Here is a 51,605-nt window from a genome sequence, read left to right as displayed (position 1 = left end):
ACCCCATCAGGCCTTGGCAGGACAAACTCCCAAGGCCTTCGCCGCTACCAAGACCACCGCGATCCAATCAGCGAATTATTGAACATCGACAGCAATGACGCGCGTTGAGACCGATCGGCGAAACTACGCCGACCGTCGCACCGCGTTGTCGACCAAGGTCTTGCCGAGCGACCAGATCGCGCCGGGGACCTTGTGGCTGCCGGCGATGACGTCGTCGAAGGCGCGCTCGATCCAGGTGCAGTCTTCCTCGGTGATGGTGAGCGGCGGCAGCAGCTTGATGGTGTGGCTGCCGTGGCCGGCGACCTGGGTCAGAATCTTGTGATCCTTGAACAGCGGCACCGTGATGAGCTGGCAGAACAGGCCCTTGTTGGCGGTCTCCAGTACGTTCCAGGAAGCGCGAAGGCGCAGCGACTTCGGCGGGCCGAACTCGACGCCGATGATCAGCCCCTTGCCGCGGACTTCTTTCATCAGCTCGTAGCCGGGCACCATGCGCGTCAGCGCGAGGCGCAGTTCGGCGCCGCGCTTGGCGGCGGACTCGATCAGCTTGTCGGACTCCATGACGTCGAGCGTGGCGATGCCCGCAGCCATGGCGAGGTCGTTCTTGGAGAAGGTGGAGCCGTGCACCACCGCACGATCCATCTGGTTGAAGATCTTGTCGAAGATGCTCTTGCGCGTCAGCACCGCGCCGACCGGCACGTGGCCGCCCGACAGCGACTTCGACAGCAGCACCATGTCGGGCTCGACGTTCCAGTGCTCGACCGCAAGGAAGCGGCCGGTGCGGCCCATGCCGGTCTGGATCTCGTCGGCGACGAACAACGTGCCGTATTTCTTGCAGAGCGCGGCCGCGCCGGGCAGGAACTCGTCGGTGGGCATGTTGACGCCCTTGCCCTGGATCGGCTCGACGACGAAGGCTGCGACCTCGCGCGAGGCCAGGGCCTTTTCGAGCGCGGCCAGATCGTTGAACGGGATCGGGGTGCAGCCCGGCAGCAGCGGCTCGAATCCGGTGCGGAAGTTCGAATCACCCGTGAGCGACAGCGCGCCATAGGTCAGGCCGTGATAGCCGTGGGCGCAATAGACGATGCCGGGCCGGCCGGTCGCGCCGCGCGCGAACTTGATCGCTGCTTCGACGCATTCTGCGCCGGAATTGGCGAAGAACGCCTTGTCGAGATAAGGGACGTACTTCAAAAGCCGCTCGGCAAGCACGCCGGCGAGCACCGAGACATCGAACTGGACGAGATTGGGCAGGTCCGCGTCGAGCACGCTCTTGAGCGCCTCACGCATGACGGGATGATTGCGCCCGATCGCAAACACGCCGAACCCTGACAAGAGGTCAAGATAGCGCGCGCCATCGCGATCATAGAGGTACTGCCCCTGCCCTTTCTGGAACCCGACATCGTATCCGATGGTCTTCAGAACCCGAACGAACTGCTCGTTCAGATACCGATTATGCAGGGCGCTACGCTGGGCCTGACGGTCCGCGAAGAGCTCAGACATGTCTGGATTTGGACTGTGCATCCGCTACATACTTCGGTTGAGGGCCGTCTCGTCAACTGAAAACGGACCGCTGTCGAAAACGCTCTGTGCGGCCTTTTGCCCTTTTTCGGACCATCTTCGCAAGCACAGCTTTAAGCGATGTTGCACTGCCAAGGAACTATCATGCGTTTAGCCCTTTACACCGGAATAATACTGGCTGCCGGTTACACCTGTCCGACCCCCGCGCTCGCCGCAGACCCGACCGGCGACTGGCGGGTCGCCGACGGCGTCGCCAACATCCGTGTCGCCCAATGCAACGGCAGCATGTGGGGTGCCGTGTCCTGGGAAAAGCAGCCTGGCGGCCGCGACGAGAACAACCCGGATGTGTCGAAAAAGAACAGGCCGACGCTGGGCATGGCGACCCTGATCGACATGAAGAAGAAGCCCGGCGTCGATCAGTGGGAGGGACAGGTCTACAACGCGAAGGACGGCCAGCTCTACAGTGCAACCATCACGCCGGCCGGTACCGACCAGCTCGAAATCAAGGGCTGCGTGATGGGCTTCCTCTGCGGGGGCGAGACCTGGACCCGGGTTGGTCCGCCGATCCCCTTGAGCCCCGCCAACGCCATGGCCAGGGGCGCGCCGAAGTCCAGCGGCGCGGCACCGAAGGCCCAGGGAACGACGGGCGCCACAGCACCTGCCCCCGCTGCCCCGAAGGCCGTCGGCGCAGCCAAGGCCGGTCAGAAGGGCGCCGCCGACCCGATCGGCGACATCTGCCTACTCCCTGAGATTGCGGGGTTTGCCCATTAGGGCCGGCTGGAACAGCAGCACGGCGGCAAGCGTCGTCACCAGGGAGAGTGCGAGCAGCTTGCCCATGCTGGACGTGCCGGGATGGCTGGACAGCCACAGGCTGCCGAACGCGGTCGCCGTTGTCAGCGCGCTGAAGAAGATCGCGCGTGTCAGGCTGGTCTGGAGCAGGTTCGTCCTGCCCGAGCGCCACGCCACGACGTAATAGATCTTGAAGGCGACGCCGACGCCGAGCAGCAGCGGGAATGCGACGATGTTGGCGAAGTTGAGCGGCAGGCCGATCAACACGCAGATCTCGAGTGTCACCGCGCCGGCAACCAGGAGCGGCACCAGCGTCATCAGCACGTCGACGAACCGGCGTAACGTGACCCACAAGAGCAAGCCGATCACCAGCAGCGCATAGATGCCGGCATGGATGAACGCCTTCACCACGGTGTCGCCGGATTTCAGGATCGAGACCGGCCCGCCGATCGCGGTCGGCTCGGCCGCGAGCACTGCGGCGGCAAATTTGCGCAGGGTGTCGTTGTCATTGGGGTCGCCCTTGGGCAATGCCTCGACGCGGATGATGCCGTCCTTGCTCTTCCAGGCGCTGACGAGATCCGGCGGCAGTGATTTCAGGGTGACCGGCTCGGCCTGCATCGCGTTCCTGAGCTGGTCGAACACGATCTTCATCGGCGTGACGAACACGTCCTGCGCCTTGTTGCGCGTGGCCTCATCGGAATTGGCGAGCTTCTCGAGCGCGTCCGCCAGCCGGCGCGAGGCGGCCGCACCCGGGCCCTTCGCATCCCCCGCGGTCCGGCGCAGATTGTCAGCCGAGGATTTCAGCGATTCGACGTTCTCCTGATCGGAGGGAGCCGCATCGATCTGGTCGGGATTGAGCGCGGGATTCAGCACCTTGGCGCCCTGCGCGAGCAGCTTCAGCTTCGGCGGCTGATCCTGCGGCACGAAGCTGTCGAGTGACATCACCCGCAGCACCTCAGGCACCTTCTCCAGCTTGGCTTCGACCTGCCTTGCCTGCTCCTCCGACGTCGCCATCACGTTGATGGCATTGGCGCCGGTGTTGGGATCCTTGCGCAAGTCGAGGAAGGTCGCGATGGATTCGGCGTGCGGGTTGCGCAGATTCATCGGATTGAAGTCGAATTTCATGAAGTAGAGCAGCGGCAGGCCGCCGAGCGCCAGCAGCAGCGTGCCGCCGACGATCAGGACGCGGTGCTTTTCGAGGAAGTGATCGAGCGGCGCCAGGAAGGCGTAACCGACCGGCTCCGGTTCGCCGGGCGGGTTCAACAGCTTCAACAGCGCCGGCAGCACGGTGATCGAAGAGATGAACGCCACCAGCATACCGACGCCGGCGATCTGGCCGAGCTCGGAGATGCCCTTGTAGTCGGTCGGCATGAAGCAGAGGAAGCCCGCGGCCGTTGCCATCGCCGCGAGCGACAGCGGCACCGCCGAGCGCTTGGCGGCCAGCACCAGCGCGCCCGAGAGATTGTCGTGCTTGTAGCGCTCGGATCGGTAACGGACGCTGTACTGGATGCCGAAATCGACGCCGAGACCGACGAACAGCACCGCAAACGCGATCGATAGCAGATTGAGAGAGCCGACCATCATCAGGCCGGCCGCGGTCGTGATCGCGAGGCCCACGAAGAGGTTGACGAACACCGCGAAGATGATCTTCGCCGAATGCAGCGCCAGCCACAGGATGAGCAGCACGACGAGGACCGTGCCGATGCCGTTGACGACGGCGCCTTCCTGGACGGTCGCGTATTCCTCGTTGGCGATCGGGACCGGGCCGGTCAGCCGCACCCGCGCCTGGTATTTGGTGGGGAAATCCAGATCCGCTGCGGCCTTGCGGATTGCATCGGTGGCGCCCTTGCCCGGCTCCAGCGCGTTGTAGTCGAGGATCGGCTTGAACTCGATGAAGGCGCGCTTGTCCGAATCCTTCAGCGGCTCGTCGCTGACGAGCTCGCGCCAGGAGAAGCTGGCATTGCCCTTGTTGAGCACGGTCTCGACCGTCTGCGCGATCAGGTTGAAGGGCCGTTCCGTGCTGTCGAGCTTGACCTGGCCGCGCTTGACGCCGGCAAGTCCGGTCTCGAGCGCGCCGGTCAGGCCGCGGATCGAGGGGTCGCCCGCCATGATCTCGATCAGGGGCGCTGCGGATTCGAACTGACCGGTAATCTTGCCGACCTCCTCGGTCGGCAGGAACAACAGGCCGTTCTTCTCGAAGAACTCGCCGCTGCCGAGCTGCTGCATCGACTGGAAGTTGGTCTTGTCGTCTTTCAGCTTGGCAAAGAGCGCGTCCGCCGCGGCGCTCGCCATTTCGGGCGTCTTGGCCTCGACGACCGCCGTGATAGTCGCGTCGCGGTCGAAGGCGCGGTCGAACTGCTGGTCGCGCTGGCGCCAGTCGAGATTCTGGGCAATCAGCGAATTGATGTCGGTGTTGATGGCGAAGTGGCGCGCAGCGTAATAGCCCGCTCCCACCGACAGCAGGAGCCCGAGAACGACGACGAGGGAGGCAAACCGGGTGCAGGCCCTGACAATGGCAACGACTACGCTTTGCAGCACTTCTTTTCTTTCTGCGGTTAACAGCTTGCCGGAAACGCCCGCTGTTTATCGGAGTTCCCGGGCGAAACCTATTGCTGTTTTGAGTGGCTCTCGCCGGGCGAAGGTTCGAGGTAAACGGCGGAGGAGCGTGGCAAAAATGATGCGGGGCGGTCGGTATAACCGGGGAGTTGAGGCGGGAAAGTGACGAAAGAGTGAGCACCGTGCCGCATCTCGCTCACCGTGAATCACTCTACTATAATACCATAGAATGGGATTTTGTCGGGAACCCTAGGTTCATTCAGCCTTCCCTTGCTGCCGATTTTTTGACAGAAAGTATTGCGCCTCCATGCGCCGGAGCCCAAACGGGGAGTGGCGGCTACCGCGTGCGCAAGACCGATGGTGCGGTTATTGCAGCTCGTTGGTCACTATCGGGTGCTGTCGGGAACTTTGAAGTGGATTGGTGCAACTTGCGTGATGGACGTCCAATGGAAGTTTATCTGGCGCAGCCGCGCGGCTTCTGCGCGGGCGTGGTGCGTGCGATCGAGATCGTGGAGCGGGCCTTGGAAAAGTACGGCCCGCCCGTCTACGTGCGCCATGAGATCGTGCACAACAAATACGTGGTCGAGAGCCTGAAGAACAAGGGGGCGATCTTCGTCGAGGAATTGTCCGAGGTGCCGCCGAAAGCGGTGACCGTCTTCAGCGCCCATGGCGTCGCCCGCAGCGTCGAGGAAGAGGCCGCCGCGCGGGACCTTCCGGTGCTGAACGCCACCTGCCCCCTGGTCACGAAAGTTCACAATCAGGGGAAGCGCTACATCACCAAGGGACGCACGCTGATCCTGATCGGCCATGCCGGCCACCCCGAGGTCGAGGGCACGATGGGCCAGGTTCCCGCTCCCGTGCTGCTGGTTCAAAGCGTTGAAGAGGTTAAGGCGCTGACGCTGCCGGCGGATACGCCAGTGGCCTACATCACCCAGACCACCCTGTCGGTCGACGACACCAAGGACATCATCGCGGCCCTTCAGGCCCGCTTTACAGATATTCAAGGTCCGGATATCCGGGATATCTGCTATGCGACACAGAACCGCCAAACTGCGGTAAGGGATTTGAGCAAGCTGGTCGACGTGATCTTGGTGGTTGGCGCTGCCAACAGTTCGAACTCGAACCGGCTCCGCGAAATCGGCACTGAAGCCGGCGTCGCGAGTTATTTGATTTCCGACGGCAGCGAGCTCAATCCGGAGTGGTTGAAGGATGCCAGGACTGTTGGCGTCACGGCCGGCGCATCGGCGCCCGAGGTACTCGTGGATGACGTGATCGAAGCGATGCGGCGGATCGGACCCGTGAAGGTCTCGGTGTTGCCGGGTCGCGAGGAAAACATCGAATTCAGGCTTCCGGCCCAACTGGCTGCGAGCTGACCCACCCGAATTCAAAGCCCAGAAAGAAACTTGTAATGGCCATCCCGTTCTTCAAGGAAATGCGTATCGGCGGCTATTTGCTCAAGCAGAAACTGCTTGGCCGCAAACGCTATCCGCTTGTGCTCATGCTGGAGCCGCTATTTCGCTGCAACCTCGCCTGCGTCGGCTGCGGCAAGATCGATTATCCCGACGCGATCCTCAACCGCCGCATGACGGCCCAGGAGTGCTGGGACGCCGCCGACGAATGCGGCGCGCCAATGGTCGCGATTCCCGGCGGCGAGCCGCTGATCCACAAGGAGATCGGCGAGATCGTGCGCGGCCTCGTCGCGCGCAAGAAGTTCGTCTCGCTCTGCACCAACGCGCTGCTGCTTGAGAAGAAGCTGGATCTGTTCGAGCCCTCCCCGTATTTGTTCTTCTCCGTGCATCTCGACGGCCTGCGCGATCACCACGACAAGGCGGTGTCGCAGAAGGGCGTGTTCGACCGCGCCGTCTCCGCAATCAAGGCGGCCAAGGCGCGCGGCTTCACCGTCAACGTCAACGCCACCATCTTCGACGGCCATCCGGCCGAGGAGATCGCGAAATTCCTCGACTTCACCGTCGAGCTCGGCGTCGGCGTCTCGATGTCCCCGGGCTACGCCTATGAGCGCGCGCCGGACCAGGAGCACTTCCTCAACCGCACCAAGACCAAGAAGCTGTTCCGCGACGTCTTCGCCATGGGCAAGGGCAAGAAGTGGAATTTCATGCATTCCGGCCTGTTCCTGGACTTCCTCGCCGGCAACCAGGAATACGAGTGCACGCCGTGGGGCATGCCCGCGCGCAACATCTTCGGCTGGCAGAAGCCCTGCTACCTGCTCGGCGAAGGCTATGCGAAGACCTTCAAGGAGCTGATGGAGACCACCGATTGGGACAGCTACGGCACCGGCAAATACGAGAAGTGCGCCGACTGTATGGCCCATTGCGGCTACGAGCCGACCGCGGCGACCGCAGCCCTCAACAATCCGCTGAAGGCGATGTGGGTGTCGCTGCGCGGCATCAGGACCACTGGCCCGATGGCGCCGGAGATCGACATGTCCAAGCAGCGCCCGGCTCAGTACATCTTCTCCGAGCAGGTCCAGAAGAAGCTCTCGGAGATTCGCCGCGACGAAGCTCTCGCAGCGCAGGAGAAGGCGACGAAGGCTTCGACGGCGGCTTGAGGCAGGCCAAGCAGTTAAGAGAAGGGCCCGGTCGCCAATGCGACCGGGCCTTTCTTTTCGTCAGCTCGAAGAAGCCGCTCAGGCCGCCTCTGAGACCAGGGTCTCGCTGCCGGCGACCTCGGTGCCGATCAGAAAGTCGCGGCAGCCGCGCAAGGATCGCAGCGCGCGGTTGAAGTCGAGGCCGGTCGAGACCAGCGCATGCAGCGTCGCCGGATTGCGCACGATGCCGCGCAGCACGGCCGGAAGGTCGATCTGGCCGTTCGGCTTAATGGCGGCGCGGGCGAGCGCCGGCAGCGCGCGATGGGCGGGGTCGCTGATGACGCGGACCGCGGCAAAGGGCAGCCCGGCCTCGGCGGCGTAGGCAGCCGCGATGTGGCTCTCCATGTCGACGGCCGCTGCTCCCGTCTCGGAATGCAGCGCCGCCTTGCAGGACCGCCCGGTGACCACTTCCTCGGCACCGGCGAGGCTACCGCGCACGACACGGCGGCGTCCCGAGGTCAGGCGATCGATGAGGTCGTCGCCGAGCGACAGGCCGGCGGCCCAGCGGGTGTCGCCGGACAGCACTTCGGTCGCCAGCACGACGTCACCGGAGCGCAAGGTCGGGTCGAGCCCGCCAGCCACACCAAACGAGATCACACCGCGAATCGTTTCGGGATCCACCACCGTCAGCAGGGCCCGCAACTGGGTCGGGCTGCTGGATGAACAGATGACCGCCATTCCGGGCCCGGCTGCAATGCGGGCCTCCTGAACCAAACCGGTCACGATCAGTATCGGCCGCGGGTCGATCGTATTACCCGCGGTAAGATAGTCCCCCGTCCCCAAAGTCACATTCCGACCCCTACCACCCTGCTGTTGGTGTTCCGCAAGTTCCGGTACCGCGCCAGTGCCCACAGCGGGAAGAACTTTGGGTAACCATGATATCGTAGATAGAACACGCGGGGGAAGCCTGTGGCGGTGTACCGCTGCTCGTCCCACAGTCCTTTTTTGTTTTGTGTTGCAATCAGGTACTCCACCCCGCGGGCGACGGCTGGGTGATCAACCTCGCCTGCCGCCATGAGGGCAAGCAAGGCCCATGCCGTTTGCGAGGCGGTCGAGGGCGCAGCCTCCCAGCCCTTGTAGTCCAGGCGATAGCTGACGGCATCCTCGCCCCAGCCGCCGTCCTCGTTCTGGATCGAGGCCAGCCAGGCCACGGCTTTGCGAATCGTGGGGTCCTTGTGGTCGACGCCGGCCATGTTGAGGGCACAGAGCACGGACCAGGTTCCGTAGATGAAGTTCATGCCCCAGCGGCCGTACCAGGACCCTTCCGGATGCTGGGTTTTCCGCAAGTAAGCGACCCCGTCGGCCACCTGCTTGCTGGTCTTCGCGGTCTCGCCGAGCTGGGCCAGCATCGAGATGCAGCGCGCGGTGACGTCCTCGGTTGGCGGGTCGAGCAGCGCGCCGTGGTCGGAGAACGGGATATTGTTCAGGTAATATTCGAGATTGTTGACGTCGAAGGCAGCCCAGCCGCCGTCGTCGCTTTGCATGCCCTCGATCCACTCCCGGCCGCGGGCGATCGCGGCGTCATAGCCGGTCGCGCCGTGCTCCCGGCGCATCCGGTCCATCGACATCACCACGACGGCGGTGTCGTCGAGATCGGGATAATGGGCATTGTTGTACTGGAAGGCCCAGCCGCCCGGACGCACGTTGGGCCGCTTCACCGCCCAATCGCCCTTCACTTCGAGCTCCTGCTTCGGGATCAACCAATCGAGGCCACGCTTGGCGGCCGGCACGGCTGGCGCGTTGCCAGCTTCCAGCAGCGCATGGGCCGTCAACGTCGTGTCCCACACCGGCGAGACGCAGGGCTGGCAATAGGCTTCGTCGTCTTTGATAACGAGCAGCTTGTCGATGCCCCGCCGCGTCGTCGCGCGTGGCGGATAATTCTCGTCCTTTCCGAGCGCGTCATACATCATGACGATATTAGCCATGGGCGGATAGATCGCGCCCATGCCATCCTCGCCGTTGAGCCGCTCCTCTGTGAAGGCGAGCGCCGCATCAATCGCGCGCTTGCGCAGGCTCTTGGGAAACATCGGCTCGATCACGCGCAGGATCGCATCGAGCGAGCGGAAGAGCAGGAACCAGGCCATGCTCTGGTGCGGCGCCTTCGCGGTCATGCCGATCGAACGCGGATCCTGCAGGAACAGCTCGTCGATGCCGACGCCCTTCGGATTCTTCGCACGCGGCTTCAGCGCGGCGATCACCATCAGCGGCACCATCGTTGTGCGCGCCCAATAGGAGATCTTGTTGAGGTGGAACGGCGACCAGAACGGCAGCAGCACGATCTCGATCGGCAGCACCGGCACCGCGCGCCAGGTCACGACGCCGAATGTCGCGAGCAGGAAGCGCGTGAAGACGTTGCTGTGAATCGCTCCGCCGCGGGCATGAATGGCCTCGCGCGCACGCACCATGTGCGGGGCATCGATGGAATCGCCGATCATCTTCAGCGCGAAATAGGCTTTCACGCTGGCGCTCATGTCGAACTCACCGTCATGCACCAGCGGCCAGCCGCCATGGGCACCCTGGACGCGACGCAGATAGTTGCCGATCTTGGCTTCGAGCAAAGTGTCGACGGGCTCGGCGAGATAATGGCGCAGCAGGATATACTCGGCCGGAATCGTGCAGTCGGCCTCGAGCTCGAACACCCAATGGCCGTCCGCTTGCTGGAAGCCGAGGACGCCTTGCGTCGCCGATGCAATGCTCGATTCCAAGATGCTTGGATCCAAGGCTTCGCGGCTGGTCGCGTTCACGGAATCCATGTCGCTCGATTGCTCCGATTGTCGATTGAAATTGACCGGGACATTTGCCCGTCAGGGCCGCTGTGCGGCGAGAATCAGATCGGCGGCGCGATCGCCCGACCGGACCGATCCCTCGATGGTTGCCGGCAATCCCGTAGCAGTCCAATCCCCAGCAAGGAACAGGTTTTTCAGCGCAGTGACCGGCGCCGGACGCAGGGCATTCTGCGCTGGCGTCGCGGCAAACGTGGCGCGGCGCTCACGCACGATCTGCCACGGAGGCAACTCACCGGACACGCCGCCGGCCTTGCAGACGTCGTTCCAGATCGCCTGCGCGAGTTCCTCGCGCGGCATGTCGACCAGGCGGTCGCCATTGCTGATGGTGACGGAAAGTCGGTTCGGGAACGCGAACAGCCACTCCACAACGCCGCCGATCACGCCGAGGATCGGCGCAGAGCCCGGCGGCGGTTCGAAGCGGAAATGCGCGTTCACGATGGCGCGGAATTCGGTGGGCGTCTTCAGGCCGGGCAGCAGGCTGGCGGCGGCGCGGGGTGGCACCGCCATTACGATGACGTCCCCCTCACTGAGCTCGATCACGTCCTCGCCGCCGAAATTCAGCGCGGCGACCTTGCCGTCATTGGTGTAAAACGAACGCAGCTCATGGCCGAGCTGAACCGTGTGGCCGCGCTCAGCCAAGAATTTCACAGCAGGCTCGATCAGGACGGCGCTGAGGCCGTCGCGCGCGATCAGGGGACGGCAGGCCTGCCCCCCCGCGAGCAGCGTCTCGCGCACGATCGCGCCGGCGAGCCCGGCCGAGCCCTCGGGCGGATCGACATTGAGCGCCGCCAGCAGCAACGGCTGCACCAGACGCTGATAGAGGATGCCCTCGCAAGGAATGGACTTGCCGACCAGTGTCTCCTCCGACGCCCAGATCAGCGGCGCCAGCTTGAGATAATCGCTCAGCCCGGTATCGGGCACCCGGCGGCTCTCGTCGAGGACCCAGGTCGGCAGCCGGCCATCGCCGAGATCGATCTGCCAGCGTTGCCCGGTCTTGATGTCGACGAAGGGAAACTGCGCGCGCTCGGGGCCGACAAGGCCGGCCTCGGTGCCGATCGCGCGCGCATAGGCACGCGCATGGCTGTTGCCCGACAGCAGCAGATGATTGCCATTATCGATGGTGAGATTGGTGGCGCCGTCGAAATAGGACCGGCAGCGGCCGCCGGCCTGGTGCGTTGCCTCGTGCACGGCGACCTTGAAGCCGGCATTGGCGAGCCGCACGGCGGCGGAGAGGCCGGAAATCCCGGCGCCGATGATATGAACTGTCTTTTGCATCAGATGAAAGCGTAACGGAGCAGGATCAGGATGCGTGTGATCTTCGACACACGCACCGGCGCGCGCGGCGCGTCGAAGCCGCGCGCCATCAGGAGGTCCAGAATGGAATGATAGTATTTCGACATGATCCGCGGCGCGCGCACCGCGCGGCGCTTGTTGCGGTTCATGATCTCGTCCGACTTCTCGAAATGCGATTTCGCGCGCTGCGCCAGCGGCAGACAGACTTTCGGCAGCGCGCGCTCGGCGATGACGCGGTTGGGATCGGTGGCGGTGATGCCGGCATGCAGCAGCGCCTCGCGCGGCAGATAGAGCCGGCCGAGGCCAGCGTCCTCATCGATGTCGCGCAGGATGTTGGTGAGCTGAAGCGCGCGGCCGAGATGATGGGCAAGCAGGATACCGTCTTCTTCAGGCAGGCCGAACACCCGCACCGACAGGCGCCCCACGGCGCTGGCGACACGATCGCAGTAGAGATCGAGGGTCGCCATATCGGGCGCGCGGATGTCCTGCGGCACGTCCATCTCCATGCCGTCGACGATGGCAAGGAAGTCCTCGCGCTTCAGCCCGAAGGTCTTCACCGAGGCGACGTAGTCCTTCAGGCGCGGCGGCGGATTGCCCTGATAGAGCGCATCGATGTCGTTGCGCCACTGCTGAAGCGCGGCAAGCCGCTCCGCGCGCGGGCCGTCAGAATCGGCGATGTCGTCGACCTGGCGGCAGAAGCTGTAGATCTGGAACATCGCTTCGCGCTGATCATGCGGCAGGATGCGCATCGCGGCGTAGAAAGAGCTGCCGGATGCGGTCGAACCATAATTGGCGCCGGGCGAGGTCGCCTCAAGCGTCATGTGCAGTCCCCGGTCTGGAAATGGCCCTGCGTCCGATCGCGCGACGGCCGACTTCGCCAATCATCCCGGCGAGACTGAAGGCGAGCAGCTCGAGCTTGTTCAGATGCACGCGCTGGCGCAGGGGATCGCGCACCTTGAGCAGGCGCACGATGCGGTCGGCATAGGCCTGGATCACCGAAATGTCGACGCCCAGGCGGAAGTCCCTCACCTGCGCGCTGAGCGACTTGCTCTCGTTCAGCAGCGCTTCGTTACGCACGGCGAGCGCCTGAAGGCAGGCCAGCATCGCCGGCGGCGACTGCGTCAGCCCGAGCTGCTCGACGGAGGCGCCGCTCGCGGCCAGCGCATCGCGCGGCAGATAGACGCGGTTGAGTTCGCGAAAATCCTTGCCGCAATCCTGGAGGTGGTTGTTGATCTGGAGCGCCGCGCAGAGCGCATCCGAGGCAGCCCAGGTCGAGGTGCTCTCACCATGAACGTCGAGCATGAAGCGGCCGACCGGCATCGCCGAATAGCGGCAATAGTGGATGACCTCGTCCCAATTCTCGTAGCGCAGCTTGGTGACGTCCATGCGGAAGGCGATGAGCACGTCGAGCGCATGGCGCGGCGCCATGCCGCGCTCGGCCAGTGCACGGCGCAGGGTGACCGATTCGGCCTGGGTGTCGCCCCTGCCGAGCAGTTCCGCCTCGAGCAGGTCGAGATAAGCGAGCTTTTCGTCGGGCGGCAGCGTCGAATGGTCGGCGATGTCGTCGGCGGTGCGGACGAAATTGTAATACGCCAGAATCAGCGCGCGATGACGCGGATGAATGATCCAGGACGCGACGGGAAAATTCTCGTCGCGGTCACTCTTGCCGGATCGCAATTCGCTCGCAGAGGTCATCGAGGGCTGGTTTACAATCGGTTGGACAGGAAGGGCTTTTTCGCTCGCGCGGGCTCATGCCGGCGGCCCCCATATAGGGGAATACGGGCGCAAAACCAATCCTGTCTCTCGATGGCTGCCCCTTGCGGATCGCGCCGACAAAGGCGGCCCAGGCCGCCCTTGTCGGCCAGCGGCCGAGCTTACTGGTTGTGGTTCTTCAGGACCTGGTCGCAGGCCTGCGAGATCTTGGCCCGGTTCTCCTTGAGGCAGGCCAGGACGGTGAAATCGCCCTGGTCGATGACCGGACGGCAGAACTTCTGCACGTCGCGTGTGCAGGCCTTCTGCTCAGCGTCCGTGCCACGCCCTTGCTGGGCGAACGCCGCCGTCGAAAGAGAGGCCGACAGCAGGGTGAGAGCGACGAGAAGCTTACGCATTGTATTCCTTCATTCTGACGGCAGAATCGCACCGATCACGGGCTGCACAGGGCGGATGTCCGGCGCGGATTCTTCTGATGGCAAGTTGCCGCGGGAGTAGCGGGCTCAGAGAAGGCACAAGCACTGGCAAATGCGGCCAAATTGGCGCCACTTCCACCAAATCAGGTCTTCCCTGCGCCTTCATTGGCAGATGTAAGAGGCTGATACTACGAGATAATTCTGGAACATCGCGTTTTGGCTGGGATCTGTTGCAGAGCTGCATCTCTCCGCCTCGCTGTTTCGGTCAGAAACACACCGAAACACGGGGAATCGCGTTATTGCGCGTGGCACGAAGCACCATCTTCGGTGGTCACGCGTTGAACCTAGCACAGGCTCGGAACACTAAACTTTCGATGTGGCGAGACGTCCTTGTCTTGAATGGACGTCGTTCCAAAACGGGATATTTGAGATGACATTCTTTGGGCGATCTGGACAGGCAATCAAGGCGGTCGGCATCGGGGCTGCGCTGCTCTTCTCAGTGTCGGCAAGCCATGCTCAATCGTCCGGCCCATTTGCCGGTTTTGACGGCGCGTGGACCGGCACCGGCACGGTGTCGCTGTCCGACGGCTCCACCGAACGCATCCGCTGCAAGGCCGATTACAAGGTCGCCGGCAGCGGCCTCAACCTCAAGCAGGCGCTGCACTGCGCGTCCGACAGCTACAAGTTCGACCTCACGAGCGACGTGACGAGCCAGGGCGACCGCATCTCCGGCAATTGGAGCGAAGCCAGCCGCAACATCTTCGGCAACCTCCAGGGCACCGCCGGCGGCGGCCAGATCGACGTGTTCGTCGAGGCCAACGGTTTTGCCGCCAATCTGTCACTGCGCACCAACGGCACCAAGCAGACGGTGCAGATCTCTTCCAAGGGCGAAATCCGCGGCGTCAACATCACGATGACGAAGGGCTGACGTCCTTTCCGCTCACGAGCAACAAAGCCCCCGGCTCTCGCGAGCCGGGGGCTTTTTGTTGACATGGACATGCGTATGGCTGCTTGACGTCGAATACGAGACGGCCCGGGCCCTCCCGCTCAAATCGCCGGCTTGTCGCCCTGCAGCTTCGCGTGCAGATTGATCAGCCACATCGCCGTCGGCCGCAGGATGAAGAGGTCGGCGACGAGCGCCATCACCATCGAGAAGGCGCTGAGCCAGCCGAACAGCCGCAGCGACGGCAGGTCGGAGAACACGGTCACGACGAGGCCGCAGGCCAGCACCACCGTGGTCAGGATCAGCGCCGGGCCGACCAAGACGGTGGCGCGCTCCACCGCGAGCGCCGAGCCGACGCCCGGCTTGCTCTCGAGCCTCAGGCGGTTGAGGAAGTGGATGGTGGCGCTGAGGCCGAGGCCGAACGAGACGGTGAGCGCGACGACGCTGGCGAATTGCAGGCCCTCGCCCATCGCCCACAGCACCGTACCCGACATCACCACCGGGAAGATGCCAGGCAGGATGCAGGCCAACATCACGACCCAGGAGCGGAAGGCGAGGCCGATGAAGATCGCGACCAGCGCGAATTCGACGGTGAGGCCGCGGTTCAGCTTCTCGATCATGCTGGCCGAGTTGCGCGCCGCAATCGCAGCGAGGCCCGTCACCGCAATCTCGTAGCCGGGATGCTTCTTGCGGACGGCGTCGAGTTCGGAATCGAGCTTGTCGACGATCGGCAGCAGCTGGCTGGAATCCTTGTCCGGCACACGGCCGGCGACCACGACCGCGTCCTGCTCGGCGTCGATGAAGCGCCGCACCAGGTGCTCGGGGATGACGTTGACATATTCCTGCAGCGTCGCGACGTCGGCGCTGCCGGCCTTTTCCGCCAGCCAGCGGCGCAGGGTCTCGAGCGACCAGACGTTGCCGACACCGGCCGCCTTCTCCACGATCGCATGCACGTCGCCGATGGTCTGGAGCGTCTCCGGCGAATAGAGCGATTCGCCCTTGGGGAACGCGATCAGAACGTTGACCGGATTGGCACCGGTCAGCTTGGCGTCGAGCCGGTCGCTGGCGGCGACCGCCTGGCGCTTGTCCGGCACCTGATCGGCGAGCCGGTAGCGCGGCTCCAGATTGGCATAGATGACGCCGAGGCCGCCGACGAACAGCACCGCGATCAGGCTGAACAGGCCGGGACGGCCGACCATGCGCACCGCGATCCAATAGCAGAAATTGCGCAGCGCCTGGACGCCGGCATCGGCACCCTGGAACTTGACCGCAAAAACCTTCTCGTTGCGCACGAACAGCACGCCGAACACCGGCACCAGCGACAGCACCGCGACCAGCGCGATGATGGTGGCAGCAAGGCCCGCTTCGCCAAACTTGCGGATCAGGTCGGAGTCGGAGAATTGGAGCGCGATGAAGGAAATGCCGGCGGTGCCGTGCGTCAGCACGCAGGCCGGTCCCACCACCAGCACGGCGTTCTTGAACGCGGTGAACTTGTCCTGGCCTGCGATCAGCCGGTCGCGCGCGGCGAAGGTGAGCTGCATCGAGTCCGAGAAGCTGATGACCATGATGAGCGGCGTCATCACGTTCAGGAACATGTTAAGGTTGAAATTAGCCCAGCCGAGCGCACCGAGCGCCAGCAGGATCGCGATCATCGGCGGGAATGCCGCCGCGACCATAAACGAGATCTTGCGGAAGAAGATGATGGCGATGATACAGCCGGCGAGGATGCCGAGGATGTTGTAGGTGAGCCCGTCGCGTTCGACCGCGTTGCGGATCTCGAGCTGCATCACCGGCACGCCGGAGAGCTGCACGTTGAGCCCGGTGTCGCTAAGGTCCTCCTTCATCAGCGCGCGGATGTCGCCGACGGTCTTGGTCAGCTTATTGGAGCCGACCACCTCCGGATCGAGCGACAACACGATCAGGGCCAGCGTGCCGTCCTCCGACAACAGCTTGCCGCGGATGATCTCGTTGTTCTTGACGGTCTCGATGAACTTGTCATAGGCCGCGCCCTCGGGCAGCTCGGGCGGGAACAGCGCCGCCGGCAGCTTGCCCGGCGCCGGCGCCTGGCGCGCAGAGAACAGCGAGACCAGCCCGCGCGTGCCTTCGACCAATTGCAGGTCCGTGATGAAGTCCCGCAGCTTCTCCAGGTTGTTCCTCGCCAGCAGATCCTTGCCCTCAACCACGACGAGAACGTCGAACTCCTCGGCCGGGAACTTCTTGGTCACCTCTTCGTATTGGTGGAATTCGCGGGTGTCGGAGCGGAAGAGCTGCGACAGCGAATCGTCGATCTTGATCCGGTGAATGCCGAACACGGCGCCGACGATCAGCGCGAGCAGGACGATACAGGAAACGATCGGGGTCCGGACGGCGATCAGCCCGAGCCGTTCCAGCCCGAAGGCGATCGAGGACGTAGGTCCCTGCTCGACCTTGTCGACATGAACCTCATTCTCGCTGTGCTTTTCGAGCATGCCTTATCCAGTTCCTAAATCGGTTCGGTCTTGAGAGCTTATTACGCCCCGCGAACGGCTTGAAAACGCCATACCAATGGGAGGCTTGCCCTTTGAAAATGCGCGGAAAATCGCCGCGAGGGGTTTAGCAGGTCAATCACCCTTCTCGCAAGCCGGCGAAATGTGGCCGAATCGATCAAGATGCGGCGATTTTGCCGGAATGCTAGTCATTCCAGCAAAGCCGTGCCAATTCGACGCGGCGCGCGGTCCGCGCTCTCGTCCTTCAGCGCCACGCCGGTGGTCTTCCGGGCGAGCCCCTCACGGACCAGCCAGGCGACCTTGAAAGCAGCGTCGTCATAGCTCAACCCAGCGCGGTGGATGTTCGACACGCAATTGCGCTCAGCGTCGGTGCGGCCGGGTTTGGGCGCGAAGGTCAGATAGGCGCCGAGGCTGTCGGGCGCCGACAGGCCCGGCCGCTCTCCGATCAGCATCGCGACCATGTGCGCGCCGAGAATCGCGCCGATCTCGTCGCCGAGCGCGACGCGCGCGCCCGAGGCGACAATGACATGGCCGATCGCGACACCATCGCCGGCCGCGAGCAGCGGCAGCAGGCGCCTCAGCAGCGCCACCGCATGGCCGTGGACCGCTGCCGCCGACAGGCCCTCGCCGATCACGACCGCGAGCTGGCACGGCGCCGAGGCCCTTTGCGCCAGAAGCTCGGCTGAGCCGGCATCAAGCTGCCGTCCAAGGTCCGGCCGCCGCAGATAGTCCCTGCGGTCGACCGCCCGGCTCCTCACCTCGGTCACGACCAGGCCTAGCGCGCGGAGATCGGTGACCAGACGCGGCACCTCGAAGACGGCATGCACAGCATCGCGGGCGCGGGCATGGTCGAGCGTGAAATCGAGCAGCGCGCGCGTCGGCACGCTCGCGCCGCTGCGGCCCAGCGCAACGCGTGCGGGCGTGAACGTCCGCAGATCGAGCGTGGGACGGCGCGGCGGAGGCGGATCAGACATGTCGCATCATTCGGCGGGAATGGCGGCCTCGCGCAGGCGAATGGAATAGTTCGAGGCGTTCTGCTTGCCGCTGGAGGCCGCGCGCGCAAAGGTGATGAGGTGGTGCGCGGTCAGGGTGCAGCCGATCAGGCCTTCGATGTCGCCGCGCTTGATGCGTCCGAGCGCGAATTTCCAGAACACGCGCCTGTAGTCGCCGAGCACGCCGACCTTCCAGAAGATGTTGCGCAGCATGACGAGGGCGCGTCTGATATTGGGCCAGGTCTTCATCTCGTCCGGCACCGGCATCTTGAGGCGGTGCACGTAGACGTGGTCGCATTGATACTGGTAACGGGCGTAGACCTTCTCGGGCGCGTAAGCGACCGCCATGGTGTGTTTCCAGGATGCGACGACCTCGTCATAGGGCAACAGGAAATCGACATTGGAATCGCGACGGTCGTCGTCGACCAGGCGTCCCTCACGCTCCAGCCGGTCCCACAGCGGTGTCTTCGGCAGCGCCTGGAGCAGGTTGATGGTGAGCAGCGGAATCCGGGACTCCTCGACGAAAGCGAGCAGCGCCTCCGACGTGTTCGGCTTGTCGGTGTCGAGTCCCATGATGATGCCGGACACGACCTCCATGCCGTAGGAATTGATGGTGCGCACGCCCTCCAGGATCGGGACCATCATGTTGTGATCCTTGTGCATCGCCTTCAGTGCATCGGGGTCGGGCGTCTCGATGCCGCAGAAGATGGTGATGAAATAGGCCTCGCGCATCTTCTCGAGGATCTCGGGTCGCTTGGCGATGTTGAGCGTCGCCTCGCAGGCGAGCCGCACCACGTAGCCGGTCCGCTTCTGCCATTGGATCAGATGCGGCAGCAGGTCCATCGCCGCCTTGCGATTGCCGATGAAATTGTCGTCGACGAAATAGACGGTGTCGGTCATGCCGCATTCGCGCAGACGGTCGAGCTCGGCGATGATCTGCTCCGGCGTCTTGATCCGGGGATTGCGCCCGTAGAGGCCGGGGATATCGCAGAACTCGCACTGATAGGGACAGCCGCTGGAATACTGAATGCTGCCGAGGAAGTATTTCTTGACGTCGGCCAGTTCGTAGGCCGGGATCGGAAACTCCGTCATCGGCACGCGGTCCTTGGTCGTGAGCACGACCTGCTGCGCGGGCCGCGAGGTGTCGCGCGACAGGATGTCGATCAGCCGGTTGGTCGCGTCGCCGAGTTCGCCCACATGCAGATAGTCGAACGACGGATAGTAATCCGGGCAGGCGCTGACCGAGGGACCGCCGAGCGCGACCGGCAGATCGAATTCATGGGCGCGGCGGCAGATGTCGTTCATCTGCTGGCGCTGGATGTGCATGCCGCTGACGAAGACCGCCTCGGCCCATTCGAACTCCTCCTTCGACGTGCGGCGAAGGTTCTCGTCGACGAATTTGACCTGCCACTCTTTCGGAAGATAGGCGGAAATCAGCAGCAGCCCCTGCGGCGGCATGAAGGCGCGGACGCCGTCGGTCAGAGGATAGGAATGCTCGAACGTGCCGAACGACGAGGTGTAGCGCGGAAACACACAGAGAATCCGCCGGGACGTTCCGTTACTTTCAGCTCGCATCAAAGCTCCCCCGCCACGCTCGACCGAATGGTGCGGAAATTGCCAGCCAGTCACCTAGCGTAATGCTGTCGCCGGAATTTCTCAATATTGTGGCCGGCATTCAATTCGCGAGGGGCACCAATAGTTTCCCGGGCGTTTTCCGTGATCTTACGCGATCAGCCGCGAGGCAAAATCGGGCAGCAGGCCTGCATCTCCGGCAAGGCGGAAGTCGGCGCCGGCAATGCCTGATAACACCAGCCAGTCATCGAATTCCGGCGCGCGGCGCAGGGAAAAGACGTCACGGACATAAAGCGCGTCGTGAAAAGAGGTCGACTGGTAGTTCAGCATGACGTCGTCGGCACCGGGCACGCCCATGATGAAGGTGACGCCGGCGGCGGCGAGCAGCGTCAGCAGATTGTCCATGTCGTCCTGGTCCGCCTCGGCGTGGTTGGTGTAGCAGATGTCGACCCCAAGCGGCAGGCCGAGCAGCTTGCCGCAGAAATGATCCTCTAGCCCGGCCCGGATGATTTCCTTGCCGTCATAGAGATATTCCGGTCCGATGAAGCCGACCACGCTGTTGACCAGAAGCGGCGCAAAGGCGCGGGCGACCGCATAGGCGCGCGCCTCGCAGGTCTGCTGGTCGACGCCGTGATGGGCGCCCGCCGACAACGCCGAGCCCTGGCCAGTCTCGAAATACATCACGTTCTGCCCGACGGTGCCGCGCCGCTGAGACAACCCGGCCTCGTGGGCTTCCCTCAGAAGCGCGAGGTCGACGCCAAAGCTGCGGTTGGCGGCTTCGGTGCCGGCGACCGACTGGAAGACGAGATCGACCGGCACGCCCTGCCCGATCAGCGACAGCGTCGTCGTGACATGGGTGAGCACGCAGCCCTGGGTCGGGATCTTCAGCCGCGCGATGATCTCGTCGAGCAGCCGCAGCAATTGGGCGACGACGGCCGGATCGTCACTCGCCGGGTTGATGCCGATGCAGGCATCGCCGGCCCCGAGCAGGATGCCGTCGAGGATCGAGGCGGTGATGCCCCTGGCATCGTCGAACGGATGGTTCGGCTGCAGCCGCGTGCTCATCCGCCCCTTCAGGCCGATGGTGTTGCGGAAGGCGGTGGTGACCTCACACTTCCGCGCCGCCAGGATCAGATCCTGGTTGCGCATCAGTTTCGAGACCGCGGCCGCCATTTCCGGCGTGAGGCCGGGCGCGAGCATTTTCAATGCCTCGGGCGTGGCGGCGTCCGATAGCAGCCAGTCGCGGAAAGCGCCGACCGTCAGCGAGGCCACCGGCGCAAAGGCCTTTGCGTCGTGGCTGTCGACGACGAGTCGGGTGACCTCGTCGGCCTCATAGGGGATGACGGCTTCCTGGAGGAACTGTCCGAGGGGGAGATCGGCGAGCGCCATCCGCGCCGCGATCGTCTGCTCGGCGCTGGCGGCGGCGATCCCGGCCAGCCGGTCGCCGGAGCGCGGCGGCGTCGCCTTGGCGAGAAGGTCGCGCAGGTCCGGGAACGTGTAGGTCGTCGCGTCGATGGTGTGGCGGTAGACCAAGGGCCTCTCCAGGGTCGTCGGCCAGTGGCCGAGTCCAAATTCAATCTCGAAGGCGATCCCGACGGTAGGAATACGCTTTCGGCGGCCGGCGTGCACGCCGATGTTTGGAGCGTCCCGCCGGATTCCCGGGGGCGACCTGCCCGAGATCGACTGAGCTTTCCCAACCAGCTGAAACATTTCGTGTTTCCGCCCGGCCGGCGCGCTCTTCCGGGCCTGCGGCGTTAACGCCGCATCCATCTTCGTTCTGCATAGTTTTGCATCAAATTCAAACGACCGCGCCACCGGCCGCTCCAGGCCATCACGGGCCTCTTGAACACCATGCCATCAGACCGATCTGGGAATGCCGCTGGCCTCGCCGGCCGTTTCACGCTTGCCACCAAGCTCTACGCGATTTTCGCGCTGTTTGCGCTGCTCACGGCAGCGATCGCGATGCTGTCCGACTACAACAGCCGCCGCAGCGCCGACCTGACCAGCGCGATCGAGACGGCGAACGCGGCCGCGCTGAACGTCGAGCGGGTCAACTCGCTGGTCTATGCGGTCGTGATGGAATCGCGCGGCGTCTACATGTCGACCGAGCCCGCCGTGGTGAAGAAATACGGCGAGGGCCTGCTCAAGTTCAACGCGCAGATCCTCGACGTCGTGAAGCGCTGGGAGACTATCGTCAAGGCCGACGACGCCGAGCAGTTTTCCACCTTCAAGAAGCGCATCGAACAGTTCGTCGAGTTCCGCAAGGAGCTGGTGCGCCGCGGCATTGAGATCAATGCGGCCGCGGGCCGCGAATGGGGCGACAACGACGCCAATCGCAGCGTGCGCTCGGCGCTGAACAAGGACCTCGAAGCGCTCTCCAAGGTGTATGCCGAACGCGGCAGGCAAATCGTCCAGCAGACCGAGACCAATCGCACGCTGTCTTTCGTCCTGACCTGCCTCGGCGGCATCGCGCTGGCCCTGGTCGTGATCGGTATCGTCATCATCGCCCGCTCGATCGCACGGCCTCTCTCGGCCATCACGGCGACCATCAAGCAGGTCGCCGACGGGACCGAGAACGTCGTGGTGCCCTATAGCAACCGAGCCGACGAGATCGGCGCGCTGGCACGCGCGATCGAGGTCTTCCAGGAGGCAATGGACCGCAACCGCAATCTCGCCTCGCAGGTCTCGCACGACTCCGCCGCGCGCGAGGAGCGCGCCCGCCATATCGAAAAATCCGTCGAGGCGTTTCGCGAGGCGATTGGCGCCATCATGCGCGGCCTCAGCGACAACGCCTCCACCATGCGCGAGACGGCGCAGACCATCACGCGCGTCACTGCGGATGCGAATAGTCGCGCCGGCACGGCGGCGAACGCCACCGAGCAGGCCTCGCAGAACGTCACGGCGGTGGCGAGCGCCGCCGAGGAACTGTCGGCCTCGGTGGAAGAGATCGGTCGCCAGGTGCGGCAATCCGCCGGCGCGGTCGAGCAGACCGGCCAGCGCACCGAGAAGTCGATCTCCGAGATCGAGAGCCTTGCCGCGGCCACCCAACGTATCGACGGCGTTCTCAACCTGATCCAGGCGATCGCCGAGCAGACCAACCTGCTCGCGCTCAACGCCACCATCGAGGCGGCCCGCGCCGGCGATGCCGGCCGCGGCTTTGCCGTCGTCGCCCATGAGGTGAAGGCGCTCGCGGGCCAGACCGCCAAGGCCACCGCCGAGATCGGCGAGAACGTCTCGATGATCCAGGCCTCCACGCGCAATGCGGTCGAGGCCGTCCGCGAGATCGGCGGCGCGGTGCGCGAGATCAACGAGGTCACCTCGGCGATCGCCGGCGCCATCGACCAGCAGGACGCCGCCACGCGCGAGATTTCCTCCAACGCGCAATCGGCCGCGCAGGGCAACGAGACCCTGGTCGCCAACATCACCTCGCTGCGCGACGCGATCGGCGAGACCGACACGGCGGCGGCATCCGTGCTGACGGCGGCGAGCAGCCTGACGGAGACGGCGGACACGCTGTCGCGCGAGGTGGAGAAATTCTTCCAGAACCTGCGTTCGGGCGCGGCGGACGGCCGCACCGCCAAGGCGGGGTGAGCGAACGGCAAGGCCCATCCTCGAAAAAAGTCGAAAAACAACCCCATGCACAGTAGGCGGGGGCAGCTATATCAATGACTTGACGGTCGGCGCCAACGACTGCGGATTTCACGAAGCCGTTTGACACGTCGGGCAAAACAGGGGCATGATGTCACCATCGCAATGGCGCGCCCTCCAGCGTTCTCCCTGCAGCCCCGGCTGCGCCGCAAGCCTTTATCTGCCGTTCGGTCGGTGCACATCGAACGAGAGAGCGGCTTATCATTCCAGGCTTGATCGATCGACGAAGATGCGAACGCGGCCGACGTCCTCGATTTCGCGATAGCGACTTAGCTCCAGCTTGAGTTCAGCGTCTGAATTGGCCCAGGCCAACCAATCGAACTCGAACGTGCTCAGCAGATAAGTATCCACGAGAATGACATTTGGCCGACCGTTTCGCAGGTCCGCCAGCAAATGCCGTCGTTCGAAATTGATGATGCTGTCCAATCGTGCCCGCTCCTCCGGAGTCGGTTGCGAGCTGTTCTCGCGCAGTATTGCGCCGGCCGCCAAAAGCTGCGCACACGAGCTGCCCACCCAAGTGCCGCCGATCTGACGGACGAGGGGGTGCCCCAGTCCGATGTGGTCGGTGATCGTAATCAGCCGCGGCTGCTTCACGAGGGCCTGGACACGCTCCTTCAGCGGCGGAAACCCTGGGGCCGGTGAGGACAAATACAGCCCGATGGCCACAACGGTTGCGAGGCCACCGATCACAATCGGCGCTCGCACTGCCCTCGCGCAGGCCTGTAGCAGCGGCGCCGCAATCGCAAACAGACAAAGCGCGAAAGCCGTATATGGCCAGCCCTTGCCCTGAAGAAGGAAACCCGCGGCTCCGCCGACCGCGGCGGCCAGCCAAGGGATCGCCTCGCTCTGCATTTTGAGAGTTTGGCGGCCAAGCAGGCGCAGGAAGCCGATGGAAGCGCCTATCACCGCGATTGGAATGGGGAGCAGGCGACCAAATTCCCTTCTGATCGGCAGATACGCCTCGGCGACCATCGGGGCATAGGTGGAGAGATAGGCGGGGAAGACGGCTATCACCACCGCCGCGTAGCCGATGACGACAGCAGCAGCCGTGCACGCTTCCGAGGTGAACAAGGACCTGAAAGAACGCTGGCGGAGCGCGCCCAGGATGATCGGGAGGCCTGCCACCAGAGCAAAGAATGGCTTGATACTCATGGCGAGCCCCGCCCCCGCTCCGGCGACGATCGCCACCCATCCAGAATCGAGCCCGCGCCAGCGCAGTGCGGCGACGGCGACAAACGGGATCAACGCGATCACCGCGATGTGTTCACGTTGTCCAAAGATGGCACCCGGAAGAATTGCGAGCAGAAGCGCAAACGACCAGGTTGAAATACTTCTCTCCCGGGCTCCCAGCCTTGCGGCTGCGGCCGCTCGGTCCATCAACAGAAGCGCGCCGGCGATCTCGGCAATCACCAAGACGATCACGACGAATTCGGGTGCAACACCGGTCACGCGCGCGAGCATCACCGTCGGCATGTACATGTAGACCGACAGAGGCGGGTTGGACTCAAAGAGGTCGATGCCGAGCTTCCGGCCATCCAGGATCTTTTCGTTTGCAGTCAGAAGCCAGCCCAGATCCGCGTGGAGGACGAGGGGGATTTGAATGACCAGGGCCGCCAGGAGGATCGCAGCCACGACAATCCAACGTCGTCTTGCGCTGAATTGGTCATCTAACAGACCCACGGCGTACCTTCTCCTGCAGAGCAGCCCGTGGCAGCCTAGGCGGACATCCGCATCGATCGGGCACCCGCGTGTTTAGCCCACACGCCCTAAAAGAGGGTAACAGTGAAGGCACTTCGCCCTGCCGCAGAGATCTCGCTTCCGGTGGCCATCACGGTCTTTTTCGGGCGAGAGCTATCAAGCCCTGGAGACGTGGGCCCGGTGCGCCTGCATTCGACATGGGCAGCCTGGCTATCCGACTGACCGAGAGCAGGAGCGCAATAGCCCTAGCCCGCCGTCACCCCGCCGCGCCTGATCAGCTCCTTCCCCACCGCCGCAAGATGCACCTGGTCCGGCCCGTCGCCGATGCGGATGAAGCGGGCGTAGACGTAAGCACGCGCAAGGAACGTGTCCTGCGAGACGCCGGCAGCCCCGTGGATCTGGATGGCGCGATCGATGACGCGGGCGGCCATGCTGGGCACCACGATCTTGGCGGCGGCGATCAGGTCGCGCGCGGCCTTGTTGCCGTCGCGGTCCATCTTATCGGCGGCTTGCAGCGTGAGCAGCCGCGCCTGCGCAATCTCGCAGAAGGAGTGCGCGATGTCCTCGCGCACCGAGCCCTGCTCCGCCAGCGGCTTGCCGAAGGCAAGACGGGAAGTCGCTCGCCGGCACATCAGTTCCAGCGCGCGCTGAGCACAGCCGATCAGCCGCATGCAATGGTGGATGCGGCCGGGCCCGAGCCGCCCCTGCGCGATCTCGAAACCGCGGCCCTCGCCGAGCAGGATGTTCTCAGCGGGCACACGGACGTTGTCGTAGACGATCTCGGGATGGCCGACCGGCGCGTCGTCATAGCCGTAGGTCAGCATATCGCGGACGATGCGCACGCCAGGCGTCGCCTTGGGCACCAGGATCATGGATTGCTGGCGGTGGCGGTCGGGATGATCGGGCGCGGTCTTGCCCATCACGATCAGGATCTCGCAATCCTCGTTCATGGCGCCTGACGTGAACCATTTGCGGCCATTGATGACGTAATCGTCGCCGTCGCGGCGGATCTCGCACTGGATATTGGTGGCATCGCTGGAGGCGACCTGCGGCTCCGTCATCGAGAAGCCGGAGCGGATGCGCCCTTCCAGCAGCGGCTTCAGCCAGCGCTCCTGCTGCGCGGGCGTGCCGTAGTTCGCCAGCACCTCCATGTTGCCGACATCAGGGGCCGAGCAGTTGAAGACCTCGGGCGCCCAGAGGATGCGGCCCATGATCTCCTTCACGGGCGCGTAGTCGAGGTTGCTGAGGCCCGGTCCGTGCTCGCCGGAGAGAAACAGGTTCCAGAGCCCGTGCTCCCGCGCCAGCTTCTTCAGGTCCTGAAGCACCTGCGGCGTCTTGTAGCGCGCGGCCTCCGGCTTGACCTGCTCGTAATAGAGCTCCTCGACGGGCTCGACATGCGTCCGCATGAATTGGCGGACGCGGTCCTGGAGCTCGAGCGAACGGGCGGAGTGTTGAAAATCCATCGTATCCTCCCGTTCGCTCGGCCGGCGCGTCAGGTACCGCGCAGCAGCTCGCTCGCCACGACCCAGTCGTTGCCGTCGAACTGGAGCATGTAGCCGTCTTTGATCGGGCGGAAATCCTGCGGGGTGGTGTTGAGGGTGATGCCGGGCATCAGCAGCGACAGCGGCACGTTCTTCAGGTTCGACGCCTGCGCCATGATGTTCTCGCGCGTCAGATTGTCCTTGCACTGCTTGAGCAGGACCACCAGCGCCTCGGCCACGGTGTAGCCGTAGAGGCCGGCGACGTTGTTGATGTCTGCATTGGGCAGGCGCTTCTTCATGAAATCGATATAGGCCGTCATCGCCGGATCGTTCTTGGGCTCGGCGACGAACGGCTTGAGCGCGCCGAGCGACAGCACGCCCTTGCCGGCATCGAGGCCGGCCGGCACCATCACGGTCGCCTTGTTGGCGCAGCCGGAGGCGAGGAAGCGCGTCGGCTGCCAGCCGACCTCATGCGCCTTGCGGATCGCCTGCGCGCAGGCGCGCGGCGTCACCGAATAGATCATGAAGACGTCGGCCTTGGTATTGGCGAGCGTCAGCACCTGGGAATCGACTGTGGGGTCGGCAACCTCGAAGCTCGAGGCCATCGCGATCGCCTTGTCGGCGTCGGCACCGAGCGCTTCCTTGACGCCGCGCAGATATTCCTTCCCAGCGTCGTCGTTCTGATAGAGCACCGCAAAGCGCGCATTCGGATTCTTGGCACGGGCATAGGCGACGTCGATCGCCGCTTCGCTGGTGTAGTTCGGCGCCCATGGCAGCGCCATTGACCAGGGCATGTTGGCGGGATCGTTCCATTTCGAGGCCGAACTGATCAGGAACAGCTGCGGCACCTTGTTGCTGTTCAGGTACTTTGCGATCGCCGAGCTCGGCGCGGTGCCCATGGTGGCGAAGATGAAGGCGACGCCATCGCCTTCGACCAGCCGCCGCGCCGCTTCCATGGTCTTGGGCGGGGAGAAGGCGTCGTCCAGGGAAATCAGATTGAGCTTGCGGCCATTGACCCCGCCCTTCTCGTTGACCTCATCGAAATAGGCCGCGATCACCCTGCCGGTGATGCTGAGCGGCGAGGCCGGGCCGCTATAGGGCATGGTATTGCCGATCTTGATCTCGGTGTCGGTGACGCCCGGACCGTAGGATTTTTGCGCGGCGACGGGCGTGAACAGACAGGCGGAAGCCAGCGCTGCGGCCAGGACCAAGGCGGATTTCATGGTTTCTCCCCGGTGATCATCTCCGCGCGAAGCGAACGCGCTGCGTGCTGTTTTTTGTCAGCACATCAGATCAGCGGAGTTGCGCCAGACGGTCTTGCGTCGAGTTGCTGATGGAGCGCCTCCAGCGCCTGTAACGTGAGGAGTTGAGGGTCAAACCCGATGCTTGGCTTCAGGTGCGCGACCGCTCCATCCCGAGCTCGGCCTTGAGATTGTCGAGATCACGGTAAATCGAAGCAACCGCGAGCACGCGGGCGCCCTTGCGGTACTTCAGCAGGCAGTCCTTGCCCGGGATGCTGCCGTCGATCACTATATCGTCAAAGCTCTCGGCGTGGCCGACATAGTTGATCGGCACATCGTAATGCTGGGACCAGAAGAACGGCACCGCGTCGAAGCGCTCGCGCTTGCCGAGCATGTTGCGCGCTGCGGTCTGGCCCTGGCGCTCGGCAACGACCCAATGCTCGACGCGGATGTTCTGGCCTGAGTGCGGATCGGGCCAGCGCGCGATGTCGCCGACGGCGAAGATGCCGGATGCGCTGGTCTCCAGATATTCGTTCACGCTCACGCCGCGATCGGCGGCAAGACCCGCCTGCTCGGCGAGCGCGAGACGCGGCTTGACGCCGATGCCGACCACGACGAGATCGGCCTCGATGACGCCGCCGCTCTTCAGCGTGGCGCGTGCGCCCTCGAGCTTCTCCACGGTGTCCTCGAGGTGGAAGATCACACCGTTTTCTTCGTGCAGTGCGCGAACGAAGTCGCCCATCTCCGAGCCGAGCACGCGCTGCATCGGCCGTTGCTCGGGCGCGACCACATGCACCTCGATCTTCCGCGCCCGCAAGGAAGCTGCGACTTCGAGGCCGATAAAACTGGCGCCGATCACCAGGGCGCGCTTGGCGGTCCCTGCGGCCGTGATGATGGCGCGGCTATCGGCAACCGAGCGCAAGGTGTGGACGCGCGGCTGGTCCGCGCCCGGGATCTGCAACTTGACCGGCTCGGCCCCGGTCGCCAGCAGCAGCTTGTCGAACGGCAGTCTGTCGCCATTGCCCAGCGTGACGTTGCGCGCCTGCGGATCAATGGCGGAGACGTTCGTGTTGAGCCTGAGATCGATGCCCGCGTCGTGATAATAATCCTCGGCCCGCAGCGGCAGCCAATCCTCTGGCGCGTTGCCGGCGAGGTAATCCTTTGAGAGGTTGGGCCGGTCGACCGGCATCGCGCCGTCATTGCTGAGCATGGTGATGGCACCGGCAAAGCCCTCGCGCCGGAGCGTGTCGGCCGCGGCGAAGCCAGCCGCGCCGCCGCCGATGATCACGAATTTCTCCGGCGTCGACGCGCTGCGATGCGCTGCCGACGGCTTCGGTGCGTCGCGCTTGCGCTGGACGACGATGTTGTCCCGATCGCGCGTGACCTCCCACACCGCCAGCGCGTTCAGCGCCGGCGGGCGGGTGGCTTCGCCTGTGCGCAGGGAGAAGCAGGCGTGATGCCAGGGACAGCGGATGGTGTCGCCGACCACCAGACCATCGGCGAGCGGGCCGTGGTAGTGGCTGCAGGCCGGCTCGATCGCAAAAATCTCGCTGCCGGCCTGCACCAGCAGGACGTCTTCCTCGCCGACGTGGCCGAGCAATTTGCCGTCCTCGAACGCGGTCAGTGATACGCCCCTGGCCAGATCGGGTCCGCTCGGCTTATTGTCCTCGGTCATGGCGTCATCTCCTTGAGCAAGCGCGGATCAATCGTCCGAATTGGCCAGCCCCAACAGCTCCTGACGTGTCAGCGCATTGTCGCGGAACACGCCCAGCATGCGGCTGGTGACGAGATCGGTCCCGGGCTTGTGCGCACCGCGCGTGGTCATGCAGTGATGCGTCGCCTTGATGATGACGCCGACGCCTTCGGGCTTCAGCACGTCGTTGATGGTATTGGCGATCTGCGCGGTCATCTTCTCCTGGATCTGGAGGCGTTTCGCATAGATGTCCACCACGCGCGCCAGCTTTGAGATGCCGACCACGCGCCCTTGCGGAATATAGGCAACCCAGGCGCGGCCGACGATCGGCGCCATGTGGTGCTCGCAATGGCTTTCGAAGCGGACGCCGCGCAGGACGATCATCTCGTCATAGCCCTCGATTTCCTCGAAGGTCTTTTGCAGGATTTCGGTTGGATCCAGCGCATAGCCGGAAAAATATTCTTCGAAGGCACGCGCAACCCGATCCGGTGTATCGCGCAGGCCGTCGCGCGCGGGATCATCGCCCGCCCAGCGGATCATGGTCCGGACCGCTTGCTCGACCTCCGCCCGATCAGGCCGTTCGGTTGGCCTCTGCGCAACCGCGACACGTTCCAGCTTGCGCACTTGTGACTTCATCTAGATCCTCCCCTTGCGACGAGCCGCAACACAGAGGCGGCCCCACAGCTTGGACGGCTGCAATCGGAAAAGGTTCCCAGAATCAGGAAAAATCGGAAGCATGACAGACAAGCCAGCCGCGAGACTAGAAACGGGCTCTATGCGGCCGCTTTCCGGACGTCGAGCACGGCCCTCGCCCATTCGACCGGCCGCTCCTGCGGCAAATTATGACCCGCATTCGTGAAGACGCGCCGCTCGAACAACCCCTCGAACTTGCGCGCGTGATGGGCGGTGCCAGGATTGACGCCGTCGCTGTCGCCGTCGATTGCGATGGTCGGGACGCGGATCGGCGGCTGCGCGGCGAGCTTGGCCTCGATCGCGGCATAGGCGGGGTCGCCGTCAACAAGCGCATAGCGGTGGCGGTAGGAATGGATCACGACATCGACAAAATCAGGATTGTCGAAGGATAGCGCGCTTTTCTCGAACGTCGCCTCGTCGAACGTCCATTTCGGCGACCACATCGACCAGAGCTGACGCGCAAAGCCGCGCCGGTTGCGCTCCAGCGCGCGGCGGCCGCGCTCGTTGTGGAAGAGATATTGATACCAGAGCGCGGCCTCTTCGGCCGGCGAGGCCGGCTCCATCGCGCGGGCGATGTTCTGGATGTTGTAGGAATTGCCGGAGACGAGGGCGATCACGCGCTCCGGATAGAGCGCCGAAACCACGCAGGCGGCGCGTCCGCCCCAGTCATAGCCGCCGACGACCGCGCGCTTGATGCCGAGGGCGTCCATGAAGGCCAGGAGATCCACGCCAAGCGCCGCCTGTTCGCCGGAGCGCAGCGTCCCGGCAGCACGAAACCGCGTCGGCCCGTAGCCGCGCAGCCAGGGCACCAGCACCCGCGCGCCGGCCCGTGCAATGATCGGTGCGGCCTCGGCGTAGGCGTTCACATCGTAGGGAAAGCCGTGGCCCATGATGCAGGGCCAGCCGTCGATCGGGCCATAGTCGAGATAGGCGATCTCGAGGATGTCGGTGGCGATCGTTTTGTGTTGCATGATTTTTTCGCCAAGCTGTTCGCTATCATAGTCCGGACCAGCGAAGCGACATCCGGGATGAGGCATGCTGAACCCGGATATCGCTGCGCTCATCCGAGCTTCGAGCTCGATCTCATTTCTGCGGACCGGACAGCGAGATGTCGCGTTCGGCGCGGAACACGTTGCTGTAAAGATTGGCGATCCACTGCCGGCCGATCTCGGTCTTGTTGAGATAGCCGATCTCGGTCTGGATGTGCGGCGCGACGCTGTTCCAGTAGAACTGTGGGTAGCGGTTGACGATGTCGGCGGGCGAGTCGTAGCCGAGCTGGCGGTTGATGCCGACCTCCTCGAACTCGTAATAGAGCGCGTTGGCCTTGCGCAGATAGTTGGGATCGCCGAGCTGGCCGATGAAATCGGCGGCGCGCAGGATCGAGGCGTCCTTGTCATAGTCCTGGCCCTCGCGGGCAGGAAACCGCGTGCCCTCGATGGCGCGCGCGACACGCTCAGAGTCGAGGCCGCGGATCGGCGGCAGCCGCCGCCGCACAAAGAGTTTGGAGCGATCAACGTGATACATCATCAGACTGGCATCCGACGCGCCCCGCGGCAGCGACACCTTGGTTCCCGCCTCGTCGATGATGAAACCGTCTTCGTCATCCTCAGGAAACAGGCCGCGAACATAGCCGATATCGTGCGCAAGGCAGGCGATCAGGATATGGAGGTAGTCCTCCGCGGCAAGATGCGCATGGAGATTACGTCCCATGAGGATCGCCTGGGCGGCCAGAGTCACCAGCATCGTATGCTCGATGTTGTGATACAGCGCGTCGCTGTTGCCGATGCATTCCATCGCGGTGCGCGTCGAGCCTTCCAGCATCCTGGCAGAGGTCTCGTCGTACCGGCGACGCATGAACGAGCCCAGCATCTTCTCGAGGGTCTCGGCCGCCAGTCTCGGTAACGTCATCATGGATGCAGCCCCGTCTGTCGCTGGTGTTCCATACCAACTCCCGACGCCTCATTCTTGTCCTCGACGCACGAGCGAGCATAGCCCATCTTGGGCCGACTGACCAAATCCCGGCACGAAAACACGAAAATATGTTGCCGTTGCGCTGCGTCATATCTCAGTTGCAGTTGCGGCGCGATACATCTTAGGGTCGCTTCCGTCCAAACCGCAAGATTGCGGTCATTCCACCAGCAGCACATCCACGGCGACGCCGAGTTTCTGCTTCGGCGAGCCGACGATGATGCCGTCGACCGGCGACACGTCGGAAAAATCGCGCCCGACCGCGAGCACGATATGGTCATTTGCGACCAGGAGATCGTTGGTGGGATCGAAATCGACCCAGCCGAGCTCCGGCCCGCACCACAGCGACACCCAAGCGTGGGTGGCGTCGGCACCTTGCAGACGCGGCTGGCCCGCCAGCGGAACGGTACGCAGATAACCGCTGACATAGGCTGCAGGCAGGCCGAGCCCGCGCAACCCTGCGATCATCACATGAGCAAAATCCTGGCAGACGCCGTGACGCTTGTCGAAGACCTCGCCGAGCGGCGTCGAGATCACCGTCGCCTTTGGGTCGTAGCGAAAATCGCTGCGGATGCGGTGCATGAGATTGGCTGCACCTTTGAGGATGCCGGCGCCGGGCGCAAAGCTCATCGCCGCGTAGGCGCTGAGCGGATGCAACACCGGCACCAGCGGGCTCGCAAAGACATAGCCGACTGGCGAGGACGGCCCGAGGCTCGTCGCCTCGAAGGCAATGTCGCGAATGCTTTCCCAGGCCGGGCTTTCCGCATCACGCGCTGGCGGCTGTCGCGAGACGGACACACGTGATCGAGAATCGATCCGCAAGTTGCGGTGCGCAGCTTCGATCACCACGCTCTCGGTGAGCGTGCCAAAGAAATCGCGGCGGAGATTGCGCTCGGCCGGACGCGGACGGATCTCGACGTGGTGTGAGATCAGTTCCTGGCCATTGCCGCTGTTCGGCTCCAGCCGCAGCGTGCAGCGGGCGAAGCTGACCGGACTCTCATATTCGTAAGTCGTGACGTGACGGATGTCGTAGATCACGCCAGCCCCGTCAACTTTTCCGGCCGGCTGGCATTGGGGCCGTGCGGGAAATAGTGCTGCCCGATCGCCTCCGCGAGGCTGAGCAGATCCTGCTCCAGCGCGAACAGCGTCTTGACCTCGAGCTTCTCGGCCTCCGCGGTCGCGAGCATCGCCTGCATCGCCACTGCAAGCCGCTGCGGCTTCTCGATCAGGCCGTGCTCCTTCAGGCTCGGCAGCGCGGCGATGTGCTCGTTGAGCGTCGTCACCTGGAACGCCACCGAACGCGGATTGTAGGGATCGAGCACGGCGAGGTCGCGTACCGGCGCCAGGACCGGCGCCAGCAGATAGCGCGAGCGGTAGGTGATCTGGCAATCCACCAGCGTCAGCAGGATGTCGAGATCCTCGTCGCCGGCCTCGTCATAGGCGAATTGACGCGTGAAGCGCGTGGTGTTGACGGCGCGCTCGACGCGGCGGCCGATGTCGAGAAAGCGCCAGCCGGCGGCGCGGTTCATGTTCTCCTGCGCGAGGCCTGCAAAGCTCGCGAGCTCCTGCAAAGTGAGCTCGGCCGCGCTCAAGACGCTGTCGTCGTCCTCGACCTCGTGGGCGAGGCGCTCGGCCATCTCGGTGATGACCTGCCAGGCATCAGGCGAGAGGCGCTCGCGCAACGAGGTCGCCGTGCGCTGCGCCGCGCGGACCAGCGACAGCGACGAGCCGAAACGCTCCGGGCTCTGCAGCGCTTCGGCGACGATAGGTCCAGGCGCCGCGCGCGAGGTTTGCGAGACCGCGCCCCATGCGACCAGCAGGCGCTGGATCCGTTCAATCGACTGCATCGTAGCCGAGCTGCCCTTGTTGGGCCCGCTCGGCGATCCCAACGCGCGCACCAGGCGCAGCGTCGCCTCGGCGCGTTCCAGATAGCGGCCGAGCCAGAACAGATTGTCGGCGGCGCGGCTCGGCAGCACGCCGGCGATGCGGCGGATGCGCACCTTGTCGGTCGCCGGCAGCAGCGTCGCGGTCGAGACCTGCTTGTCCGAGACGACCCAGACGTCGGCGGCGCGGGCACCGTCGCCCATCGATACCGCGCGCGCGTCGGCCTGCTCGGCGATCCGGCAGAAGCCGCCGGGCATGATGGCCCAGCCATCGGGCGTGGCGGCTGCGAACACGCGCAGCACGAACGGCCGCGGCGTGAGCTGGCCCTGCTCCCACACCGGCATGGTCGAGAGCCGCACCACCTCCTGACCGACATAGTCCATGCCGCGCGCGGTGATCGCATCGACCAGGCGCTGGCGCTCGCTCGCATCCAACTCGCTCGCGAGCACCGGTCCCGTGCTGTCGAAGCCGGGAACGCCGCGTCGGTAGGCACCCTCGATCGCGACCTCGTCGAGCCGCGCCAGCACCTCGTCGCGCGCCGCGCGCTGGCCGCACCACCAGGTCGCGATGTGCGGCATCTTCAGCTCCTCGCCGAGCAGGCGGCGGCTCAGCGCCGGCAGGAAGCCGAGCAGCGCCCGTGCTTCCGGCACGCCCGAGCCCGGCATGTTGGCGATGACGACGCCGTCCTTGCGCAGCACGTCGATCAGCCCCGGCACGCCGAGATGCGAGGACGCGTCGAGCTCGAGCGGGTCGAGCGAGTTGGAATCGACGCGGCGCAAGAGCACGTCGAGCCGCTTCAGGCCGGCGACGGTGCGGATGTGAACGCGGTTGTCGCTGACCGCGAGATCGTCGCCCTCAACCAGGAGGAAGCCGAGATAGCGCGCCAGCGTCGCATGCTCGAAATAGGTCTCGCTGAAGCTGCCCGGCGTGAGCACGCCGATCCGCGGCTCGTCGCGGTCGGCACGCGCGCGCAGGCTATCGCGGAACGCCTCGAAGAACGGCGCGACGCGCGGCACATTCATCGACTTGTAGAGATCGGAGAAGGCGCGCGAGAGCACCAGGCGGTTCTCCAGCGCATAGCCGGCCCCCGACGGCGCCTGCGTGCGGTCGCCAAGCACCCACCAGCGGCCGTCAGGACCGCGGCCGACATCGGCGGCATAGATCGAGAGGTAGCGCCCGCCGGGCGGCGGCACGCCGCAGACGGGGCGGAGATATTCGGGACTGCCGGCGATCGCAGCCGCGGGCAGTGCGCCCTCGGCGATGAGGCGCCCCTCGCCATAGATGTCGCGCAGCACGAGCTCGAGCAATTCGGCGCGCTGGGTGATGCCAGCGGAGAGCTGCTTCCAGTCGGCCTCGTCGATCAGGAGCGGCAGATGGCTGATCGACCACGGCCGGTCGGCACTGTCGCCTGGGGCGCGGTAGGTGACGCCGGCCTCGCGGAGATGGCGGTCGGCCATGCCAAAGCGACGCTCGACCTCGTCGGGCGCGAGCGCGCCGAAGGCATCGAAGAAGCGGCTCCAGACCGCCCGCGGGGCGCCGTCGGGTCCCAGGAACTCGTCGGGGATGCCAGGCAGGCGGCTATAATCGCGGACCCATTGCGCAAGGCGGCGCTGGCCTTCACGCAGTCCTTGCGCCCTGCCCGCCTGGTCGTCCTGCTCGGCTGCGCCCTCGGCCATGCGCCTCTCCCTGCCCCACCATCATACTCATTGCAGGAGCGGGGTCCGCAAGTCGAGGGTCAGCGGAAACTCATTTGTGCGTTCCTCGGGCGGCGGCTGTATTGGCCCAGGGGTATGGCCGTGGTCCTGGAAGCGCGCCAGCCGCCGCGCCTCGGCTTCATAGGTGTTGACGGGCTTGGTATCGTAGTTGCGTCCGCCGGGATGGGCGACGTGGTAGACGCAGCCGCCCAGCGAGCGGCCGTTCCAGATGTCGATCAGGTCGAAGGTCAGCGGCGCATGGACCGGAATGGTCGGGTGCAGGCCGGAGGCCGGCTGCCAGGCCTTGAAGCGGACGCCGGCCACGGCTTCCGTCGAGCGGCCGGTCGATGTCATCGGCAGGCGGCGGCCGTTGCAGGTGACAATGTGGCGACCCTCGACGAATCCCTCGGCCTTAACCTGAAGCCGCTCGACCGATGAGTCCACATAGCGCACCGTGCCGCCGGCCGAGCCCTCCTCGCCGAGCACGTGCCAGGGCTCCAGCGCCTGGCGCAGCTCCAGTGTCACGCCGCCATGATGGACCCGGCCGAAGCCGGGGAAGCGGAATTCGAGCTGGGCCAGATACCATTCCGGCTCGAAGGAATAACCGAACTGCTTCAGCTCGGTGAGCACGTCATGAAAATCCTCCCAGATGAAATGCGGCAGCATGTAGCGGTCATGCAGCGCGGTGCCCCAGCGCACGAACTTGCCTGTCAGCGGCTCGCGCCAGAACCTTGCGATCAGCGCGCGGATCAGGAGCTGCTGAGCCAGCGACATGCGCGGATCAGGCGGCATTTCGAGCGCGCGGAATTCGACCAGGCCGAGGCGCCCGGTCGAACCTTCCGGCGAATAGAGCTTGTCGATGCAGATCTCGGCACGGTGGGTGTTGCCGGTGATGTCGACCAGCAGATGCCGGAACAGGCGATCCACCAGCCACAGCGGCGTCTGGGTGCCGGGCGGCGGCACATGCGACAGCGCGACCTCGAGCTCGTAGATGCTGTCGTGGCGCGCCTCGTCGATACGCGGCGCCTGGCTGGTCGGGCCGATGAAGAGGCCGGAGAAGAAATAGGACAGCGACGGATGCCGCTGCCAGTACAGCACGAGGCTCTTCAAGAGATCGGGCCGCCGCAGGAACGGCGAGTCCTGCGGTGACGAGCCGCCGACCACGACGTGATTGCCGCCGCCGGTGCCGGTGTGGCGGCCGTCGATCAGGAAACGGTTGGCGCCGAGACGGATCTTGGCGGCATCCTCATAGAGCCCGACGGTGATGTCGACAGCCTCACGCCAATTCTTTGCCGGCTGGACGTTGACCTCGATTACGCCAGGGTCAGGCGTCACCTTGATGACGTCGATGCGCGGATCGAACGGCGGCGGATAACCCTCGACATGAACCTGGAGCTGCATCTCCTCGGCCGTGGCTTCGAGGGCCGCGACCAGCTCCAGATAATCCTCGATGCGCTCGACCGGCGGCAAGAAGGCGCAGAGCACGCCGTCGCGGACTTCGATCGACATCGCGGTGCGTACCGGCTCCGCTGCGTCGGGACGGTCCGGCGCCAGTCGCGGCGGCGGCGATTGCAGGCGTGGCATGCGCTCGAACACCGGCAGCTTGGTGCGCGGCTCCATCGGATCCTGCTCGACGATATAGGGATAGCGATCGGGCGGAATATATTCGAGCGCGCTGAGCGGCAATCGCAGGCCGAGCGGGGAATCGCCGGGCATCAAGAACAGATGCTTGCGACGCAGCTTCCAGCGCTCGCTGCGCCAGCGCGGCGCGTCCGCGTTCCAGCGCTGCACCGGCAGCACGAAGCCCTTTGGCGTATTCAGCCCCTCGTCGAACACCCGCGCCATTCGGGCGCGCGCTTCCGGATCGGACAGCTTGGAATCCGAGGGATCGACGTTGATCGGAAGCTCCCCCTCCTTCTGCAACCAATAGGCGGGATCTTCATAGGCCGGCATGATGTAGCCGGGATCGAGGCCGAGCCGTGCGACCGTGCCCTCCATGAAGGCCTCGGCGTCCTTGACGTTAGCGCGCCCCGGGTTCTCGATCCTGGCGATGAGATCCGCATTCTTCCAGATCGGCACGCCGTCCTTGCGCCAATACAGGCCAAACGCCCAGCGCGGCAGGGTCTCGCCAGGATACCATTTGCCCTGGCCGAAGTGCAGCAGGCCGCCGGGCGCGAACCGCACGCGCAGGCGGCGGATCAGATCGTCGGCAACGGCGCGCTTGGTCGGACCGACGGCGTCGATGTTCCATTCCGCCGCTTCAAGATCATCGACCGAGACGAAGGTCGGCTCGCCGCCCATGGTGAGCCGCACGTCGTGGGCGGCAAGTTCGCCGTCGACCTGCTCGCCGAGATCGTTGAGCCGCGCCCAGGCTTCGTCAGAGAACGGTTTTGTGATGCGCGGCGCCTCGCGAATGCGCTTCACGCTCATGTCGAATGCGAACTCGACCTCGGCAAAGCCGGCGCCACCGGAGATCGGCGCGGCCGAGCGATAATGCGGTGTTGCGGCAACCGGGATGTGCCCCTCGCCCGCGAGCATGCCGGAGGTCGCGTCGAACCCGATCCAGCCCGCGCCCGGAAGGTAGACCTCGGCCCAGGCGTGCAGATCGGTGAAATCGTTCTCAACCTCCGGCGGCCCCTCGATCGGATCGATGTCGGGACGGATCTGGACGAGATAGCCGGAGACGAAACGGGCGGCGAGCCCGAGATGGCGGAAGGTCTGGATCAAGAGCCAGGCGGAATCGCGGCACGAGCCGGCGCCGGAACTGAGCGTCTCCTCCGGAGACTGCACGCCCGGCTCCATGCGGATGACGTACCGGATCTTCTTCTGGAGCTCGCGATTGAGATCGACCAGGAAGTTGACGGTGTTCGGCGCTTCCTGCGGGATCGCATCGAGATATTGCGCAAACAAGCGATCGGGCTTGATGGTCTCGAGATAGGGCGCAAGCTCCGTCTTCAGGTCCTTCGGATAGTCGAACGGAAAGCTGTCGGCATAAGGCTCGACGAAGAAGTCGAACGGATTGACCACGGTCATCTGCGCCGTAAAATCGACCTCGAATTTCAGCTCGGTCGTCTTCTCCGGGAAGACGTAGCGCGCGAGCCAATTGCCCTGCGGGTCCTGTTGCCAGTTTACGAAATGATTGGATGGCGTGACCTTGAGCGAATAGCTCAGGATCGGCGTGCGAGTATGCGGCGCCGGCCGCAACCGGATGGTCTGCGGGCCGAGATCGATCGGGCGGTCGTATTTGTAGTGCGTGACGTGGTGTAGTGCGACGTAGATCGACACGGGGTGCGGTGCTCCAGCAGCTTTTTTGAGCAGAACACCTGATGTGAGCGCGATCAAGCACTAACAACGTGCAGACCGTGCCTATGGCGCAGGCTGCAGGTTTACTACATCGTCGCCCCTAACACCCACGGCGCGAACTCGGCGCCGCCAAAGTCAAAACTCTCGCTCTTGGTCGGCTGTCCCGAGGCCGTCTTGAGGATGAGATCGAAGATGCGCTGGCCGCACTGCTCGACGCTCTCCTCGCCTTCGAGGATGGTGCCGCAATTGACGTCCATGTCCTCTTCCATGCGCTTGTACATGGGCGTGTTGGTGGCGAGCTTGATCGACGGCGCCGGCTTGCAGCCGAACACACTGCCGCGCCCGGTCGTGAAGCAGACGAGATTGGCGCCGCCTGCGACCTGGCCGGTCGCTGCAACCGGGTCGTAGCCGGGCGTGTCCATAAAGACAAAACCCTTCTTGGTGACGGGCTCGGCGTAGCGCAGCACCTCGACGAGATTGGTGGTGCCGGCCTTCGCCATTGCGCCGAGCGATTTTTCCAGGATGGTGGTGAGGCCGCCGGCCTTGTTGCCGGGGCTTGGATTGGCGTTCATCTCAGCGCCTTCGCGCGCGGTGTATTCGTCCCACCAGCGCATGAGGTCGACCAGCTTCTCGCCGACCTCGCGGCTGACGGCGCGGCGCGTCAGCAGATGCTCGGCGCCATAGGTCTCCGGCGTTTCCGACAGGATCACGGTGCCGCCGTGACGGACGACGAGGTCGCTGGCAGCACCGAGCGCGGGATTGGCTGATACACCGGAATAGCCGTCCGAGCCGCCGCATTGCAGGGCCACGGTGAGCTCGCTTGCCGGCACGGATTCGCGCCTGACCTTGTTGGCATCGGCGAGCGCCTCGCGCACGAAGGCGATGCCCGCCTCCACCGTCTTGCGCGTGCCGCCGACCTCCTGGATGTCCATCGCACGCAGGCGGCCGGCGAGCTTCTGCTCTTCCATCAGGCCGCCGATCTGGTTCACCTCGCAACCGAGGCCGAGCACGATGACGTGAGAGAAATTGACGTGCCGCGCATAGCCACCAAGCGTGCGGCGGAGCAGCGCCAGCGGCTCGTTCTGCGTCATGCCGCAGCCGGTCTTGTGGGTCAGCGCGACCACGCCGTCGACGTTGGGGAAATCGGCCAGCGGGTTGTCGCCGGTGAAGGGATTCTTCTTGAAGACGTCGGCAACGAGACTGGCGACATGCGCGCTGCAATTCACCGAGGTGAGGATGCCGATATAGTTGCGCGTGGCGACGCGGCCGTCCGGACGGCGGATGCCCTCGAAGGTCGCCGGCAGGTCGAAATTCGGCGTCGGCTTGACGTCGGCGCAATAGGCATAGTCCTTGGCGAAATCGCCCATGCCGCAATTCTGCGTGTGGACGTGCTGGCCCGGCGCGATCGGCACCGTGGCAAAGCCGATGATCTGGCCGTAGCGCTTGATTGGCTCTCCCAATGCGATCGGCTTGATCGCGACCTTGTGGCCGGAGGGAATGCGATCGACCGTGATCACGCCGTCGGCGACCATTGTGCCGGGCGGCAGGCTCGCGCGCGCGATCAGCACGCCATCATCGGGATGCAGGCGGATGACGGGGCTAATGGTCATGGGAGGTCTCCTTGGGTCTTCAAAATATCGTGCGCCGGACGCAGCGCAGCGTGAAAGGATGCACTGCTGATCCCGGGCCCATTGTCACGTCAGCCTTGTCACGCCAGCCTTGCGCAGCAACTGGGTCGCGGCTCTGCGGTGCATCGCCATAGCGGTCAAAGACGCGCGTAAACGCGCTTTTGTCGCTGCACCGCGTCCGGGACACGCTAGATCACGCCTTCCCGCCTGATTCCTTGCGGGTCGCATTCACCTGCATCTTGGCGTAGGTCGTCATCAGACCGACCTCGTTCGACAACGTCACCAGCTTGAAGCCCATATTGATGGCGCGCGCTGCGCCTTCGGCGCCGCTGCAATGGATGCCCGGGTTGAGGCCGCGCTTGCCGCACTCCTTGATGATCTTCTCGTAGATCGCGAGGATCTCCGGCTCGCTGCGGTCGAGCTTGGGCTCGAGGCCGTAGGAGAAGCCGAGGTCGGACGGGCCGATATAGACGCCGTCGATGCCCTCGACGTCGAGGATCGCTTCCATGTTCTCGACCGCGGTCCTGGTCTCCATCATCGGCAGCAGCACGATCTCGTCGTTGGCCGTCTTCTGGTAGGAGCCTGCGGTGCCGTACATGCCGGCGCGGATCGGACCGTTGGAGCGCACGCCCTTCGGCGGATATTTCGAATAGGAGACCAGGTTCCGGGCTTCCTGCGGCGTATTGACCATCGGGCAGATCACGCCATAGGCGCCGCCGTCGAGCACCTTGCCGATGATGCCGGGCTCGTTCCAGGGCACGCGGACCATCGGGGTGATCGGATGCTTGTCCATGGCCTGGAAGCACTGGACCATTGACAGATAGTCCTGCACGCCATGCTGCATGTCGACGGTGACGCTGTCGAAGCCGCATTGCGCGACCATCTCGGCCGAGAAGCCAGAGGGTATAGCGAGCCACGCGTTGACCACGGCCTTGCCCGACTTCCAGATTTCCTTGACCTTGTTCGCCACGTTGCCTTCCTTCTTTGTTGTTTGAACCTTCGTCACCATGACGAGCGCCGCGACAGCACAACCCCGCTGTTACCGCGAACTGGATCGCCGCGCTACGCTCGCAATGGCGCAAGACCTATGCGGTCGCCCTCTGGATGCTGACTTCGCTGACGCCGACCTCGCGGGCCGTGTTCACTATTGCCGCCCAGGTGTCATCCGGCAAGGGGATGCCGTTTTTCGTGCGTTCCGCGCGGATTTTCCGCTCGGGATCGCCGGGAATCAGCACCCGATCGACGTCGGCCATCGGCTTGGTGGCGCGTATGAAATCGACATAGCGCGAGACTTCGTCGTCGAAAAGGTTGGAGGTATCGACCACCTTCGGATCGACATAGAACGCCAGCATGCCGTTGGCAAAGCGCCGCCCGCCCGATGTGGCCCCGGTTCCAGTCAGCGCACCGCCCAAGAGCTCGCATATGAAGGCGAGCCCCGATCCCTTGTGCTCGCCGAAGGCACGGATGGCGCCTGTGCCCTTGGTATGATCGCGCGGTCCCGCCGGCGTGTAGGGGCCGTAGAGCACGACTGGGTCCTCGCTCAGGCTGCCGTCGGAATCGACCAGCGCGCCTTTCGGCAGCTTTTTGCCGCCACGGCTTGCGACCAGCACCTTTCCTTCGGCGACGACCGAGGTCGCGAAGTCCAGCACGATCGGATCCTGACCCGCGCGGGGGATGCCGACGCAATATGGCGCAGTCGACAGCCGCTTCTCGACGCCGCCGAACGGCGCAACCAGCAGCGAGCCCGCCGCATTGACGAAGTGCACCGAGATCAGCCCTTCGGCGGCAGCCATCTCGGCCCAGTCGCCGACACGGCCGATATGGCCGGCGTTGCGCAGCGCGACCGCGGCAAGCCCCGCCTTCTTGCACTTGTCGAGGCCGATCCGAACCGCCTGCGGCGTCACGGTCTGGCCGTAGCCGAACTTGCCGTCGACCACCGCGAGCGAGGGCGTGTCCAGCACCACTTCCGCGTTCTGGTTGGGCACGACCGCGCCGGATTTCTGCCAACGGATGTAGACGGGCACGCGGATCACGCCGTGACTGTCATGGCCGGTCAGGTTCGCTGTTGTGAGGTAGGTGGCGATGCGCCTGGCTTCCTCCGGCGAGGACTGCGCATGCGCAAAGACCTCGCTGACGAAGTCGATCAGCCTCTGGACTTGAATGGTGACCATGACGGTCTGCTTACCTCTACCCGCTGCCGATTTTGCAGCGATCGGCTTGGGCGGCACTTTGAGCGAAAAAACGCGGCCATGTCCATGGCTCGCACCGCGCGCTCGCGCATATCAGCTTTCACTCCTCGGCACTTGCCCCCTCGCCGCTGCCGAGCCCTGCGAGACTCTGTTCGAGCTCGCCAAGCATGTCCTGCAACTCGACGAGTTTGCGTGCGCCAAAGCGTCGCGTGATCTCGGCATAGATCGCCTCCGACGTCGGCGCCACGGAGGCCATCAGCTTCACGCCTTCTTTCGAGATCGAGACCATGCTGCGGCGCTGGTCCGCCTTGGCGGTCTTGCGCTCGATCAGATTGCGCGCTTCGAGGTCGCGCAGGATGCGTGACAGGCTCGGCCCGAGCAGGAACGCCGTGCGCGCGAGTTCCGTGACCTCGGCCGCCTCGATGCCGGCCAGCGCGCGCAGGATGCGCCATTGCTGCTCGGTCAAGCCGTGCTCGCGCAGTGAGGGGCGGAATTGCCGCATCACCGCCTCGCGTGCCCGCAGCAGCGACATCGGCAGTGAACGCGAGAAGTCGCGCATCGGCACCTGCCGCGCGGCAGGCGCGTTTTCGCCGGCGGGATCGGCGGGTTTCTTCGTCATGATACCCTTTCAAGCTGCAAAATCTTCGCAATGCAGCAAGCGCGAATTGTGTTTGACGCATTCATTTAACATGTTAAGTATCTCCGGGCACCCCGATTTGTAAGATCACAAATGGCGCTTTCCAACGACGATATCCAAGCTTGCGCGAGGCGTCTGCACCAGGCGGAGAAGACTCGCACGCAGATCCGGCAGCTCTCGCAGGATTTTCCTGGGATCACCATCGCTGACGCCTACGCGATTCAGAAGGCTTGGGTCGACGTCAAGATCGCCGAGGGGCGGATCGTCAAAGGCCACAAGATTGGCCTGACCTCGAAGGCGATGCAGAGCGCGCTCGATATCGACGAGCCGGATTCCGGCGTGCTGCTCGACGACATGTTCTTTGCTGATGGCGGCCCCGTCCCGACGGAGCGCTTCATCGCGACGCGCGTCGAGGCGGAGCTCGCCTTCGTCATGAGCAAGCGCCTTTCAGGACCCGGCTGCACGATGTTCGACGTGCTGAACGCCACCGACTTCGTGGTGCCGGCGCTGGAGATTTTGGACACGCGCATCGAGCGGGTCGATCCGAGGACCAAAGCGACGCGGAAGATTTTCGACACCATCGCCGACAACGCGGCGAATGCCGGCATCGTGCTCGGCGGGCGGCCGATACGGCCGCTGGACGCCGATTTACGCTGGATCGGCGCGCTGTGTTTCCGGAACGGCCAGCTCGAGGAAACCGGACTTGCCGCCGGCGTGCTCAACCATCCCGCAACCGCCGTGGCCTGGCTCGCGAACAAGATCGCACCGCTCGGCCATGCGCTGGAGCCCGGACAGGTCGTGCTCGCCGGCTCCTTCATCCGCCCGATCGAGACCCGCAAGGGCGACACAATTCAGGCCGATTATGGCGCCTACGGCTCGGTGAGCTGCTACTTCGCTTAGACGGACAATAAGAAGACAGGGAGTGAAACCGCGATGCCGCATTTCACCATCGAATATTCCGCCAATCTCGATGGCCGCCTCGACATGGGCCTGGTATGCGAAGTCGTGCGCAAGGCAGCGGTCGAGACCGGCATCTTCCCGCTCGGCGGCATCCGCGTTCGCGCCGTCAGGTGCGAGCATTACGCGATCGCGGACGCGCGGCAGGACTACGGCTTTCTCGACATGGTATTGCGCATCGGCGAGGGCCGCGATCTCAAGACGCGCCAGAAAGCCGGCGAGCACGTATTCCAGGCGCTCTCAAAACATCTCGACCCCGTCTTCGCTGCCAGCAAGTTCGCCTTGTCGTTCGACATGCAGATCAACGACAAGGACACGAGCTGGAAGCGCAACAACATCCACGACGCCCTGAAAGTGGAGGCCGCAAATGGATAAGCCCGCGCCAAAAGCCGACGTGTTCCAGGCCAACCGCGACCGCCTCGCACCGCTGCTGAAAAAGCTCCGCGCGGACGGCATCGGTCACATCATCGACGGCAAGATCGAGCCATCGATCTCTGGCGAGACCTTCGAGACCAAGTCGCCGGTCGATGGCGCGACGCTCGCGAGCGTCGCCCGCGGCAATGCCGAGGACATCGATCGTGCGGCCACTGCTGCCGCGCTGGCCTTCAAATCCTGGCGCGACATGGGCCCGGCTATGCGGCGCAAGCTGCTGCATCGGGTCGCCGACGCGATCGAGGACAATGCCGATGACATCGCGGTGCTCGAATGCATCGACACCGGCCAAGCCTATCGCTTCATGGCCAAGGCCGCCATCCGCGCCGCCGAGAACTTTCGGTTCTTCGCCGACAAATGCGCCGAGGCGCGCGACGGCCTCAACACGCCGAGCGACGAGCACTGGAATGTCTCGACGCGCGTGCCGATCGGCCCGGTCGGCGTGATCACGCCGTGGAACACGCCGTTCATGCTCTCGACCTGGAAGATCGCCCCTGCCCTGGCAGCCGGCTGTACCGTCGTGCACAAGCCGGCCGAGTGGTCGCCGGTGACGGCCTCCATTCTGGCGAAGCTCGTCAAGGAAGCCGGCATTCCCGATGGCGTGCTCAACACCGTGCACGGCTTTGGTGAAGAGGCCGGCAAGGCGTTGACCGAACATCCCGCCATCAAGGCGATCGGCTTCGTCGGCGAGAGTGCGACGGGCTCGGCGATCATGATCCAGGGCGCGCCGACCTTGAAGCGCGTGCATTTCGAGCTCGGCGGCAAGAACCCCGTGATCGTGTTCGATGACGCCGATCTCGACCGCGCGCTCGATGCGGTGGTGTTCATGATCTACTCGCTCAATGGCGAGCGCTGCACCTCCTCCAGCCGCCTGCTGATTCAGCAGAGCATCGCCGAGACATTCGTGGAGAAGCTGACCGCGCGCGTGAAGGCGCTGAAGGTCGGCCACCCCCTCGATCCCGCAACCGAGATCGGGCCGCTGATCCACGAGCGTCACCTCGCAAAGGTTTGCTCTTATTTCGACGTCGCGCGCCAGGACGGCGCGACGATCGCGGTCGGCGGCAAGCCCTGTGACGGCCTCGGCGGCGGACATTACGTCGAGCCGACGCTGGTGACCGGTGCGCATGGCAAGATGCGGGTGGCGCAGGAGGAGGTGTTCGGCCCCTTCCTGACCGTGTTGCCGTTCCGTGACGAGGCGGACGCGATCGAGATCGCCAACGACATTCGCTATGGCCTCACCGGCTATGTCTGGACCAACGACATGGGCCGCGCCCTGCGTGTCGCGGACGCGCTGGAGGCCGGCATGATCTGGCTGAACTCGGAAAACGTCCGCCACCTGCCGACGCCGTTCGGCGGCATGAAGGCCTCAGGCATCGGCCGCGACGGCGGCGACTATTCGTTCGATTTCTACATGGAAACCAAGCACGTCTCGCTGGCGCGGGGCACGCACAAGATTCAGAAGCTGGGAATCTAGGAAAACCGTCGTTTTGGGGCGTGCGAAGCACGAACTATGGTGCGCAATTGCGCACCTGAGAACCTCGAGATTCCGGGTTCGGCTCAACGAGCCGCCCCCCCGGATGACTGATACAAGGGGAAACGCAAATGCCCATACCGCAACACGTCTTCGAGCCGCCGTTCAACATCATTCGCTCCAGCCATGTCGTGCTCGACGTCACCGATCTGAAACTGAGCCGCGAGTTCTACGAGACCATTGTTGGCCTGCATGTCGAGGACGCCGACGACAATGTCGTTTATTTGCGCGGAGCTGAAGAGCATCAGCATCACTCGCTCGTCCTGCGCAAGGCCGCAGCGCCCGCCTGCGCGCGGCTCGGCTTCAAGGTCGGCAACGACAAGGATCTCGACAAGGCGGCCGCATTCCTCTCCGAGAACGGTCTCGCCTACGGCTTCGCGGACCAGCCGTTCCAGGGCCGCACTCTGCAATTCACGGACCCCTTCGGCTTCCAGATCGAGCTCTATGCAGCGATGGACCGCCGGCCACACCTCTTGCGCCGCTACGATCTCTACAGAGGCTGCCACCCGCAGCGGCTCGACCATTTCAACGTCTTCGCCGCCGAGGTGCAGGACACCGTCGATTTCTACGCCCGGCTCGGCTTCCGGCTGACCGAATATGCCGAGGAGGACGGACCGAACGGACGTATCGCCGCAGCCTGGATGCATCGCAAGGGCAACGTCCACGACTTCGCCATCACCAACGGCAAGGGCCCTCGCCTGCACCACTTCGCCTATTGGACGCCGACGGCGATGAACATCATCCATCTCTGCGACGTCATGGCCTCCCAGGGCTTCGTGAAGAACATCGAGCGCGGCCCCGGACGCCACGGCATCTCGAATGCGTTCTTCCTTTATGTGCGCGACCCTGACGGCCACCGGCTCGAGCTCTACACCAGCGATTACTTCACGGGCGATCACGACCACGAGCCGCTGCGCTGGTCGCTGCGCGATCCGCGCCGGCAGACGCTGTGGGGTGCCCCCGCGCCGCGCTCCTGGTTCGAGCAGGGCTCGCCCTTCACTGGCCAGGCCGTGCGCGAGCCGAAATTCGTGGCCGACGTGCTGGTGGCAGACTGATGACACTCCCTCGCCTCGCCACCTATTCCGTCGAGGGGGCAACGCGCTACGGCGCGGCCGTCGATCGCGGCGTGGTCGATCTCTCCGCGCGCCACGCCAAGGATTTTCCGACGCTGCGCGAGGTGATCGCGGCCGGGAAGCTGACGAGCCTTGCCGAGGAAGCCGCAGGCCGCTCGCCGGATCATCCCCTCCGCGAGATCACCTTTCTGCCGCCAGTGCCCGCGCCGGAAAAGATCATCTGCATCGGCGTCAACTATCCCGATCGCAACGCCGAGTACAAGGATGGCCAGGACGCGCCGAAATACCCGAGCATGTTCATGCGGAGCCCACGCTCCTTCGTCGGCCATGGCACGCCGCTGGTGCGGCCGCGCGCCTCCGCACAGCTCGACTATGAAGGCGAGATCGTGCTGGTGATCGGCAAGGAAGGCCGGCACATTGCGGAGAGCGCAGCGCTCGATCACATCGCCGCGCTCACACTCTGCAACGAAGGCTCGGTGCGCGACTGGCTGCGTCATGCCAAGTTCAACGTCACGCAGGGCAAGAACTTTGATTCCAGCGGCAGCCTCGGGCCATGGCTCGTGCCCTATACAACGGAATCCCAGATCGCCGACATTCGCCTCACCACGCATGTCAACGGTGAGCTCAGGCAGGACGATCGCACCAGCCGCTTGATGTTCCCGTTCCGCTACCTCATCAACTATATCTCGACCTTTGCCACCCTCGTCCCCGGCGACATCATCGTCACCGGCACGCCGACCGGCGCCGGCGCGCGGTTCGATCCGCCGCGCTACCTGAGGCCGGGCGATATCGTCGAGGTCGAAGCAGAAGGCATCGGGCTCTTGCGCAACGGCGTCGTCGACGAAGCCTGATCAACCATCGAAGTGGAATAGCACCATGACCACTCTCACCGGCGGCGAAGCGATCGTAAGCGGCCTCGTCGCCCACGGCGTCGACACCGTGTTCGGCCTGCCCGGCGCGCAGGTCTACGGCCTGTTCGATGCCTTCCACCAAGCCCAGCTCAAGGTGATCGGCGCGCGGCACGAGCAGGCCTGCGGCTACATGGCGTTCGGCTATGCGCGCTCCAGCGGCAAGCCCGGCGTGTTCAGCGTGGTGCCTGGCCCCGGCGTGCTCAACGCCAGCGCGGCGTTGCTCACCGCGTTCGGCTGCAACGAGCCGGTGCTCTGCGTCACCGGCCAGGTGCCGACGCCATTTTTGGGCAAGGGTCGCGGCCATCTCCACGAGATGCCGGACCAGCTCGCGACCCTGCGCACTTATGTGAAATGGGCAGACCGTATCGAATATCCCGGCAATGCGCCGACGGTCGTCGCGCGCGCCTTTCAGGAGATGATGTCGGGGCGGCGTGGGCCTGCGTCTGTCGAGATGCCGTGGGACGTCTTCACCCAGCGCGCCGAAACCGCCGCCGCACAGATGCTGGAGCCGCTGCCCGCGCCGCTGCCTGATCCTGACCTGATCAAGCAGGCCGCCGCGCTGATCAAGACCAGCAAGGCGCCGATGATCTTCGTCGGCAGCGGCGCGATCGAGGCGCGCGAGGAGATCCTCGAGCTCGCCGAGATGATCGATGCGCCCGTCGTTGCCTTTCGCAGCGGCCGCGGCATCGTCTCCAATGCGCACGAACTCGGACTCACCATGGCTGCTGCCTATAAGCTGTGGCCGAACACTGATTTGATGATCGCAATCGGCACCCGCGCGGAGCTGCCGGCCTCTGGCTTTCGCTGGCCCTATCAGCCGAAGGGACTGAAATCCATTCGGATCGATATCGATCCGGCCGAGATGCGGCGGCTCGCCTTCGATACCGCCATCGTCGCCGATGCCAAGGCTGGCACGGCCGATCTCGTCACCGCCGTGAAGAAGGCCGGCTATGCGAGAAGCCGCAGCCGGCGGGGAGACATCCGCGAGGCCGCCGCAACCGCGCAACAGGAAATCCAGCGCATCCAGCCGCAGATGGCGTATCTCAACATCCTGCGCGAGGTGCTGCCGGCGAATGCGATCGTGACAGATGAATTGTCGCAGTTCGGCTTCGCCTCCTGGTACGGCTTTCCGGTCTATCAGCCGCGCACCTTCATCACGTCAGGCTATCAGGGCACGCTCGGCTCGGGCTTTCCGACTGCGCTTGGCGCCAAGGTCGCGAACCCTGACAAACCCGTCGTCGCCATCACCGGCGACGGCGGCTTCATGTTCGGCGTGCAGGAGCTCTCGACCGCCGTGCAGTTCAACATCGGCGTGGTGACGCTGGTGTTCAACAACAACGCCTACGGCAATGTCCGCCGCGACCAGCGCGAGCGGTTTGACGGCCGCGTGGTGGCTTCGGATCTCGTCAATCCGGATTTCGTCAAGCTCGCGGAATCCTTCGGCGTTGCCGCTGCGCGCGTCACCGCGCCGGACCAGTTCAAGGCGGCGATGGAGAAGGCGCTCGCCCATGGCGGGCCGTATCTGATCTCGGTGGAAGTGACGCGGGACTCCGAAGTCAGTCCCTGGGCGTTCATTCACCCGCCGAAGCCGTAGTTGTCCTCATGGTGAGGAGGCGCGAAGCGCCGTCTCGAACCACGAGGTCCCCCGCTGCGGCGGCTCGGGCCTCCATCCTTCGAGACGCTTGCTTCGCAAGCTCCTCAGGATGAGGGGATGGACTAGCGTGTTTGTCGAAACGTCAAATTGATTCGCTTCCGGCCGAGCAGAGCATGCTCGCCGTCGGCGAGCGGCGCGACGCCGTGATAAGCGAGCCTGCTAGTCCCGCCCCAGACCACGACGTCACCATGGACGAGGCGGAAGCGGCGCGGCTTGTCGCTGCGCGCCAAGCCACCGAACAGGAAGGTTGCGGGCAGGCCGAGCGAGACCGAGACAATCGGGGCCGAATAGTCGAGCTCGTCCTTGTCCTGATGCAGCGACAGCCGCGTGCCGGGCTCGTAGCGGTTGACGAGGCAGGCATCGGGCGCGAAGTCTTTGAAGCCGCCCTGCTCCGCCGCGCGGCGGGCGAGATCACGGAATACTGCCGGCATCGCCGGCCAATGCTCGCCGTTTCGCGGATCGATTGGATCATAGCGATAGCCGGTGTGATCGGTGATCCAGCCGCGCTCGCCGCAATTGGTCATCGCCACCGACATCTGATAGCCGCCGGGCGTGGTCATGCGCCGAAACGGCGATTGCGCCACGATGGCGCGCACGGCTTCGATCAACTCGCTCTCGATCGGCGTGACGAAGCCGCGCAGCAGCACGGCGCCGTCAGCGATCTCCTCGCGCAATGGCTGCGCCTCGGCGACGCTATCGAACAAATCCGCAGTCAATCGCCTCACTCATTTGGCATCATGAAAGATCACACCCAGCGTGTGGCCCTGGCCGGAGCGAATCCGGCTGACGCCGTGACGCAGGTTAACCCGGTATGTCCCGCGTGTCCCCTGCACCGGGCGGTGATGCACGGCGAAGGCGACGGCGTCGCCCTGCGCCAGCGGCACCACCTCGGCGCGCGACTGCATGCGCGGCCGCTGCTCGGTCAGCACGAATTCGCCGCCGGTGAAGTCGCGCCCCGGCTCTGACAGCAGAATCGCGACCTGGATCGGGAACACATGCTCACCATAGAGATCCTGGTGCAGGCAATTGTAGTCGCCGGCCTCATATTGCAGCAGCAGCGGCGTCGGCCGGCTCTGGCCTGCTTCGTGGCAGCGCTTGAGGAACGCCGCATGCGCGGCGGGATAGCGGATGTCGATCCCCATCGCCTCGTTCCAGCGATTGGCGACGCCCTGAAGCTGCGCATAAAGCACGGGGCGCAATTGCGCAATCAGGTCGGGGAGCGGATAAGAGAAGTACTTGTATTCGCCGCGGCCAAAGCCGTGGCGCCCCATGACGATGCGGCTGCGGAAGTGCGTGTCGTCTGGATAGAGCGCGGCGATGCTACGGCATTGCTCCGGCGTCAGCAGGCCTTTCAGGACAGCGCAACCCTGGGCGTCGAGTTCGGCGGTGATTTGCGGCCAGTCGAGGGCGTTGACCTGGGCGGAAGGGTCAGCGGATGGCTTCTGGGGTGATTTGCGTGCGGTTGCTGTCATGGCCAGGACTTTCGCAAGACTGCCCTACCCGCCGCCACCCGATTCCCGACTATCTCCCCGTCATTGCTGTCGATGTTCAATAATTCGCTGATTGGATCGCGGTGGTCTTGGTAGCGGCGAAGGCCTTGGGAGTTTGTCCTGCCAAGGCCTGATGGGGT

General features: G+C 64.6%; 39 protein-coding genes. 11 read left to right on the top strand and 28 right to left on the bottom strand.

Translation table 11 applies throughout. From position 1 onward, the window contains the following. Nucleotides 1-123 precede the first annotated feature (123 nt). On the bottom strand, nucleotides 124-1,515 hold the full coding sequence (hpnO, locus tag IVB01_RS08045; protein WP_247278896.1) for an aminobacteriohopanetriol synthase HpnO: 1,392 nt from the start codon (nucleotides 1,513-1,515) through the stop codon (nucleotides 124-126). Nucleotides 1,516-1,656: 141 nt separating this feature from the next. Here hpnO and IVB01_RS08040 point away from each other — a divergent pair, with 141 nt between their 5' ends. After that, nucleotides 1,657-2,283, top strand: a complete 627-nt coding sequence (locus tag IVB01_RS08040) for a DUF2147 domain-containing protein (protein WP_247278897.1) — start codon at nucleotides 1,657-1,659, stop codon at nucleotides 2,281-2,283. Here the strand turns inward: IVB01_RS08040 and IVB01_RS08035 are convergent. Continuing rightward, a complete protein-coding gene (locus IVB01_RS08035) occupies nucleotides 2,251-4,839 on the bottom strand; it encodes an MMPL family transporter (RefSeq protein ID WP_247278898.1) in 2,589 nt (862 codons plus the stop codon). The two genes, IVB01_RS08040 and IVB01_RS08035, sit on opposite strands and share 33 nt — an antisense overlap. A 464-nt stretch (nucleotides 4,840-5,303) precedes the next feature. Here IVB01_RS08035 and ispH point away from each other — a divergent pair, with 464 nt between their 5' ends. Both ispH and hpnH read left to right on the top strand, forming a co-directional pair. Beyond that, nucleotides 5,304-6,230 carry a 4-hydroxy-3-methylbut-2-enyl diphosphate reductase gene (gene ispH, locus IVB01_RS08030; protein ID WP_247278933.1) on the top strand — a complete coding sequence of 309 codons (927 nt, stop codon included), beginning with the start codon at nucleotides 5,304-5,306 and terminating at the stop codon, nucleotides 6,228-6,230. A gap of 35 nt (nucleotides 6,231-6,265) precedes the next feature. Further along, nucleotides 6,266-7,423, top strand: coding sequence for an adenosyl-hopene transferase HpnH (gene hpnH, locus IVB01_RS08025; protein ID WP_247278899.1), 1,158 nt, complete (start codon nucleotides 6,266-6,268; stop codon nucleotides 7,421-7,423). A 78-nt stretch (nucleotides 7,424-7,501) separates the two neighbouring features. On the opposite strand, the gene IVB01_RS08020 is transcribed toward hpnH, so the two are convergent. The 6 genes from IVB01_RS08020 to IVB01_RS07995 form a co-directional block, all read right to left on the bottom strand. Further along, nucleotides 7,502-8,251, bottom strand: a complete 750-nt coding sequence (locus IVB01_RS08020; RefSeq protein WP_247278900.1) for a phosphorylase — start codon at nucleotides 8,249-8,251, stop codon at nucleotides 7,502-7,504. After that, nucleotides 8,248-10,215, bottom strand: a complete 1,968-nt coding sequence (gene shc, locus IVB01_RS08015) for a squalene--hopene cyclase (RefSeq protein ID WP_247278901.1) — start codon at nucleotides 10,213-10,215, stop codon at nucleotides 8,248-8,250. Before shc ends, IVB01_RS08020 begins: the two co-directional genes overlap by 4 nt. A gap of 51 nt (nucleotides 10,216-10,266) precedes the next feature. Continuing rightward, the gene (gene hpnE / locus IVB01_RS08010) at nucleotides 10,267-11,523 is read right to left on the bottom strand and encodes a hydroxysqualene dehydroxylase HpnE (RefSeq protein ID WP_247278902.1); all 1,257 of its coding nucleotides are present in this window, start codon (nucleotides 11,521-11,523) and stop codon (nucleotides 10,267-10,269) included. Continuing rightward, nucleotides 11,523-12,362, bottom strand: coding sequence for a presqualene diphosphate synthase HpnD (gene hpnD / locus IVB01_RS08005; protein ID WP_247278903.1), 840 nt, complete (start codon nucleotides 12,360-12,362; stop codon nucleotides 11,523-11,525). Before hpnD ends, hpnE begins: the two co-directional genes overlap by 1 nt. After that, nucleotides 12,352-13,236 carry a squalene synthase HpnC gene (gene hpnC / locus IVB01_RS08000; protein WP_247278904.1) on the bottom strand — a complete coding sequence of 295 codons (885 nt, stop codon included), beginning with the start codon at nucleotides 13,234-13,236 and terminating at the stop codon, nucleotides 12,352-12,354. Before hpnC ends, hpnD begins: the two co-directional genes overlap by 11 nt. 179 nt (nucleotides 13,237-13,415) lie before the next feature. Then, complete coding sequence (locus tag IVB01_RS07995; protein ID WP_166817451.1) at nucleotides 13,416-13,649, bottom strand: hypothetical protein; 234 nt, start codon at nucleotides 13,647-13,649, stop codon at nucleotides 13,416-13,418. Nucleotides 13,650-14,097: 448 nt separating this feature from the next. On the opposite strand from IVB01_RS07995, the gene IVB01_RS07990 reads away from it, so the two are divergent. Continuing rightward, a complete protein-coding gene (locus tag IVB01_RS07990) occupies nucleotides 14,098-14,595 on the top strand; it encodes a hypothetical protein (RefSeq protein WP_247278905.1) in 498 nt (165 codons plus the stop codon). Between the two features lie 119 nt (nucleotides 14,596-14,714). Here the strand turns inward: IVB01_RS07990 and IVB01_RS07985 are convergent, their stop codons facing one another. The 4 genes from IVB01_RS07985 to IVB01_RS07970 form a co-directional block, all read right to left on the bottom strand. Beyond that, nucleotides 14,715-17,078 carry an MMPL family transporter gene (locus IVB01_RS07985; RefSeq protein ID WP_247278906.1) on the bottom strand — a complete coding sequence of 788 codons (2,364 nt, stop codon included), beginning with the start codon at nucleotides 17,076-17,078 and terminating at the stop codon, nucleotides 14,715-14,717. Nucleotides 17,079-17,284: 206 nt separating this feature from the next. Next, a complete protein-coding gene (gene eutC / locus IVB01_RS07980; protein WP_247278907.1) occupies nucleotides 17,285-18,070 on the bottom strand; it encodes an ethanolamine ammonia-lyase subunit EutC in 786 nt (261 codons plus the stop codon). A 6-nt stretch (nucleotides 18,071-18,076) separates the two neighbouring features. After that, nucleotides 18,077-19,663: a B12-binding domain-containing radical SAM protein gene (locus IVB01_RS07975; RefSeq protein ID WP_247278908.1), complete on the bottom strand. Its 1,587-nt coding sequence runs from the start codon at nucleotides 19,661-19,663 to the stop codon at nucleotides 18,077-18,079. A gap of 147 nt (nucleotides 19,664-19,810) precedes the next feature. Further along, complete coding sequence (locus tag IVB01_RS07970) at nucleotides 19,811-21,193, bottom strand: ethanolamine ammonia-lyase subunit EutB (protein WP_247278909.1); 1,383 nt, start codon at nucleotides 21,191-21,193, stop codon at nucleotides 19,811-19,813. Nucleotides 21,194-21,511: 318 nt separating this feature from the next. On the opposite strand from IVB01_RS07970, the gene IVB01_RS07965 reads away from it, so the two are divergent. Beyond that, nucleotides 21,512-23,251 (top strand): methyl-accepting chemotaxis protein, encoded by a 1,740-nt coding sequence (locus tag IVB01_RS07965; RefSeq protein ID WP_247278910.1) that lies wholly within the window; start codon nucleotides 21,512-21,514, stop codon nucleotides 23,249-23,251. Nucleotides 23,252-23,509: 258 nt separating this feature from the next. Here IVB01_RS07965 and IVB01_RS07960 read toward each other — a convergent pair whose 3' ends face one another. The 14 genes from IVB01_RS07960 to hpaR all read right to left on the bottom strand — a co-directional run bounded on the left by IVB01_RS07960 (nucleotide 23,510) and on the right by hpaR (nucleotide 43,399). Next, complete coding sequence (locus IVB01_RS07960) at nucleotides 23,510-24,940, bottom strand: hypothetical protein (protein WP_247278911.1); 1,431 nt, start codon at nucleotides 24,938-24,940, stop codon at nucleotides 23,510-23,512. 311 nt (nucleotides 24,941-25,251) lie between these two features. Further along, complete coding sequence (locus tag IVB01_RS07955; protein ID WP_247278912.1) at nucleotides 25,252-26,469, bottom strand: acyl-CoA dehydrogenase family protein; 1,218 nt, start codon at nucleotides 26,467-26,469, stop codon at nucleotides 25,252-25,254. A gap of 29 nt (nucleotides 26,470-26,498) precedes the next feature. Then, nucleotides 26,499-27,710 (bottom strand): ABC transporter substrate-binding protein, encoded by a 1,212-nt coding sequence (locus IVB01_RS07950; protein WP_247278913.1) that lies wholly within the window; start codon nucleotides 27,708-27,710, stop codon nucleotides 26,499-26,501. 169 nt (nucleotides 27,711-27,879) lie between these two features. Then, entirely contained in the window at nucleotides 27,880-29,403 is a 1,524-nt protein-coding gene (locus tag IVB01_RS07945) for an FAD-dependent oxidoreductase (RefSeq protein ID WP_247278914.1), read from the bottom strand. A gap of 27 nt (nucleotides 29,404-29,430) precedes the next feature. Continuing rightward, nucleotides 29,431-30,057 carry a GTP cyclohydrolase I FolE gene (gene folE / locus IVB01_RS07940; protein WP_247278915.1) on the bottom strand — a complete coding sequence of 209 codons (627 nt, stop codon included), beginning with the start codon at nucleotides 30,055-30,057 and terminating at the stop codon, nucleotides 29,431-29,433. A gap of 137 nt (nucleotides 30,058-30,194) precedes the next feature. Beyond that, the gene (locus IVB01_RS07935; protein WP_247278916.1) at nucleotides 30,195-31,085 is read right to left on the bottom strand and encodes an alpha/beta hydrolase; all 891 of its coding nucleotides are present in this window, start codon (nucleotides 31,083-31,085) and stop codon (nucleotides 30,195-30,197) included. A 112-nt stretch (nucleotides 31,086-31,197) separates the two neighbouring features. Beyond that, the gene (locus IVB01_RS07930; RefSeq protein ID WP_247278917.1) at nucleotides 31,198-32,025 is read right to left on the bottom strand and encodes an HD domain-containing protein; all 828 of its coding nucleotides are present in this window, start codon (nucleotides 32,023-32,025) and stop codon (nucleotides 31,198-31,200) included. 216 nt (nucleotides 32,026-32,241) lie between these two features. Further along, on the bottom strand, nucleotides 32,242-33,120 hold the full coding sequence (locus tag IVB01_RS07925; protein ID WP_247278918.1) for a transglutaminase family protein: 879 nt from the start codon (nucleotides 33,118-33,120) through the stop codon (nucleotides 32,242-32,244). Then, nucleotides 33,117-35,642, bottom strand: coding sequence for a circularly permuted type 2 ATP-grasp protein (locus tag IVB01_RS07920; RefSeq protein WP_247448580.1), 2,526 nt, complete (start codon nucleotides 35,640-35,642; stop codon nucleotides 33,117-33,119). The genes IVB01_RS07925 and IVB01_RS07920 overlap by 4 nt, the downstream gene beginning before the upstream one ends. A gap of 27 nt (nucleotides 35,643-35,669) precedes the next feature. Further along, entirely contained in the window at nucleotides 35,670-38,945 is a 3,276-nt protein-coding gene (locus IVB01_RS07915) for a transglutaminase family protein (RefSeq protein ID WP_247494407.1), read from the bottom strand. A 104-nt stretch (nucleotides 38,946-39,049) separates the two neighbouring features. Continuing rightward, nucleotides 39,050-40,573 carry an altronate dehydratase family protein gene (locus IVB01_RS07910; RefSeq protein ID WP_247419323.1) on the bottom strand — a complete coding sequence of 508 codons (1,524 nt, stop codon included), beginning with the start codon at nucleotides 40,571-40,573 and terminating at the stop codon, nucleotides 39,050-39,052. A gap of 211 nt (nucleotides 40,574-40,784) precedes the next feature. Continuing rightward, nucleotides 40,785-41,561 carry an aldolase/citrate lyase family protein gene (locus tag IVB01_RS07905; RefSeq protein WP_247278922.1) on the bottom strand — a complete coding sequence of 259 codons (777 nt, stop codon included), beginning with the start codon at nucleotides 41,559-41,561 and terminating at the stop codon, nucleotides 40,785-40,787. 115 nt (nucleotides 41,562-41,676) lie between these two features. Continuing rightward, a complete protein-coding gene (locus IVB01_RS07900) occupies nucleotides 41,677-42,762 on the bottom strand; it encodes a malate/lactate/ureidoglycolate dehydrogenase (RefSeq protein WP_247278923.1) in 1,086 nt (361 codons plus the stop codon). A 118-nt stretch (nucleotides 42,763-42,880) separates the two neighbouring features. Beyond that, nucleotides 42,881-43,399 carry a homoprotocatechuate degradation operon regulator HpaR gene (gene hpaR / locus IVB01_RS07895; protein ID WP_247278924.1) on the bottom strand — a complete coding sequence of 173 codons (519 nt, stop codon included), beginning with the start codon at nucleotides 43,397-43,399 and terminating at the stop codon, nucleotides 42,881-42,883. Between the two features lie 111 nt (nucleotides 43,400-43,510). Here hpaR and hpaH point away from each other — a divergent pair, with 111 nt between their 5' ends. The 6 genes from hpaH (at nucleotide 43,511) to IVB01_RS07865 (ending at nucleotide 49,915) form a co-directional block, all read left to right on the top strand. Continuing rightward, the gene (hpaH, locus tag IVB01_RS07890; RefSeq protein WP_247278925.1) at nucleotides 43,511-44,317 is read left to right on the top strand and encodes a 2-oxo-hept-4-ene-1,7-dioate hydratase; all 807 of its coding nucleotides are present in this window, start codon (nucleotides 43,511-43,513) and stop codon (nucleotides 44,315-44,317) included. 33 nt (nucleotides 44,318-44,350) lie between these two features. Further along, complete coding sequence (locus tag IVB01_RS07885; RefSeq protein ID WP_247278926.1) at nucleotides 44,351-44,749, top strand: 5-carboxymethyl-2-hydroxymuconate Delta-isomerase; 399 nt, start codon at nucleotides 44,351-44,353, stop codon at nucleotides 44,747-44,749. After that, a complete protein-coding gene (gene hpaE, locus IVB01_RS07880; RefSeq protein WP_247278927.1) occupies nucleotides 44,742-46,280 on the top strand; it encodes a 5-carboxymethyl-2-hydroxymuconate semialdehyde dehydrogenase in 1,539 nt (512 codons plus the stop codon). The genes IVB01_RS07885 and hpaE overlap by 8 nt, the downstream gene beginning before the upstream one ends. 128 nt (nucleotides 46,281-46,408) lie before the next feature. Then, nucleotides 46,409-47,392 (top strand): 3,4-dihydroxyphenylacetate 2,3-dioxygenase, encoded by a 984-nt coding sequence (gene hpaD / locus IVB01_RS07875; protein WP_247278928.1) that lies wholly within the window; start codon nucleotides 46,409-46,411, stop codon nucleotides 47,390-47,392. Further along, a complete protein-coding gene (locus tag IVB01_RS07870; RefSeq protein WP_247278929.1) occupies nucleotides 47,392-48,261 on the top strand; it encodes a fumarylacetoacetate hydrolase family protein in 870 nt (289 codons plus the stop codon). Before hpaD ends, IVB01_RS07870 begins: the two co-directional genes overlap by 1 nt. A gap of 25 nt (nucleotides 48,262-48,286) precedes the next feature. Next, entirely contained in the window at nucleotides 48,287-49,915 is a 1,629-nt protein-coding gene (locus IVB01_RS07865) for a thiamine pyrophosphate-dependent enzyme (protein ID WP_247278930.1), read from the top strand. Nucleotides 49,916-50,037: 122 nt separating this feature from the next. Here IVB01_RS07865 and alkB read toward each other — a convergent pair whose 3' ends face one another. Together alkB and IVB01_RS07855 are read right to left on the bottom strand one after the other, a co-directional pair. Continuing rightward, nucleotides 50,038-50,691, bottom strand: coding sequence for a DNA oxidative demethylase AlkB (gene alkB, locus IVB01_RS07860; protein ID WP_247278931.1), 654 nt, complete (start codon nucleotides 50,689-50,691; stop codon nucleotides 50,038-50,040). 9 nt (nucleotides 50,692-50,700) lie between these two features. Beyond that, a complete protein-coding gene (locus tag IVB01_RS07855) occupies nucleotides 50,701-51,447 on the bottom strand; it encodes a 2OG-Fe(II) oxygenase (protein ID WP_247278932.1) in 747 nt (248 codons plus the stop codon). Nucleotides 51,448-51,605: the final 158 nt, after the last annotated feature.

This window comes from Bradyrhizobium sp. 164 (assembly GCF_023073715.1).
Classification (GTDB): domain Bacteria; phylum Pseudomonadota; class Alphaproteobacteria; order Rhizobiales; family Xanthobacteraceae; genus Bradyrhizobium.
The sequence above is the reverse complement of the archived record's forward strand: the minus strand, read 5'-3'. Positions and strand labels throughout refer to the sequence as shown.

What these genes read in the sequence shown, in the direction of transcription:
- hpnO (WP_247278896.1), bottom strand. Translation starts at nt 1,515, where the DNA reads ATGCACAGTCCAAATCCAGACATGTCTGAGCTCTTCGCGGACCGTCAG.
- IVB01_RS08040 (WP_247278897.1), top strand. Translation starts at nt 1,657, where the DNA reads ATGCGTTTAGCCCTTTACACCGGAATAATACTGGCTGCCGGTTACACC.
- ispH (WP_247278933.1), top strand. Translation starts at nt 5,304, where the DNA reads ATGGAAGTTTATCTGGCGCAGCCGCGCGGCTTCTGCGCGGGCGTGGTG.
- hpnH (WP_247278899.1), top strand. Translation starts at nt 6,266, where the DNA reads ATGGCCATCCCGTTCTTCAAGGAAATGCGTATCGGCGGCTATTTGCTC.
- shc (WP_247278901.1), bottom strand. Translation starts at nt 10,215, where the DNA reads ATGGATTCCGTGAACGCGACCAGCCGCGAAGCCTTGGATCCAAGCATC.
- hpnE (WP_247278902.1), bottom strand. Translation starts at nt 11,523, where the DNA reads ATGCAAAAGACAGTTCATATCATCGGCGCCGGGATTTCCGGCCTCTCC.
- hpnD (WP_247278903.1), bottom strand. Translation starts at nt 12,362, where the DNA reads ATGACGCTTGAGGCGACCTCGCCCGGCGCCAATTATGGTTCGACCGCA.
- hpnC (WP_247278904.1), bottom strand. Translation starts at nt 13,236, where the DNA reads ATGACCTCTGCGAGCGAATTGCGATCCGGCAAGAGTGACCGCGACGAG.
- IVB01_RS07995 (WP_166817451.1), bottom strand. Translation starts at nt 13,649, where the DNA reads ATGCGTAAGCTTCTCGTCGCTCTCACCCTGCTGTCGGCCTCTCTTTCG.
- IVB01_RS07990 (WP_247278905.1), top strand. Translation starts at nt 14,098, where the DNA reads ATGACATTCTTTGGGCGATCTGGACAGGCAATCAAGGCGGTCGGCATC.
- IVB01_RS07985 (WP_247278906.1), bottom strand. Translation starts at nt 17,078, where the DNA reads ATGCTCGAAAAGCACAGCGAGAATGAGGTTCATGTCGACAAGGTCGAG.
- eutC (WP_247278907.1), bottom strand. Translation starts at nt 18,070, where the DNA reads ATGTCTGATCCGCCTCCGCCGCGCCGTCCCACGCTCGATCTGCGGACG.
- IVB01_RS07975 (WP_247278908.1), bottom strand. Translation starts at nt 19,663, where the DNA reads ATGCGAGCTGAAAGTAACGGAACGTCCCGGCGGATTCTCTGTGTGTTT.
- IVB01_RS07965 (WP_247278910.1), top strand. Translation starts at nt 21,512, where the DNA reads ATGCCATCAGACCGATCTGGGAATGCCGCTGGCCTCGCCGGCCGTTTC.
- IVB01_RS07955 (WP_247278912.1), bottom strand. Translation starts at nt 26,469, where the DNA reads ATGGATTTTCAACACTCCGCCCGTTCGCTCGAGCTCCAGGACCGCGTC.
- IVB01_RS07950 (WP_247278913.1), bottom strand. Translation starts at nt 27,710, where the DNA reads ATGAAATCCGCCTTGGTCCTGGCCGCAGCGCTGGCTTCCGCCTGTCTG.
- IVB01_RS07945 (WP_247278914.1), bottom strand. Translation starts at nt 29,403, where the DNA reads ATGACCGAGGACAATAAGCCGAGCGGACCCGATCTGGCCAGGGGCGTA.
- folE (WP_247278915.1), bottom strand. Translation starts at nt 30,057, where the DNA reads ATGAAGTCACAAGTGCGCAAGCTGGAACGTGTCGCGGTTGCGCAGAGG.
- IVB01_RS07935 (WP_247278916.1), bottom strand. Translation starts at nt 31,085, where the DNA reads ATGCAACACAAAACGATCGCCACCGACATCCTCGAGATCGCCTATCTC.
- IVB01_RS07930 (WP_247278917.1), bottom strand. Translation starts at nt 32,025, where the DNA reads ATGATGACGTTACCGAGACTGGCGGCCGAGACCCTCGAGAAGATGCTG.
- IVB01_RS07920 (WP_247448580.1), bottom strand. Translation starts at nt 35,642, where the DNA reads ATGGCCGAGGGCGCAGCCGAGCAGGACGACCAGGCGGGCAGGGCGCAA.
- IVB01_RS07910 (WP_247419323.1), bottom strand. Translation starts at nt 40,573, where the DNA reads ATGACCATTAGCCCCGTCATCCGCCTGCATCCCGATGATGGCGTGCTG.
- IVB01_RS07900 (WP_247278923.1), bottom strand. Translation starts at nt 42,762, where the DNA reads ATGGTCACCATTCAAGTCCAGAGGCTGATCGACTTCGTCAGCGAGGTC.
- hpaR (WP_247278924.1), bottom strand. Translation starts at nt 43,399, where the DNA reads ATGACGAAGAAACCCGCCGATCCCGCCGGCGAAAACGCGCCTGCCGCG.
- hpaH (WP_247278925.1), top strand. Translation starts at nt 43,511, where the DNA reads ATGGCGCTTTCCAACGACGATATCCAAGCTTGCGCGAGGCGTCTGCAC.
- IVB01_RS07885 (WP_247278926.1), top strand. Translation starts at nt 44,351, where the DNA reads ATGCCGCATTTCACCATCGAATATTCCGCCAATCTCGATGGCCGCCTC.
- hpaE (WP_247278927.1), top strand. Translation starts at nt 44,742, where the DNA reads ATGGATAAGCCCGCGCCAAAAGCCGACGTGTTCCAGGCCAACCGCGAC.
- hpaD (WP_247278928.1), top strand. Translation starts at nt 46,409, where the DNA reads ATGCCCATACCGCAACACGTCTTCGAGCCGCCGTTCAACATCATTCGC.
- IVB01_RS07870 (WP_247278929.1), top strand. Translation starts at nt 47,392, where the DNA reads ATGACACTCCCTCGCCTCGCCACCTATTCCGTCGAGGGGGCAACGCGC.
- IVB01_RS07865 (WP_247278930.1), top strand. Translation starts at nt 48,287, where the DNA reads ATGACCACTCTCACCGGCGGCGAAGCGATCGTAAGCGGCCTCGTCGCC.
- IVB01_RS07855 (WP_247278932.1), bottom strand. Translation starts at nt 51,447, where the DNA reads ATGACAGCAACCGCACGCAAATCACCCCAGAAGCCATCCGCTGACCCT.